We start from the raw sequence: 57318 nt of genomic DNA, 5'->3' as shown, positions 1-57318 counted from the left end.
GTGTTGGAGGAGATGCGGATACGGTCGCTCGGAGTCATCGACGACGCGGTGGTGGAGCTGTCACCCGGTTTCACCGCGGTGACGGGTGAGACCGGCGCGGGCAAGACCATGGTCGTCACGAGCCTCGGGCTGCTGCTCGGCGGGCGCGCGGACCCCGCTCTCGTACGGGTCGGGGCCAAGGCCGCGGTCGTCGAGGGCAGGATCACGGTGTCCGACGGGGACGCGGCGGCGCTGCGGGCCGAGGAGGCCGGGGCGGAACTCGACGACGGTGCGCTGCTCATCAGCCGTACCGTTTCGGCGGAAGGACGCTCACGGGCCCACCTCGGCGGCAGATCCGTGCCGGTGGGGGTTCTGACCGAGCTGGCGGACGAGCTGGTCGCCGTGCACGGCCAGACCGACCAGCAGGGGCTGCTCAAGCCCGCGCGGCAGCGGGGTGCGCTGGACCGGTACGCCGGGGACGGCGTGGAGGTCCCGCACGCGAAGTACGCGGCGGCCTACCGGCGGCTGCGCGCCGTCGCCGCGGAGCTCGATGAGCTGACCACCCGGGCCCGGGAGCGGGCCCAGGAGGCGGATCTGCTGCGCTTCGGGCTGAACGAGGTCGCCGCCGTGGAGCCGTTGCCGGGGGAGGACACCGAGCTGGCCGCCGAGGCGGAGCGGCTCGGGCACGCGGAGGCCCTCGCCTCCGCCGCCGCCCTCGCGCACACCGCGCTGGCGGGCAACCCGGAGGACCCGGAGAGCGTCGACGCCACGACCGTGGTCGCCGCGGCCGGGCAGGCGCTGGACGGGGTCCGGGCCCATGACCCGGCGCTGGCCGCGCTGGCGGACCGGGTGGGGGAGATCTCCATCCTGCTGGCCGACGTCTCCGGTGAGCTGGCCGGGTACGCCGACCAGCTCGACGCCGACCCGCTGCGGCTGGCCGCCGTGGAGGAGCGCCGGGCGGCCCTCACCACCCTGACCCGCAAGTACGGCGAGGACATCGCGGCCGTGCTCGCCTGGGCGCAGGAAGGCGCGGGGCGGCTCACCGAGCTGGAGGGCGACGACGAGCGGATCGGCGAGTTGACGGCGGAGCGCGACGCGTTGCGCTCCGAACTCTCCGCCCTCGGTCAGGCGTTGACCGACGCCCGTACGGAGGCCGCCGCCCGGTTCGCCGAGGCGGTGACCGAGGAGCTGGCCTCGCTCGCCATGCCGCACGCCCGGGTCTCCTTCGCCATCCGGCAGACCGAGGCGGCCGACGAGGCGTCGGGCATCGACATCGGCGGACGGAGCGTCGTCTACGGCCCTTCGGGCGCGGACGAGGTCGAACTGCTGCTCGCCCCGCACCCCGGCGCCCAGCCCCGGCCGATCGCCAAGGGCGCGTCGGGCGGTGAGCTGTCCCGGGTGATGCTCGCGGTGGAGGTCGTCTTCGCGGGCTCCGACCCGGTGCCGACGTACCTCTTCGACGAGGTCGACGCGGGCGTCGGCGGCAAGGCGGCGGTCGAGGTCGGGCGGCGCCTGGCCAAGCTCGCCCGGTCCGCGCAGGTGGTGGTCGTGACGCACCTGCCGCAGGTGGCGGCCTTCGCCGACCGGCAGTTGCTGGTCGAGAAGACCGTGGACGGTTCGGTGACCCGGAGCGGGGTCACGGTCCTGGAGGGCGAGGACCGGGTCAAGGAGCTGTCCCGGATGCTGGCGGGCCAGGAGGACTCCGAGACGGCCCGCGCCCATGCGGAGGAGCTGCTGGCGACGGCGCGCAAGGACGGATGACGAGGTGTACGGGGCCGGGCGGGGGTCTCCCCGCCCGGCCCCGTACGCATGTCTAGGCTTCCTCCATGGGTACGAACGTGGGCAGGGCCGTCGTCGTCGCAGGTCTCGTCGGTGCGGGCGTGTACGCCGTGCTCAGTCGTCGTACGGACGCCGCGTGGCTGCGGACCAACCACGCCGGCCGGACCGTCACCTTGTACGCCGGGCCGGCGGCCGTCCTCGGTGGAGCCGCCGGGATCGCCGTCGCCCCGGGGCCGGTCCGGGAGTGGGCGGCCGGAGTGCTGGCGGTGCTGGTTGCCGGGGGCTGCGGGGCGTACGACGACCTGGTGGGGGCCGATGACCCGCGGCGGGGGTTCCGGGCGCATCTCGGGGCCCTGCGCGGCGGCGAGGTGACCAGCGGGGCCGTGAAGCTCTTCGGGATCGGGGCGGCGGGGGTGCTGGCCGGGCTGCTGACCGAGGAGCGGGCGGTGGACGGGGTGCTGAGCGGGGTGGTGATCGCGGGGACGGCCCATCTGGTGAACCTGGTGGATGTGGGGCCGGGGGTGGCGGTCGCTTCCGTGGTGTTGCTGGGAACGGCGGCCGGGATGCCGGGAGCTGCGGCGGCGGCCGTGCTCGCCCCGGCCGACCTGGGCGAACGCGCCATGCTCGGGGACACCGGGGCCCATGGGCTCGGGGCGGCGCTGGGGGTGGCTCTGGCCGGGTGCGGTGGACGGTGCGGCGGTCGTACGGGGCGTGTCGTCCTGGCCGCCGGGCTGGTGGCGGCCGCGGCGAACGGGGAGCGGGTCAGCGGACTCGCCCGACGCGCCTCGGGGGTGCTGAGGCGCGCGGTGCGGGGGCGGGTAGGGCGTGCGGCGATGGCTTGAGGGCGCCGGCGGCGGCAACTTCGCGCCTCTTGGTTCACTCGTGAGGGTGGTGAGGTGTGGCCGGTTGTCGCCGCGCGGTCAGCAGCAACGTTCCGGCGGTCCCGGAACGCGCGTACGGGCTGGCATCCTTGGCGCTGTACTCACCACTGACCACCGACCACTGATCACTGACCTCTCACCACCGACCGCCGACTCGGGGACCCCGGGAGCCAATCAACGTGTCACAGCTGCGTACGGTCCAAGTCCTGGGCGGCGGCAGTGCGGGCAGCAGCGCGCACGTCAGTTCGCTCGCCGCGGGGCTGGTGGCGCGCGGGGTGCAGGTCACCGTCTGCGCCCCGTCCGCCGTGGACCGCGCCTACGACTTCACGGCGACCGGCGCACGCTTCCTGCCGGTGCCCCGCCGCAGCGACCCGGCCGCCGTCGCCGCTCTCCGCGCCGCCTGCGCGGGGGCCGACGTGGTCCACGCCCATGGCCTGCACGCCGCCTCCCGTACCGCCTTCGCGCTGAGCGGCCGGACCGTGCCGCTGGTGCTGACCTGGCACACCCGCCGGTATGCCGAGGGCGCCCGCCGCCAGATCCTGCACCTGCTGGAGCGAAGAGCCGTACGGGCGGCGGCCGTCGTCCTCGCTCCCTCCTCCGACCTGGTGGACCGGGCGCGGGTCCGAGGCGCCAGGGACGCGCGGCTCGCCCCGGTGGCCGCCCCCGTACCGCGCTCGGCCGGTGTCCTGCACGACGGCAAGGCGCGGGCCGAACTCGGTGCGGTCGAGCGGCCGTTGCTGATGGCCGTCGGCAGCCTCGTCCCGCACCACGGCTTCGACACCTTGCTGGACGCGGCCCGCGTCTGGCGCGGACTCGACCTCGTACCTCTGCTGGTCATCGCGGGGGAGGGGTGCGAGCGGGAGGCGCTGCAACAGCGCATTCGGGACGAGGGGTTGCCCGTGCGGCTGATCGGATGCCGGGAGGACGTCGGTGAGTTGATCGCCGCCGCCGACCTGGCCGTGCTGCCCAGCCGGTGGGAGGGCCGCTCGCTGCTGGCGCAGGAGGCGTTGCGGCTGGGGGTGCCGCTGGTGGCGACCGAGGTCGGCGGTGTGCCCGAACTGGTGGGTGCGGCTGCCGAGTTGGTGCCGTTCGGGAACGCGGAGGCGCTGGCGGGAGCGGTCGTACGGCTGTTGGGTGATCCGGAGCGGTGCGCGCGGCTGGCCGAGGCCGGGCGGGAGCAGGCGGCCGGCTGGCCCACCGAGGACGACACGATCGCCCATGTGCTCAGCGTGTACGACGAGTTGGCGCAGCCGCTGCCTTCACGTTCCTAGTTCGTGTGGCGGCGGGCCCGCAGCGCCAGGCTGAGGGCCAGCACCGTCTGCGGGTCGTCCAGGTCCGTGCCGAGCAGCTCGCCGATCCTGGCCAGCCGGTTGTAGAGCGTCTGGCGGTTCAGATGCAGCTCGCGCGCGGTCTCCGCCTTGCGGCCCGCGTGCGCCAGATACGCCTGGAGCGTCGGCAGCAGCGGCGGGCGCGAGGTCCGGTCGTGCTCGCGCAGCGGACCGATCGCCCGGTTCACGAACGCCGCCAGGTCCGGGTGGTCCCGCAGCCGCCACAGCAGCAGGTCGATGTCGAGGCGCCGGGCGTCGTACCAGGGCCGGTCGTCCAGACCCTGCGCCGCCGTGGCCGTCTCCGACGCGTGCCGCAGCCCGGCACCGGCCCCGGCCCAGCTTCCGGCGACGCCGACCACGACCACCGGCGGCTGCGAACCGGCCCGGTCGAGGCCGGCCCGGGCCACACCCGCCCGCAGCGCCGCCGCCACCCGGTCCGCGACCGCCGTCCGCTCGCCCTCCGACCGCAGCCCGAGCAGCAGCGGAACCCGCCCCTCCACCGGCCGTACGCCGAGCAGCACCGGTACGCCGACCGAGGCCAGCTCCTCCAGCACCGCGCGGGCCAGCAGCGCCCAGTTGCCCGACGGGGACAGCTCGGGCGCCAGGCGCATCACGACCGGGAGGAGCGGGGTGTCCCCGGGCCGGAAGCCGAGCACCCGGGCCTGGGCCGGGGCGTCCTCCGGGGTGATCCGGCCCTCCGCCAGGTCGGTGAGGAAGTCGCCCCGGCCCCGGGCCGCCAGCTCCTCCTCCTGCCGGGCCTGCATCAGGACCACCGCGAGGAGCCCCGCCGCCCGCTCGGCCGCCATCCGGTGCACGGTGGCCAGCGGGCCCGAGACGGCGAGCAGCACCAGGCGGGCCCGTACGGCACCGGTGTCCGGACCGCCGCCCGGCACGTCCACCAGCAGCGCACCGGTCGGCGGCGACTCCCGGGCCGCCCGGTCCCCGCGCATGCCCTCCCAGACCTGGAGCGGGTCCGCGCCCACCGGACCCGTGCCCGTGGACGCCGCGTACAGGAGCTGGCCGTCCGGCGTCTCCAGGAAGACCGGGTTGGCGGTGAAGTCGGCGAGGATGCCGAGCACCTGCGGCACCCCGCCACCGTCGAGCAGCGCCCGGGTGGCGCGCCGGTGCACCTCCTCCGCCTGCTGGAGCAGGGCGTAGTGCCCGTTGACGATCTCGGTGTGCACCTCCTCGGTCACCGCGACGAACGGCACCTCGCGGTGGAGCTGCACCAGCGGCAGACCGGCCGCGCGGGCCGCGTCCACGATGGAGGCGGGCAGCCTGCTGAAGCGCGGGCCGAGCTCCACCACCAGGGCGGCGATGCCCCGGTCGGCGAGGCGGCGGACGAAGGCTCGCTGCTCGGCGGGGCGGGTGCCGAGGCCGAGGCCGGTGGTGAGGAGCAGTTCGCCGCCCTTGAGGAGCGAGGCGATGTTCGGCACCTCGCCCGCGTGCACCCAGCGCACGGTGCGGCTCAGCCGGTCCGCGCCGGCCACCACCTCCGGGAGCCCCGCACGCAGACCCGGCAGCTCCAGTGCCCGCTGCACGGTGATTCCGCTGTGGCTCTCCACGTACCCGGCTCGCTTTCCCCTTGTTCCCGCCGCCCGTACCCCGGGCGGTCGTCCTGTTCAGGACGCTACCGCCCGGGGTACGGGGTGCGCATGGCAGGGGAGGCGTGCAGACCGTGAGGTCAGGCGGCGGTGGAGGCTCCGGACGCGATGCCGAAGGACGGGTCCGGGACCTCCTCCGGCGAGATGAGCGTGGAGGAGCGGCCGTCGACGCCCACCGGCACGTCGCCGTCGATGGTGACGCGGCGGAGCTTGCGCTCGTGGGCGTCGGAGTCGTCGACCCCGTAGTGCTGGGTGGCGCGGTTGTCCCAGATCGCCACGTCGCCGACCTGCCACTGCCAGCGCACGGTGTTCTCCGGGCGCTCGATGTGCGACTGGAAGAGATCCAGGAGCGTACGGGAGTCCTTGCCGGTCAGCCCGGCGATCCGCTGCACGAAGTTGCCGAGCAGCAGGGTGCGCTCACCGGTCTCGGGGTGGACGCGCACCACCGGGTGCTCGGTGAGGAACTTCGTCGAGGTGAACACCTCCTTGTACTGCTTCAGCGCCTCGGGCAGGGCCTGCGGGCGCAGCGCCGCGTAGTCGTAGTCGTTGGAGTGGACCGCGCGCAGCGAGTCGGCCAGGACGCGGAGCGGCTCCGGCAGCCCTTCGTACGCGGTGGCGGTGTTGGCCCACAGCGTGTTGCCGCCGTACGGCGGGATGGTCACGGCGCGCAGGATGGAGAAGGCCGGGTAGGCGGGGACGAAGGTGACGTCGGTGTGCCACTGGTTGGCGCGGCCACCGTGGTCGGAGTCGATGCCGAGCGAGTAACGGCCGTCGGCGGACGGCACGGTGGGGTGCGCGACCGGCGTGCCGAGCAGTTTGCCGAACGCCTCGTGACTCTCCTCGTCCAGGTGGTCCTGGCCGCGGAAGAGGACGACCTTGTTGGCGAGGAGCGCGGCGCGGATCTGCGCGACGGTCTCGGGGGAGAGGTCGCCGCCGAGGCGGACGCCGGAGATGACGGCGCCGAGGCGGCCGCCGACCTTCTGGACGGTGAGGGCGGAGGTGGTGGTTGCCGAGGACATGGCGGGTTCCTTTCGGGGTCCAAGACCATCCATTGATTAATCTTGGAGCGAAATTAATTCGGGCGAGGAAAGGCCCCCGCTGGAGAACCAGGGGTGAAGCGGAGGCCTGGGGGAGGAGGAAGCGCGGTGCGGCCGGAGAAGCGGCCGGTCAGGCGGCGGTACAGCGGCCGGGACACCCGGGCGCTGCTGCGGTGCGGCCGGCGTGGGCGGGCCGCGCGTCGGAAACGGCCGTCGCGAACATGGACCGGAGAATTCCAGCGCTCCTCCGCGTACGTCAAGCACCCGTCCGGGCCCCGGCAGGTGCCCGGCGGTGGTTGAATCGGCGCTCGCGCACGGCCCGGCCGCTGTCCGGCGACGTACCGTCAAACCGCCCCTGAGCAGCGGTTTCACCGGTGATCCCGGACAGCTCGGCCATCCCGTCCGGCCACCGGGCGCGGGACCCGGCGCGATTTCACGCCGCCGTAATGTTGCGAGTGCCCCCGTGCCCCCCCGTGGCGCAGGACCGAAGGAAGGCCCCATGACCGCCGCCCCCCAGCTCCCTCGGACGACCACCGCCCTCTCCGTCCGCCCCGCCGACCGGATGCCCCGCGCGACCGGTGACGGCCGGCGCGAGGCCAACGCCGCGACGGTGCTGCGCGCGGTGCTGGACCACGGGCCCGTCGCCCGCAGGTCGATCGCCCAGCTCTCCGGCCTCAGCCCCGCCGCCGTATCGCGCCAGTGCGTCGACCTCGTCCGCCTCGGCCTCGTCCGTGAGCTGCCCGAACGGGTGGAGAGCAGCGGCGTGGGCAGACCCCAGATCCCGGTCGACCTGCACACCGGCGAGAGCGACGGGCCGGTGGCGGGCGGCGTGCACATCGGGGTGCCCGGGTCGACGTTCGGCCTGCTGGATCTACGGGGCCGGCTGCTGGCCCGCCGCACCTTCCCGCACGACGGCATCGCCGCCGGGGACCTCTCGCGCCAAGTCGTCGCCGGGCTGCGGGACTTCCTCGCCGACACCACCGGCGACCACCACCTCCTCGGGGTCGGCGCCGCGCTCGGCGGCTGGGTGGATCCCGCACTCGGGACGGCGGTGCGGCACGACACCCTCGGCTGGCACCAGCGTCCGCTCGCCGCCGAACTCTCCCGGGGCCTCGGCGGGATCGACGTACGCATCGACAACCACGCCCGAGCCATCGCCCAGTCCGAGATCCTCTTCGGCCGGCCCGCCGCCCGCCGCAGCCTGGTCCACCTCTTCATCGGCAACGTGGTCGACGCGGCCCTCGGCATCGCCGGAGTCGTCCACCAGGGGCCGGGCTCCGGCGCCGGGGACGTGGCCCACCTGCCCGTACCGGACTCCACGGTCACCTGCCCGTGCGGGCGGACCGGCTGCCTGGAGGCGACGGCCTCCAACATGGCGGTCGCCCGGACTGCCGTGCGGCGCGGGATCGTGCCCGACGCCGATGTGTTCCTGCTGGTGGACGCGGCGGCGGCCGGGGACCGCCGGGCGGACCGGCTGCTGCGCGAGCGGGCCCGCGCGGTCGGCCGGGCGACCGCCCTGCTGCTGGACGTCCTCAACCCCGACCTGGTCGTGGTCACCGAGCACTCCAGCCTCCTCAACCCGGAGTACCTGGAGGAGATCAGAGGCGCCGCCGTCGATCTCTCGCATGTCTGCGGAGACCCCGAACGCATCGTCGGTCCGCATGCCGGAATGACCGTCCTGCCGGTCGCCGGGGGCACGATCGCGCTGAATCCCCTGTTCAGGAGCCCTTTGGCGGCCTCTCAGCGGTAGCCGCGCGTATGGGGCAGGAGGTGAATTCGTACCAAGATCCGGACAGACCAGGTTGACCGTCCGGCGAAGCCACTGTCATATTGCTCCCGTGAACCCGGACATGCGCCTCATCTCCCGCAGGCACGTCGACCTCTGTCGACAGGCCAGCGCGGTCTGTGCCGTCCACGGCTGACCCGGACCCCTCCCCGTCCGACGGGCTCCCCTCCGCGGAGCCGTTCCCAGGACCCGGTCCTGCGCTGATCCGGCGCGCTGAGCGCCCCTTCCTCCCGTACGCCGGTGGGCGGCCCTTCACGGCCGGTCCGCCCCGAACCCGTACGCGCTGACTCCCTACCGCCACCGCGTTCCGCGCGCCGGTGACACCTGTAGACGCGTCTCCGTTCAATTGCTCCCGCAGCGGAATCAATTGGTGCCACCCGCACCCGCTTCGTTCCGCCCACCGTCCCTCACCCACCGTCCCTCACTGTCACAGGCAGGCTTCGATGACCGAGCTGTTCCCCTCCCCGTCCCCGTCCCCTTCCACGGGGCTCTCCCGGCGCTCCACCCTGCTCGCCGGCGGCGGCAGCGCCCTGCTGCTCGGACTGGGGCTGACGGGCTGCCGCTCGGCGGTCTCCGAGAGCTCGTCCGCTCCGCAGGAGACCGGTGGCAAGCCCCGGCGCGGTGGCACCCTCCACCTCGCCATCAACGCCGACTTCGTCCCGGGCCTGCTCTTCGCGCAGAGCGGCCAGTCCCTCCAGCAGCGGCTGATCTACAACACCCTGACCCGGTACGACGAGAGCCTCACGCCCAAGCCGGAGCTCGCCACCTCCTGGACGTACGCGAAGGACGGACGCAGCATCACGCTGAGGCTGCGCGACGACGTCACCTTCCACGACGGCCGGCCCTTCACCGCCGACGACGTCATCTTCGCGGTGAAGAACCTCCAGAACCCGGTCCGCGCAGCCCAGTTGCGCAGTACGGCCGCCACCGTCAACGGGTTCGAGAAGCGCGGCGACCACGAGCTGGTGCTCAAGCTCGCGCATCCGGTCAACAACCTGTTCGACCTCTTCGAGTTCATGATCATCACCGATGAGAAGAGCGTCGAGGACGCCGTCACCGGCAAGAAGCTCATCGGCACCGGCCCGTTCCGGCTGAAGAAGTGGAGCCCCGGCTCCGGGCTGAGCCTGACCCGCAACGACAGCTACTGGCTGCCGGACCGGCCCTACCTCGACGGCGTCGAACTGCGGGTGATACCGCAGGCCGACGCGCTGATCTCATCCCTGCGCTCCGGCCAGTCCCAGCTCTCCTTCGGCGTACCGGGCAAGAGTCTGAGCGTCATCAAGAGCGACCCCGAGCTGAAGATCACCAACTACGACACCGGGGCGGGCGCCATCTACCTCGGCGTCAACACCACCGTCGCCCCGCTGAACGACAAGACCGTCCGCCAGGCCCTCGCCTGGGCCATCGACCGCGACCGGCTCCTCGCACAGACGTTGGGCGGTTACGGTCTCGCCTCCGCCGCTCCGTGGCCCAAGTCCTCGCCCGCCTTCAGCGAGGCCCACCGCACCCACTACACCCACAACCCCGGCAAGGCCCGCGAGCTGCTGAAGTCCGCCGGCCACAGCAAGCTCCGATTCCCGCTGCTGCACATCGCGTTGCCCGGCGAGACGGCGATCGCCGAGTCCATCCAGTACGACCTCAAGCAGATCGGCGTCACCACCACCCTGGAGCCCACCGACGGCGCCACCGCTCAGAAGAAGCTGATCTCGCAGCAGATGCCGGCGCTCTGGTCCATGGGCCACGGTTTCGCCCAGGTCCAGCCCTCCACCCTCGCGGTGAGCGCGTACCCCTTCAACGAGGCCAAGAACACCTCCAAGTACCGCTCCACCGCCTACACGAAGGTCGTCCAGGAGGCCTGGACGAAGCCGGAGACGAGCGCCGCCGAGGCCAACGCCCTGCACGAGAAGATCTCCGGCATCCTGCTCGACGAGGCGTTCATCATCGACCTCGTCGTCCGCGGCCAGGTCCAGGTCAACTCCGAGCGCCTGTACGGCGTCGCGCTCAACAAGTTCTCCTATCTCAACCTCGACGACGCCTACCTGGTGTGACATGGGCCGCTACCTGCTGAGGCGGCTGCCCTCCGCCTTCCTCGTCCTGCTCGGGGCCTCGTTCCTCATCTTCGCCATCCTCCGGCTCGTCCCCGGCGACCCGGCGACCTCGCTGGCCGGGCCCGACGCGGACGCGGCGACCGTCGCCGCGATCCGTGAACGGCTGGGCCTGGACGCGCCGTTGCTCTCCCAGTACGGGCAGTGGATCGGCTCCCTGGTCACCGGCGACCTCGGACCCTCGTACGCGATCGGCGGCCAGGTCTCCGACCTGATCGCCGACGGGCTCGGCGCCACCGCCGAACTCACCGTGGCCGCCCTGCTGTTCGTCATCGTGCTCGGTACGGCCTTCGGCATTCTCGGCGCCACGTCACGCAGCGGCTGGGTCCGCAGCGCGATCCGGGTGACGACGACCGCCGCACTGGCCGTGCCGCCGTTCGTCAGCGGTGTCCTGCTGGTGCTGCTGTTCGCGGTCGTCCTCGGCGTGCTGCCGCCGGGCGGACGCGTGGCGTTCTTCGGCGCACCCGACCTGGCCGCGCAGTATCTGCTGCTGCCCGCGCTCTGCCTGGCCCTCCCGAGCGCCGCCGTCCTCGGCCGCTACCTCAAGGACGGCATCGAACGCGCGCTGGCCGAGGACTACATCCGCACCGCCACCGCCGCCGGGGTCGCACCGCGCCGGCTGCTCTGGCGGCATGCCCTGCCCAACGCCCTCCCGCCCGTCGTCACGCTGCTCGGCATGCAGACCGGACACCTGCTCGGCGGGGCCGTGCTCGTCGAGGCGATCTTCGCCTGGCCGGGCCTCGGCCAGCTCGCCGAACAGGGCCTCAGCCGGCGCGACTACCCGGTCGTCCAGGACCTGCTGCTCCTCCTGGTCGCCGTCTTCGTCGTCGTCCAGCTGCTCACCGACCTCGTCTACGCCTGGCTCGACCCCCGGATCAGGTGGGAGTGACCGCCATGACCTCGACCCCCGACCTCGCCCCGGCCGACCCGGCAACTCTGCGGAAGCCCGTACGAGCCCTGCGCGTCACCAACCCCCGAAAGGCTCCGCGCAAGACCTCCCGCCACCCCTACCGCGCCGCGCTCTCCACCACCCGCGCCCGCATCGGACTCGTCCTCGTCGGCGCGGTCGTCCTCGCGGGCCTGCTGGCCCCGGTCCTCGCCGGACACGGCCCCACCGACCAGAGCGGTCTCAGCCTCGCGCCCGTCGGCACCCCCGGGCACCCGCTCGGCACCGACGACCTCGGCCGCGACCTGCTCAGCCGCGTCCTGTACGGCATCCGCGCCGACCTCGGCATCATCGCGATCGCCGTTCCCGTCGGCGCGGCCCTCGGCTGCCTCTTCGCTCTGGCGGCGGCCGCCCACCCGGTGCTCGACACCCTCGTCCAGCGGATCTTCGACCTGATCCTGGCCTTCCCGGGCCTGATCCTGGCGCTCGCCGTGACCGCCATCCTCGGCCCCGGCCGGCTCCCGGTCGTCCTGGTCATCGCGCTCGCGGAGATCCCGGCGTTCGGGCGGCTGCTGCGCGGCGGGATCCTCGTGCAGCGCGAGCGGGAGTACGTCACCGCCGCCCGGGTCGGCGGCAGTTCGGGCCCTCGCGTGCTGGTCCGGCACATCCTGCCCAACGCCGCCGACCCGCTCATCGTCCAGGTCGCCGTCTCGCTGACCGTCGCCGTCTTCATCGAGGGCGCGATGAGCTTCCTCGGCGTCGGCGTACGGCCGCCGGAGCCCACGCTCGGCTCGGTCCTGAGCCAGTCCATGCCCTACCTCGCCCAGGCCCCGAACTTCGCGGCCGGGCCGCTGATCACCGTGACCGCGCTCGTCCTCGGCCTCTCACTCATCGCCGAGGCGCTCAACCGGGAGGTACGCCGATGACCGCCCTGCCCCAGGACGCCACACCGGGTGAAGCCGCTCACGATCTGCTCGAAGTCCGCGATCTGGGCGTCGAGTTCACCGCACCCGACGGCTCGGCCCTGCGCGCCGTGCGCGGCGTCTCCTTCACCCTGCGCCGGGGCGAGACGCTGGCCGTCGTCGGTGAGTCCGGCTCCGGCAAGTCCACCACCGCCCTCGCGCTGACCCGGATGCTGCCCGGCACCGGGCGCGTGACCACCGGATCGGTCCTGCTGGGCGGCCAGGACCTCGCCGCCGCGAGCGACCAGGAGCTGCGCGCGGTGCGCGGCGCCCGGATCGGCATGATCTTCCAGGACCCGATGACGGCCCTGAACCCGGTGCTGACCGTCGGCCGCCACCTGGACGAGGTGCTCCGCGCCCACGGGTCCTGGAAGAAGCACGGTCGCAGGCGGGACCGGGCCGCACGCCGGGCCCGCGCCGTCGAACTCCTCGACCGGGTCGGCATCCCCGAGCCCCACCGCCGTATCGACGACCACCCGCACCAGTTCTCCGGCGGCCAGCGCCAGCGCATCCTGATCGCCATGGCCCTGGCCGGCGAGCCGGACATCCTGCTCGCCGACGAACCGACCACCGCGCTCGACGCCACCGTCCAGGAACAGATCCTCACCCTCCTGGCCGACCTCAACCGCGCGACCGGCACCGCCCTCGTCCTCATCACGCACAACATGGGCGTCGTCGCCCGCTCCTGCGCACGCGTCCTCGTCATGTACGGCGGCACGGTGGTCGAGGACGGCCCGACCGCCGAGGTTCTCACCCGCCCCCGCCACCCGTACACCGCCGGCCTCCTGGCCGCCGTCCCCCGCCTCTCCGCCCCCTCCGGCACCCGCCTCACCGGCATCCCCGGCTCCCCGCCCGACCTCACCCTCCTCGGGGGCGGCTGCGCCTTCGCCGAGCGCTGCACGCTGGTGGAGGACCGCTGCCGTACGGCGGTGCCGCCGCTGGTCGCGCTGACCGACGGCGTACGGGCCGCCTGCCTGCCCGCCGCCGAGCGCACCGAACCGCTGCCCGCACCCGCCCCGCCCGTCCGCATCGACCGCCCGGCCACCGGGGCCGTGGTCCTGGAGGCGGACGGGCTGCGCAAGACGTACAAGCGGCGCGGCGTGCGCGGGCGCGGGTTCACCGCACTCGACGGGGTGTCGCTGACGCTGGCCGAGGGCGAGACCCTGGGCATCGTGGGGGAGTCCGGCTCGGGCAAGTCCACGCTGGCCCGGGTCCTGGCCCACGCCCACCCCTCCGACGGCGGCACCGTGAGGCTGCGCGGCCAGGACATCACCCGGCCCGCGCGGCGCGAGCTGCACGCGGTGCGCCGGCAGATCCAGATGGTGTTCCAGGACCCCTACGCCTCGCTCAACCCCCGGATGACCGTCGGCCAGATCGTCGCCGAACCGCTGATCGCCTTCGGCCTCGGCGACCGGGACGAGCGGGAGACCCGGGTCGCCGAGCTGCTCACGCTCGCCGGGCTCGACCCGGCCGTCGCCGACCGGCACCCGCGCTCCTTCTCCGGCGGCCAGCGCCAGCGCATCGGCATCGCCCGCGCGCTCGCACCCGAGCCGTCCGTCCTGATCTGCGACGAACCCGTCTCGGCGCTCGACGTCTCCGTCCAGGCACAGATCGTCGGCCTGCTCACCGACCTCCAGCGCGACCTGGGCCTCGCCCTGGTCTTCATCGCCCATGACCTCGCGGTGGTCCGGCAGGTCAGCCACCGCATCGCGGTCATGCACCAGGGCCGATCGTGGAGAGCGGCAGCGCCGACGACATCTGCGAGAACCCTCAGGACCCCTACACCCGGGCCCTGTTGGCGGCGGCGCCGGAGCCCGTACCCGTACAGCACACACTCCGGAAGATCGAGGTGCCGGCATGAGCGCGTGCTGCACGCCGGGACGCGCCTGTACGGGAGCGTCCACGGCGGTTCTGCCGCTTCCGGCCGTACGCCGACCGGCCCCCGTCGAAGCCGGACGGATGACCGAACTCCCCGACGGAACCTTCCGGATGGGCGACGCCTTCGGCGAGGGCTACCTCGCCGACCGGGAGGGGCCGGTCCGCGAGGTCACCGTGGCGCCCTTCGCCATCGACACCACCGCCGTCACCAACGCCGAGTGGGCCGTCTTCGCGGAGGCCACCGGCTACCGCACCGACGCCGAACGCTACGGCAGCAGTTACGTCTTCCACCTCCTGCTCCACCCCAAGGCCGCCGAGCGCCACGTCCTCGGCCGGGTGCCCGGCGCCCCCTGGTGGCTCGGCGTCACCGGCGCGTCCTGGGCCGCACCGGAAGGCCCGGGCTCCGACCTGGCGGACCGCGCGGACCATCCGGTCGTCCACATCTCGTACGACGACGCCCTCGCCTACTGCGACTGGACCGGCACCCGGCTGCCCACCGAGGCCGAGTGGGAGTACGCGGCACGCGGCGGCCTGGACGGCGCCCGCTACCCGTGGGGCGACGAACTCGCGCCCGGCGGACGGGAGGTGTGCAACATCTGGCTCGGCCGCTTCCCGCACCGCCCGGACCGGTCCGGCGGCCGTACGGGCACCGTGCCCGTGACGGCGTACGAGTCCAACGGCTACGGGCTCCACAACACCTCCGGCAACGTCTGGGAGTGGTGCGCCGACGCCTTCGGGCCCGGTGAGCGGGTTATCCGGGGCGGCTCCTACCTCTGCCACGCCTCGTACTGCAACCGCTGCCGGGTCGCCGCCCGCTCCCACAACACCCCCGACTCCTCGACCGGCCACGGCGGCTTCCGCCGCGCCCGCGACCTGGCACCGCACAGCCCGACAGAAGAGAGGTCCACCGCGTGAAGGCCGTCATGGTGATGTTCGACAGCCTCAACCGGCACCTGCTGCCGCCGTACGGCGCCGACTGGACCCACGCCCCCAACTTCCGCCGCCTCGCGGACCGTACGGTCACCTACGACACCTGCTACGCCGGCTCCATGCCGTGCATGCCGGCCCGCCGCGAACTCCACACCGGCCGCCACAACTTCCTCCACCGGGGCTGGGGCCCGCTGGAACCCTTCGACGACTCCATGCCCGAGAACCTCAAGCGGCACGGCGTCTACACCCACCTGGTCAGTGACCACCAGCACTACTGGGAGGACGGCGGGGCGACCTACCACGGGCGGTACAACTCCTGGGAGTTCTTCCGGGGCCAGGAGGGTGACGCCTGGAAAGGGCAGGTGGCCGACCCGGAGACCCTGACTCGCCGCGCGCCACGCGCAACGACCTCTGGCGCCAGGACTGGGTCAACCGGCAGTACCTGGACAGCGAGGCGAAGCAGCCGCAGACGCTCACCTTCGACGCCGGTCTGGAGTTCCTGCGGACGAACCACACCGAGGACGACTGGTTCGTCCAGATCGAGACGTTCGACCCGCACGAACCCTTCTTCACCCAGGACCACTACAAGGAGCTCTATCCGCACGACTACGACGGACCGCACTTCGACTGGCCCGACTACAACCGGGTCACCGAGACCAAGGAGCAGGAGCAGCACGCCCGTTACGAGTACGCGGCGCTGCTCTCCATGTGCGACCACTCGCTCGGCCGGGTCCTGGACGCGATGGACGAACACGGGCTGTGGGACGACACGCTGCTGATCGTCTGCACCGACCACGGCTATCTGCTCGGCGAGAAAGGGTGGTGGGCCAAGGTCGTCACGCCCTGGTACAACGAGCTGGTCCACACCCCGCTCTTCGTCCACGACCCGCGCCGCCCCGACCGCGCCGGAACCCGGGACGCGGCCCTCGTCCAGACCATCGACCTGGCCCCGACCCTGCTGGACTTCTTCGGCGCCGCACTCCCGCCGGACATGCAGGGCCGCCCGCTGAGCGAGACCGCCGAAGCGCAACAACCCCGCGAGTCAGCCCTGTTCGGCATGTTCGGCGGGCACGTCAACATCACCGACGGCCGGTACGTCTACATGCGGGCCTGCCACGACGACACCAACCAGCCGCTGTACGAGCACACGCTGATGCCCACCCGCATCCGTGGCCGCTTCACTCCGGAGGAGCTGACCGGCCTCACACTGGCGGACCCGTTCCCCTTCACCAAGGGCGTGCCCACCCTCCGCATCCCCGCCCACCCCTCACCGCTCCTGGGCCCGCAGCGGTTCGGCACGCTCCTCTTCGACCTGGAGACCGACCCGCTCCAGGAGAAGCCGATCAGCGACCCGGCCGTCGAACTGCGCCTGGCCCGGCTGCTGGTGGAAAGGCTCCGCGCCAACGACGCGCCCGCCGACCAGTACACCGCGAGCGAGCCGAGGCGGGCCGCCAACCAGCGGCCCGTTCCGACGAGTTCACCGAAGGCGCGCTCAACCTCCGTACACCACTGGCCGAACTGCTCGCCGAGCCGTCGGCCGCCGACACGATCCGCCGCATCGTCCCCGGCCTGCTCGACACCGAGCTGCTCACCGTCCGAGGCGGCGCCACCCTGCTCCAGATCGCCGCCTTCACCGGCCATCCGGGACGGGACCGGCTCACCGCCGTGGCCGACGAACTGGCCCGCCTCTTCCCCGTATCAGACCACCCCTCCAGCCACCACGGAGAGCCCAGCCGATGACCACCGACCCGACCGCCGACCCGACCACCGGCCCCACCCGCCGCGACCCCTACGCCGGCTTCCCCGGCCGAATCGGCCGCACCTTCGCCGAGTCCGAGCCGTCCTGGCCGCCGCGCACCGCACCCGGCGAGAAGGCCCCCAACATCGTGGTCGTCCTCGTCGACGACATGGGCTACAGCGACATCGGCCCGTTCGGCTCCGAGATCGCCACGCCGACCCTGGACACCCTGGCCGACGAGGGCGTCCGGCTCTCCAACTACCACACCATGCCGCTCTGCTCCCGGCCCGCGCCGCCCTGCTCACCGGCCTCAACCCGCACCGCGTCGGCTACTCCATGGTCGCCAACTCCGACCCGGGCTTCCCCGGTTACGGCATGGAGATCGCCGACGACATCCCCGCCCTCGCCGAGCTGCTCCACGACACCGGTTACGCCACCTACGCCGTCGGCAAATGGCACCTGGTCCGCGACTCCGCCTCCAACGCGGCCGACGACCGGGACAACTGGCCGCTGAAGAAGGGCTTCGACCAGTACTACGGCGTCCTCGAAGGGCTCACCAGCCTCTTCCACCCCCACCAACTGGTGCGCGACAACAGCCCGCTGGACATCGACGAGTTCCCGGACGACTACTACTACACCGACGACATCACCGACCAGGCGATCTCCATGGTGAAGTCGCTCCGCGCCCACGACCCCGACAAGCCGTTCTTCCTCTATCTCGCCCACAACGCCGTCCACGGCCCGCTCCAGGCCAAGCCCGAGGACATCGCCCGCCACCAGGGCCGCTACGACGAGGGCTGGGACGTCCTGCGGACACGCCGCTTCGCCGCCCAGCTCGCCGCAGGCCTTCTCCCGCCCGGCACCGAACTGCCCGACCGCAACAGCGAGGCCGGACCCGACGTCCCCGCCTGGGACAGCCTCGACCAGGAGCAACAGCGGCTCTACGCCCGGTACATGGAGGTGTACGCGGCGCTCGTCGACAACATCGACCAGAACCTCGCCCGGCTCACCGAAACGCTCGAAGCGCTCGGCGAGCTCGACAACACCATCATCGTCTTCACCTCCGACAACGGCGGCACCGGCGAAGGCGGCCCGGAAGGCACCCGCTCCTACTTCAGCCGCTTCGTCCACCACCCCGCCCTCCCCGGCGACTGGACCCCCGACGTCGACCGCGACCCCGATCTCATCGGCGGCCCACGCAGCCTGGTCCACTACCCGCGCGGCTGGGGTATGGCCTCCAACACCCCGTTCCGGCTCTACAAGGGCCACACCTACGCCGGCGGGGTCCGTGTCCCGTTCGTCCTGTCCTGGCCGAGGGGCGCGCGCGAGGGCCTGCTCGCGCCGGGCGTCCGGACCCAGTACCAGTACGTCACCGACATCGCCCCCACCCTCCTGAGCCTGGCCGGCCTCGACCGCCCGGCCGAGCGGCGCGGGACCACGCTCCAGGAGCCGGACGGCATCAGCTTCACGCCCGTGCTCGCCGACCCGGACCACGCCTCCACCCACCCCGAGCAGTACTGCGAGATGACCGGCAACCGCAGCTACTACCACGACGGCCACAAACTCGTCACCCTCCACCGCCCCGGCACCCCCTACGACGACTCCGAGTGGGCGCTCTACGACATCCGCACCGACCCCACCGAGATCCACGACCTGGCCGCCGAACGCCCGCACCTGGCCGCGGAGTTGTCCGAGGCCTGGGAGGCGGCCGCCTGGCGCAACGGCGTCTTCCCGCTCCCCGACGGCAGCGGCGCCCTCGCCCGCCGCAACCCCGCCGAACAGCGCCTCACCCGCCCCCTGACCCTGCTGCCCGCCACACCCGAGCTGGAGCGCTACCGCTCCTCCCGCCTGGTCTCCCTGCGCTCCTTCGAGATCACCGTGGCCGTCGACGCGACCGGCGAAGGGGTCCTCGTCTCCCACGGCGACCAGGGCGGCGGCTACAGCCTGTACGTCGAGGACGGGCGGCTCCACCTCGCGTACAACGAGTACGGCGTCCTCCACGAGACCGACGCGGGCCCGCTCGTGCCCGGGGAACATGTCATCGTCCTCGCCGCCACGGCGGAGAAGGGCCTGCGCTGGTCGTTCACGGTCAGCGTCGACGGCGAGGTGAGGGCCACGCCTCCCAGCGTCCACCAGCTCATCGGCATGGCCCCGTTCCAGGGCATCAGCGTCGGCATCGACCGCAAGTCCCCTGTCTCCTGGCCCCTGTTCGAACGCCACCGCTCCTTCCGCTACGGCGGCACCCTGCGCTCGGTCACCTACACCCCCGGCGCCCCGGGCCCGGACTCGCCGGAAGCGGTCGCCACCGCACTCAAGCAGGCGGCAGCGGCCTTCGAGTGAGACAGCGCGCAACGCACGGTGGCCGCCCCTGGAGAACCAGGAGCGGCCACCGTCACGGACAGCGGGGCCTCACCCCACGTACGCCCCGCTCGCCGTCAGCCGCAGGGCCGTGTCGATCAGCGGAACGTGGCTGAACGCCTGCGGGAAGTTCCCCACCTGCCGCTGCAGGTTGGAGTCCCACTCCTCGGCCAGCAGGCCCAGGTCGTTGCGGAGTGCCAGCAGCTTCTCGAAGAGCTGGCGGGCCTCGTCGACCCGGCCGATCATCGCCAGGTCGTCGGCCATCCAGAACGAGCAGGCCAGGAACGCGCCCTCGTCGCCGGCCAGACCGTCGACGCCCGCGTCCTCGCCCTCGGTCGGGTAGCGCAGGATGAAACCGTCCTCCGTGGACAGCTCCCGCTGGATCGCCTCGATCGTGCCGATGACCCGCTTGTCGTCCGGCGGCAGGAAGCCCATCTGCGGGATCAGCAGCAGGGAGGCGTCCAGCTCCTTCGAGCCGTAGGACTGGGTGAAGGTGTTGCGCTCCTTGTCGTAGCCGCGCTCGAGGACGTCCCGGTGGATGTCGTCGCGGAGCTCGTACCACCGCTCCAGCGGGCCCTCGACGTCGCCGGACTCGACCAGCTTGATCGTCCGGTCGACGGCGACCCACGCCATCACCTTCGAGTGCACGAAGTGGCGGCGCGGACCGCGCACCTCCCAGATGCCCTCGTCCGGCTCCTCCCAGTGCTTCTCCAGGTACTCGATCAGCTTGAGCTGGAGGCCCATCGCGTAGTCGTTGCGGGTCAGGCCGGTCATGTGCGCCAGGTGGAGCGCCTCGGTGACCTCGCCGTACACGTCCAGCTGGAGCTGGTTGGCGGCGCCGTTGCCGACGCGGACCGGGGTGGAGTTCTCGTAGCCGGGCAGCCAGTCCAGCTCCGCCTCGCCGAGCTCGCGCTCGCCGGCGATGCCGTACATGATCTGGAGGTTCTCCGGGTCGCCCGCCACCGCCCGCAGCAGCCACTCGCGCCAGGCGCGGGCCTCTTCGCGGTAGCCGGTGCGCAGCAGCGAGGAGAGGGTGATCGCGGCGTCGCGCAGCCAGGTGTAGCGGTAGTCCCAGTTCCGTACGCCTCCGATCTCCTCGGGGAGCGAGGTGGTCGGCGCGGCGACGATGCCGCCGGTCGGGGCGTACGTGAGGGCCTTCAGGGTGATCAGGGAGCGGACGACCGCCTCCCGATAGGGCCCGTGGTACGTACACTGATCGACCCATTCGCGCCAGAACACCTCCGTCGCCTCCAGCGACCCCTCCGGGTCGGGAAGCGCGGGCGGCTCACGGTGCGAGGGCTGCCAGCTGATCGTGAACGCCACCCGGTCACCGGGGCCGACGGTGAAGTCGGAGTAGGTGGTCAGGTTCTCGCCGTAGGTGTCGGCCTGGGTGTCCAGCCAGACGGAGTCCGGCCCGGCGACGGCGACCGTACGGCCATCCACCTTGTGCACCCACGGCGTCACCCGGCCGTAGCTGAACCGCATCCGCAGCTCCGAGCGCATCGGCACCCGGCCGCTGACGCCCTCCACGATCCGGATGAGCTGCGGAGCCCCGTCACGCGGGGGCATGAAATCGGTCACCCGTACGGTGCCGCGCGGAGTGTCCCACTCCGATTCCAGGACGAGGGAGTCACCGCGGTAGCGGCGCCGGTCCGCCGACGGCGGCTCGGTCCCTTCCGGCCTCGCCGGACTCAGACGCCAGAAGCCGTGCTCCTCGGTGCCCAGCAGTCCCGCGAAGACGGCGTGCGAGTCGAAGCGGGGCAGGCACAGCCAGTCGGCCGTGCCGTCCCGGCAGACCAGGGCAGCGGTCTGCATGTCTCCGATGAGTGCGTAATCCTCGATGCGCCCGGCCACGTGCGTCTCCAGTCGAACGGCCATGTCGCCCCGTCCGGGGCGCTTACTGGGGGAGGGAGGGTTTCAGGGGGTCGTAGTGGAACCGACGAGTCCCGTACCGGTTGAGCGGGCCTGAGGTGCCGCCGTCCGGCCGTCTCGGCAGCGAGTGTCCGAGCAGGATACGACGCGGTACGAAGATCCGCGCGACGGTCCCCGCAACATCTCTGAGCTGATCGGGTGGGACGTGAAACGACTGCGGTGATGGTGTGACGCCCCTGTGCAGGGTGTGGCCGGAAGCAGCCTCCCCTCGTCGCTGTTACCCTGGTAGCCCGTGGACCGGTGGTCGTATCCGACAGCGGACGAGGCCCCCGAACCGCAGCGACGGCACCCCGGAATCCCCGGTTCGGCGGCCGGTACGCACCTCACAACCGCGACCACGGGAGCCCCCTTTGGCTATGCAGCCCACATCCACGACGACCAAGCACATCTTCGTCACCGGGGGTGTCGCCTCCTCCCTCGGCAAGGGTCTGACTGCCTCCAGCCTGGGTGCGCTGCTCAAGGCGCGCGGCCTGCGGGTCACGATGCAGAAGCTCGACCCGTATCTGAACGTCGACCCGGGGACGATGAACCCGTTCCAGCACGGCGAGGTGTTCGTCACCAACGACGGCGCCGAGACCGACCTGGACATCGGTCACTACGAGCGCTTCCTCGACGTGGACCTCGACGGCTCCGCCAACGTCACGACCGGCCAGGTCTACTCGCAGGTCATCGCCAAGGAGCGGCGCGGCGAGTATCTGGGTGACACCGTCCAGGTCATCCCGCACATCACCAACGAGATCAAGCACCGCATCCGCCGCATGGCCACCGACGACGTGGACGTCGTCATCACCGAGGTCGGCGGCACGGTCGGCGACATCGAGTCGCTGCCGTTCCTGGAGACCGTCCGCCAGGTCCGCCACGAGGTCGGCCGGGACAACGTCTTCGTCGTGCACATCTCGCTGCTGCCCTACATCGGCCCCTCCGGCGAGCTGAAGACCAAGCCGACCCAGCACTCGGTCGCCGCCCTGCGCAACATCGGTATCCAGCCGGACGCGATCGTGCTCCGCGCCGACCGTGAGGTCCCGACGTCCATCAAGCGGAAGATCTCGCTGATGTGCGACGTCGACGAGGCCGCCGTCGTCGCCGCGATCGACGCCAAGTCCATCTACGACATCCCCAAGGTGCTGCACACCGAGGGCCTGGACGCCTACGTCGTGCGCAAGCTCGACCTGCCCTTCCGGGACGTCGACTGGACCACCTGGGACGACCTGCTGGACCGCGTCCACAACCCCGACCACGAGGTCACCGTCGCGCTGGTCGGCAAGTACATCGACCTGCCCGACGCCTACCTCTCGGTCACCGAGGCCATGCGCGCCGGCGGCTTCGCCAACAAGGCCCGCGTCAAGGTCAAGTGGGTCACCTCCGACGACTGCCGCACCGCCGAGGGTGCCGCCGAGCACCTCGGTGACGTCGACGGCATCCTCATCCCCGGCGGCTTCGGCGAGCGCGGCGTCGACGGCAAGGTCGGCGCCATCCGCTACGCCCGCGAGAACAAGGTCCCGCTGCTCGGCCTCTGCCTGGGCCTCCAGTGCATCGTGATCGAGGCGGCCCGCTCGCTGGCCGAGATCCCCGACGCCAACTCCACCGAGTTCGACGCCGCCACCTCCCACCCGGTCATCTCGACCATGGAGGAGCAGCTCGCCTACGTCGAGGGCGCCGGCGACCTCGGCGGCACGATGCGGCTCGGCCTCTACCCGGCCAAGCTCGCCGAGGGCTCCGTCGTACGCGAGGCGTACGCGGGCGAGCCGTACGTCGAGGAGCGCCACCGCCACCGCTACGAGGTCAACAACGCCTACCGCGGTGAGCTGGAGAAGAAGGCCGGACTGGTCTTCTCCGGCACCTCCCCGGACAACAAGCTCGTCGAGTACGTCGAGTACCCGCGCGAGGTCCACCCCTACCTGGTCGCCACCCAGGCCCACCCGGAGCTCCGCTCCCGCCCGACCCGCCCCCACCCGCTCTTCGCGGGCCTGGTGAAGGCGGCCGTCGCGCGCAAGGTCGGCGCGGGCGAGTAGTCCCGAGGCATTACGGTTGACCGGGGTACGGGTCCTTGACGGACGCGTGCCCCGGTTTCTCGTTTTGTACGTGGTACGTGGGAGGACGCAGTGGGTATCCAGGACACGCCCGAGGAGTGGCAGGTCACCGCGACCACCACCCCCTTCACCGGCAACAAGACCAGCGTCCGCACCGACCAGGTCGTCATGCCCGACGGCTCCGTCCACGGCCGTGACTACCAGGTCCACCCCGGCTCCGTCGCGATCCTCGCGGTCGACGAGGACGACCAGGTGCTCGTCGTACGCCAGTACCGCCACCCGGTCCGCCAGCGGCTCTGGGAGATCCCGGCCGGACTGCTCGACGTGCCCGGCGAGAACCCGCTGCACGCCGCCCAGCGCGAGCTGTACGAGGAAGCGCACGTCAAGGCCGAGGACTGGCGGGTGCTGACCGACGTCTACACCACGCCCGGCGGCTGCGACGAGGCCGTACGGATCTTCCTCGCGCGCGGCCTCTCCGACGTGGAGGGCGAGCGGTTCGCGGTCTCCGAGGAGGAGGCCGACATGGAGCAGGCCCGTATCCCGCTGCCCGAGCTGGTGCGTTCGGTGCTCGCCGGGGACCTGCACAACAACTGCCTGGTCGTCGGGGCGCTCGCGCTCACCGCCGTCCTCGCGGGCGACGGCGTCGACTCGCTCCGCCCGGCCGAGGCGCCGTGGCCGGCCCGCCCGTTCGACGCCTGACGGCCCGTCCGCTCTTCTCGGCTCCTCCGGTCGGACGATCGTAAGAAATGCTGATCCGATCGGGGGATGTTCTCCCGGGCTCCGCCCCGCTCCGCAGTGATCCACACCACCGCTGAACTAGGCTCGAAAGGCCCCGACCGGAGTTCCGGCGGGCACCGCGTGCAGCGAAGTGGAGCGTGGCTCGTGACCGATCAGGCGGTGGACACCAGCGGCCCGGCCGAGACCGCGGGGACCGAGGAGCCGTCCGGCGCCGCCCCGCCCCGATTCTTCGGCCGGGAACGCGAGTTGAAGGCCCTGCGGGCCGACATCGAACGGGCCGGACTCGACACCCTGGCCGGCCGCAAGACCCCTCGCGCGAGGGTCCTGCTCATCGCGGGCCGCCCCGGCTCCGGCCGCAGCGCACTGGCCGCCGAACTCGCGGGCGCCCTCACCGGTACGGGCTCCGCTCCGGCCGACGCCTCCGGACCGGAGACCGGAACGGGCGCGCTGCCGTGGGCCGTTGCCGGTACGGGCTCCGGCGACTACCCGGACGGCGTGCTCCGGGTCGGCCTCACCGAACCCGGCGGCGCACCCGTCCCCACCGAACGCACGGCCGGTGAGATCCTCGGCCTGCTCGGGCTCCCCGTCCCGCCCGGCGCGGATCAGGACGAGCTCTCCGAGATGGTCCGCGAGGCCCTCGCCGTACGCCGTCTCGTCCTGATCCTGGACGACGCGGCCGACGCCGAACAGGTCGACCCGCTGCTCCCGGAGAACCCGGACTGCCTGGTCGTCGCCGTCGCCACCGGCCCGCTGACCGGCATCCCGGACGTCCGGCCCTGCACCCTCGGCGGCCTGGAGGCGGGCGCGGCCGTCCAGCTGCTGGCCCGCGCCATCGGCCAGGTCCGCATCACCGTCGACCCGCGCACCGCCGAGAGCCTGGCCGAGGAGTGCGGAGGCCAGCCCGCCGCGCTCACCCTGATCGGCGGTTTGCTGGCCACCCACCCGATGGCCTCCGTCGCCGACGTCACCAAGCAGCTCCACGACCTGCCCGACACCGGCGACCAGCAGCCCACCGGCGCCCGTCCGCTGGCCCGCGCCTTCCGCCTCGTCCACGACTCGCTGCCGACGGCCGCCGCCCGGATACTGCGCCTCCTCGCCCTCGCTCCCGCCGGACTGGCCGACGCCCATACGGCCTCCGCGCTGGCCGGCTGCTCGGTCTCGGCCGCCGAGCAGACCCTGGACGACTTCGTGAAGCTCGGCCTGGTACGGACGGACGGCGCCGCCCACCCCCAGTACGGCATCCCCGGCTGCCTCGCCCCGATGCTGCGGGCCCTCCTGGAGGAGCGCGACCGACCGGCCGAGATCCAGCTGGCCCGCGCCCGGATGCTGGAGCGGACCGTGCGCCGGCTCCAGGCCTGCCGCGCGGTCACCGAACCGGAGGGCTCCACCGCCCACCGCAAGCTCGCCGGACTGCCGCGCTCCCTCCGCTTCCCGAACGCCGAGGAGGCGGGCGTCTGGCTCCGGCTGCGCCAGCCCGCGCTGCTCGCCTCCGCCCGGCTCGCGGTGGCCGACGGCGAGCTGGACACCCTGGCCCGCCGCTTCGTCGCCGCCCTGGTGCGGGCGCTCGCCGCGCACCGGGGCACCGAGGCCGCCGCCCCCGAGCTGTACGGCCTGCACGGCCTGGTCCTGGACGTGGCCGAGCGCCGCGACCTGCCCCGCGAGCAGGCGGCGGCCCTGCTGAACCTCGCCGACCTGGACGCCCGCACCGGCCGCACCCGGGACGCCCTGACCCGCTACCGGGCCGCGCTGGACGCCGGAAGGGCCGCCGGCGACCTGTACGCGACGGGCCGCGCGATGGAATCCGTAGGCGGGACGTACGCCGAGCTCGGCGACTACCACCGGGCCTCCGACTGGTACGGCCGCGCGCTCGCCCAGCGCCTCACCCAGGGGGAGCGGGCGGACGAGGCACGGCTCTACGGGCGGCTCGGCGCCGTCCACAGCTACGCCGGACGGTACGGCGAGGCCCTGCGCAACTGGCGGGCCGCCGCGGCCGGCCACCGCAGGCTCGGCGACCTGGCGGCCCAGGCGCGCGCGCTCAGCGAGGCGGCCCGGGTGCAGGAGTACGCCGGGCGGCCGCAGGAGGCGCTGCACACCTGCCGGGAGGCGGCCGAGCTGGCCCGTCGCGCCGATGACGTGCGGCTTCAGGCGGCGCTCCAGCTCCGGCTGGCCGACACCCTGGACCGGCTCGGCGACCCGGCGGCGGCCCGGCTGCACCGGGCCGCCGCCGACAGACTGCTGGGCGAGGAGGGTTCTGCCTACGAAATCCGCAGTGCTTCGACGGAAAGTTAATGCTTTGTAAGGCTAGACAGCGCGAAGTCCTTCATTAGACTGGCTCTGCCGCGCTCGTTCGTGGCGTCTCCATTTATGCTGTGTATGTCCGGGTCTGTTCTGTCGTGCCCGGATTACCCTCCGAGCCAAGGACCGTGATCGACGTGAAGGTCGGCATCCCCCGCGAAGTCAAGAACAACGAGTTCCGGGTGGCGATCACCCCCGCCGGAGTGCATGAGCTCGTCCGCCACGGCCACCAGGTCGTCATCGAGAAGGACGCCGGTGTCGGCTCGTCCATCCCGGACCAGGAGTACGTCGCCGCCGGCGCGCAGATCCTGGACACCGCCGACGAGGTCTGGGCCACCGCCGACCTGCTGCTGAAGGTCAAGGAGCCGGTCGCCGAGGAGTACCACCGCCTCCGCAAGGACCAGACCCTCTTCACGTACCTGCACCTCGCCGCCTCCCGCGCGTGCACCGACGCGCTGCTGGCCTCCGGCACCACCGCCATCGCCTACGAGACGGTCGAGACCGCGAACCGCGCGCTCCCGCTGCTCGCCCCGATGTCCGAGGTCGCGGGCCGCCTCGCCCCGCAGGTCGGCGCGTACCACCTGATGCGCTCGGTCGGCGGCCGCGGCGTCCTCCCCGGCGGCGTCCCCGGCACCCACGCCGGCAAGGCCGTCGTCATCGGCGGTGGCGTCTCCGGCTGGAACGCCACGCAGATCGCCGTGGGCCTCGGCTTCCACGTCACGCTGCTCGACCGCGACATCAACAAGCTGCGCGAGGCCGACAAGATCTTCGGGACCAAGGTGCAGACCGTCGTCTCCAACGCCTTCGAGCTGGAGAAGGCCGTCGTCGAGGCCGACCTCGTCATCGGCGCCGTCCTGATCCCCGGAGCCAAGGCCCCGAAGCTGGTCACCAACGAGCTCGTCGCCAAGATGAAGCCAGGAAGTGTACTTGTCGACATTGCAATCGATCAGGGCGGCTGCTTCGAGGACTCGCACCCGACCACCCACGCCGAGCCGACCTTCCAGGTCCACGGCTCGGTCTTCTACTGCGTCGCCAACATGCCCGGCGCGGTACCGAACACCTCCACCTACGCGCTCACCAACGCCACGCTCCCGTACATCGTGGAGCTGGCCAACCGTGGCTGGGCCGACGCCCTGCGCCGCGACGCCGCCCTGGCCAAGGGCCTCAACACCCATGAGGGCCAGGTGGTTTACCGCGAGGTGGCCGAGGCGCACGGCCTCCCGCACGTCGAGCTGAGCACCCTCCTCGGCTGACGGGTCAACACTTCCCGTCAACATCGCGACTCCGGCCGGACCTTGCCGAGCAAGGTCCGGCCGGACGCGTATCGGGGCCTCTGAGGCCCTTGCGCAACTCGCCTCGAACGTAACCCTTTACCCGTTTCGTGCAGCGGCGAAATGTGCGGCTTGGTCGCTGTGCACCCTTGACAGCGAGGCGTTCGATTGCCGACACATCGGGCCGGGTCCGGCGGATTGTGTTGCTGCGGACCGGTGACACGCCATAGAGTCGCCAATCGTCGGCATGGTGCCACGCTGACCTATCGATAAGTTTCCTGGTCACGTCCAAGGAGGTAAGACGACTTGTGAATGAGTCGACAATTACTCCCGGGGGTGGTCAACCAGGGATGCCTGCACGGGGTCTGAGCCCGATCGGGCTCGAAGCTGTCGGCTCCGTCGCTGTCCGCACCTTCGCCACCCAACAGCACATGACGACAGCCCCCCAGATGATGGACGGCCTACACGTGAACGCCACGGCCGGCAACGAGAGTGGCCGGAACACCGACCGCTTCGCCGACTTCGCCGAGGTGCCCGAGGGGCACTTCTACGACCCCGACGCCGAGTACGAGCCCGATCCGGAGTACGCGGCCACGCTCGCGCCCGACGCCGCGCGCCAGCGCCGCGAGCGCATCGGCCCCACCGGACGGCCCCTGCCGTACTTCCCGATCCCGGGCCCCCTGACCGACCACGGCCCCGCGAAGATCATCGCGATGTGCAACCAGAAGGGCGGCGTCGGCAAGACCACGTCGACCATCAACCTGGGTGCCGCGCTCGCCGAGTACGGACGCCGCGTCCTGCTCGTCGACTTCGACCCGCAGGGCGCCCTCTCCGTCGGCCTCGGGGTCAACCCGATGGAGCTGGACCTCACCGTCTACAACCTGCTCATGGAGCGGGGCATGGCGGCCGACGAGGTCCTGCTCAAGACCGCCGTCCCGAACATGGACCTGCTGCCGAGCAACATCGACCTCTCGGCCGCCGAGGTGCAGCTCGTCAGCGAGGTGGCCCGCGAGTCCACGCTCCAGCGCGCCCTGAAGCCGCTGATGGCCGACTACGACTACATCGTGATCGACTGCCAGCCCTCGCTCGGCCTGCTCACCGTGAACGCCCTGACGGCCGCTCACAAGGTCATAGTGCCGCTGGAGTGCGAGTTCTTCGCGCTGCGCGGGGTGGCGCTGCTCACCGAGACCATCGAGAAGGTCCAGGAGCGGCTCAACCCCGAGCTGGAGCTCGACGGCATCCTCGCCACCATGTACGACTCCCGTACGGTGCACAGCCGCGAGGTCCTGGCGCGCGTCGTCGAGGCCTTCGACGAGCACGTCTACCACACCGTCATCGGGCGCACGGTCCGCTTCCCGGAGACCACGGTCGCCGGTGAGCCCATCACCACGTACGCCTCCAACTCGGTCGGTGCCGCCGCCTATCGCCAGCTCGCCAGGGAGGTGCTCGCCCGGTGTCACGCCGAGTGAGTCTGCCGGGGGCCGACGAACTGTTCCGTACGACCGGGGGAGGGATGGGCCTCCAGGCCTCGTCCCCGGCGGACCGGCGACGCAAGGCGAACGGCGAGCCCCGGGTGCCGGCACCGGCCGGGGAGAGCGACCCCTCGGGCCGGTCCGCCGAGGCCGGTGAGGAGCACGCCTCCGCCGACGACGCGGGCGACGCGCGCGGCCGGGGCGCAGAGAGCGACCGCCAGGCCGCCGCTGCCCCTGCCCCCGCCCCCGCCCCGGCCCCGCCGTCCGGCGACCGGGCCGCAGCCTCCGCCCCGGCGGAGCAGTCCCCGGCCGTCCAGCAGCAGCGCAGGCGCGGCGGCGGCCGTGGAGCCAACCGGCGCCCCAGCGGCCGCGAGCGCCACGACGAGAAGATCACGGTCTACGTCTCCGCCGAGGAGCTGATGGACCTGGAACACGCCCGGCTCGTCCTGCGCGGCGAACACGGCCTCGCCGTCGACCGGGGCCGGATCGTCCGTGAGGCGGTGGCGGTGGTCCTCGCCGACCTGGAGTCCCGGGGCGACGCGAGCATCCTCGTACGGCGGCTGCGCGGCCGCTGACCGGCGCCGCGCCGGTAGCCTGCCGGATGGGACCCGCCGCCCGGCGGGCCCCCTCCGCGCCCCACCTCTGGACCACCATGCCCCCGCCCCACGACCCCGCCGCCCCGCGCCGCCGCGCCCTGGGCCGGGGGCCCGGGGCGGTGGCGCCTGAGCGGGAGCCCGGTCCGGAGCCGGTCGCGGAGGCCGTTCCGGTGGCCGTGGAGGCGCCTGCGGAGGCCGTACGGGAGCCGGAAGCCGTTTCCGTACCGGATGTGCCGGAAACCGCTCCGGAGGCCGTACAGGCCGGGCCTGAGCCCGTAGAAGCGCGTGAAGGGCCTGAAGCGCCTCACGGGCCTGAAGCGTCCGACGACAAGCGGTTCACCGTCCGGCTGGTGAACTTCGAGGGCCCCTTCGACCTCCTCCTCCAGCTGATCTCCCGGCACAAGCTCGACGTGACCGAGGTCGCGCTCTCGAAGGTCACCGACGAGTTCATGGCGTACATCCGCGCCATGGGCCCCGACTGGGACCTCGACCAGACCACCGAGTTCCTCGTCGTCGCCGCCACGCTCCTCGACCTCAAGGCCGCCCGGCTGCTGCCCGCCGCCGAGGTGGAGGACGAGGCGGACCTGGCGCTGCTGGAGGCGCGGGACCTGCTCTTCGCGCGGCTGCTCCAGTACCGCGCGTACAAGCAGATCGCGGACATCTTCAGCGGCCGCCTGGAGTCCGAGGCCCGCCGCCACCCCCGTACCGTCGGCCTGGAGGACCACCACGCCGAGCTGCTGCCCGAGGTCGTCATCAGCATCGGGCCCGAAGGGCTCGCCAAGCTGGCCGTCAAGGCGATGCAGCCGAAGCCGAAGCCGCAGGTGTACGTCGACCACATCCACGCCCCGCTGGTCAGCGTGCGGGAGCAGGCGGGCATCGTGGTGGAGCGGCTGCGCGCGGCCGGAGCGGCGGTGAGTTTCCGCACGCTCACCGAGGACGCCCCGGACACCCTCACCGTCGTCGCCCGCTTCCTGGCCCTGCTGGAGCTGTACCGGGAGAAGGCCGTCACCCTGGACCAGGACGAGGCGCTCGGCGACCTGCTGGTGACCTGGTCCGGCGGGACGGACGCGGAGCCGGTGGTGACGGACGAGTTCGACCAGGAGCTCAACGGGGGCAGTGACGAGGAGGACGTACGGGAATGAGTGAGCAGCCGGTCCAGGCGGACGACACGGGCGCGGTCGCCTCGCTCGACCTCAAGCCCGCCCTCGAAGCGGTCCTCATGGTCGTCGACGAGCCCGCCACCGTCGACCAGCTGGCCAAGGTGCTCCAGCGGCCCCGCAGAGCGGTGGCGGACGCGCTGCGGGAGCTGGCCGACGAGTACACCGTGCAGCGCCGGGGCTTCGACCTGCGGCTGGTGGCGGGTGGCTGGCGGTTCTACACCCGCCCCGAGTACGCGGCGGCCGTCGAGGGCTTCGTCCTGGACGGCCAGCACGCCCGGCTCACCCAGGCCGCGCTGGAGACCCTGGCGGTGGTCGCCTACCGGCAGCCGGTGAGCCGGTCGCGGGTCTCGGCGGTGCGCGGAGTCAACTGCGACGGCGTCATGCGGACCCTCCTCCAGAGGGGCCTGGTGGCCGAGGCGGGCGCGGAACCCGAAACAGGTGCGATCCTGTACAGGACGACGAACTACTTTCTGGAGCGAATGGGCCTGCGCGGCCTGGACGAGCTCCCGGAACTCGCGCCCTTCCTCCCCGAGGCGGACGCGATCGAGGCTGAGACGCTAGAGGGTGTGCCGTCGTTCGATCCGGACGCACCGGACACCCCGGATACTCACGCAGACGACAAGACGGAATTTTGATGCGAAGCAGTGGCAGGAACAGCGGAAGCGGCAGCGGCGGTCAGGGCGGCCGGAGCGGCGGCCAGGGCGGGCGCTCCGGCGGCCAGGGCGGCGGCGGACGCGGCGGCAGCGGCCAGGGCGGGCGGCCCGGAGCCTCGGGCGGCCGTCCCGGCGGTCAGGGCGGTCGTCCCTCCGGCGGTCAGGGCGGACGCGGCGGCAGCCAGGGCGGGCGTCCCGGCGGCCAGGGTGGCCGCCCCTTCGGCCAGGGCGGGCGTTCCGGCTCGCAGGGCGGGCGTTCCCAGGACGGGCGTGGCAGCTACCAGGGTGGGCGTGACGAGCAGGAGCAGCGCCCCCGCCGTCCCCGCCCCGAGGAGCGCCGCTACGACGTCGGCAACGACGCCCCCGGCGCCCGCTCCGAGCAGGACGGCCCGCGCAAGGGCCGCGGCTCGGCGGCCCGCGGCGGCGCCAAGGGCGGCCCGAAGCCCGCACAGGGCGGCTCCGGCCGCACCGGCGGTTTCCGTCGCGGCGCCCCCTCGCGCCCGCGTGAGCTGGACGCCAAGATCGAGCAGCGCAACCGCGACCGGTACGCGAACAAGCCCGAGATCAACCTGCCCAAGACCCACCCGGGCGCCGAGCAGGAGGGCGAGCGGCTGCAGAAGGTCCTCGCCCGGGCCGGCATGGGCTCGCGCCGTGCGTGCGAGGAGCTGATCGAGCAGTCCCGCGTCGAGGTCAACGGCGAGATCGTCGTCGAGCAGGGCATGCGCGTCGACGTCCACAAGGACGAGATCAAGGTCGACGGCCTGACCGTCGCCGCGCAGTCGTACCTCTTCTTCGCGCTGAACAAGCCCGCCGGTGTCGTCTCCTCGATGGAGGACCCGGACGGCCGCCAGTGCCTCGGCGACTACGTGACCAACCGCGAGACGCGGCTGTTCCACGTCGGCCGGCTCGACACCGAGACGGAGGGCATCATCATGCTCACCAACCACGGTGAGCTGGCCCACCGCCTCACGCACCCGAAGTACGGCGTGAAGAAGACCTACCTGGCCGCCATCCAGGGCCCGCTGCCGCGCGACCTCGGCAAGCGGCTCAAGGACGGCATCCAGCTGGAGGACGGCTACGCCCGCGCCGACCACTTCCGCGTCGTCGAGAACACCGGCAAGAACTACCTGGTCGAGGTCACCCTCCACGAGGGCCGCAAGCACATCGTGCGCCGCATGCTGGCCGAGGCCGGCTTCCCGGTCGAGCGCCTGGTGCGGACGTCCTTCGGGCCGATCCCGCTGGGCGACCAGAAGTCCGGCTGGCTGCGCCGCCTCACCAACACCGAGGTCGGCATGCTGATGCGCGAGGTCGGTCTCTAGAAGCTCCTCACCGAGGCCCGCGGCCGGTATCCGTTCGGAAGGTTCGAACAGAACCGGCCGCGGGCCTTTTGCTGCCCCCGTCCACCCTTTATAGTCAGAGTGACCATTAAAGAAGGAGGCGGGCCCGTGAGCCTCGCGGACATACTCGATCCCCTGCAGCAGCCCCTGGTGACCGTCCTGGACACCCCGGTCAGCTGGACCGAGGTGCTGGGATTCGGCAGCGGGGCGCTCTGCGTCTGGCTCGTGGCCCGCCAGCACATCGCCAACTGGCCGATCGGCATCGCCAACAACGTCTTCTTCATCCTGCTGTTCGCGCAGGCCGGCCTGTACGCCGACGCCGGCCTCCAGATCGTCTTCATCACCCTCGCCGCGTACGGCTGGTGGACCTGGACCCACGGGGGTGGACCAGGCTCCTCCGTCCTTCCGGTGCGCAGGACGACCCGCACCGAATGGGTCTGGCTGCTCGCGGCGGGGGTGGTGGGGACCGCCGGGATCACGCTGCTGCTGGCCAGGGCCACCGACTCCACCGTCCCGTTCTGGGACGCCCTGACGACCTCGCTGTCCCTGATGGCGACGTACGGGCAGTGCCGGAAGCGGCTGGAGTCCTGGTGGCTCTGGATCGCGGCGGACCTGGTCTACATCCCGCTCTACGCGCACAAGGGGCTGTATCTGACCTCGCTGCTGTACGCCGGGTTCCTCGTGCTCTGCATCGTCGGCCTGCGCAACTGGCACCGCGACCTGACGGCCCGTAACTCCCGCACCCTGGAAGTGGCCACGGCATGAAGACGTACGAACACGGCCTGGTCCTCGGCAAGTTCTACCCGCCGCACGCCGGCCACCACCACCTCGTCCGGACCGCCCAGGACCACTGCGAACGGCTGACCGTGCTGGTCTGCGCCGCCTCCGTGGAGTCGGTTCCGCTCGCGGACCGGGTGGCCTGGATGCGCGAAGTCCACCCGGACGTCACGGTGGTGGGCACGGTGGACGACACGCACATGGACGTGCACGACCCGGCGGTCTGGGACGCGCACATGGCCGTCTTCACCGCCGCCGTGCCGGAGCGGGTGGACGCGGTCTTCACCTCGGAGGCATACGGGGAGGAGCTCGGCCGCCGCTTCGGCGCCGCGTCCGTGCTCGTCGACCCCGACCGCACGCTCTTCCCGGTCTCCGGCACCGCCGTGCGCAAGGACCCGATCGGCTGCTGGGACTTCCTCCGCGCGCCGGTCCGGGCCGCCCTCGCCCGCCGGGTCGTCGTCCTCGGCGCCGAGTCCACCGGCACCACCACGCTCGCGCGGGCCCTCACCGCCCACTATCGGGCCCGTGGCGGGGTCTGGGCGCGGACGGTGTGCGTCGCGGAGTACGGGCGCGAGTACAGCGAGCACAAGCTCGCCGCCCTGCGCGAGCGGTGGCCCGGAGCCGCCTGGGAGGACGTCACCTTCACCACCGGCGACTTCCCCGTCATCGCGCGGGTCCAGAACGAGCGCGAGGAGGCCGCCGCCCGCACCGGCTCACCGATCCTCTTCTGCGACACGGACTCCTTCGCCACCACCGTCTGGCACGAGCGGTACGTCGGCGGCCGCAACCCGCTCGTCGAGGAGATCGCGGACCGGGCAGGCCACCACCTCTGGCTGCTCACCGACCACGAGGGCGTCGCCTTCGAGGACGACGGGCTGCGCGACGGCGAGGAGCTGCGACCCTGGATGACCGACCGCTTCCGCGCCGAACTCACGCGCACCGGACGCCGGTTCATCGAGATCACCGGCCCACCCGAGGCCCGTCTCGCGCAGGCCGTCGCCGCCGTGGACGAACTCCTCGCCACCGGCTGGGACTTCGCCGCCCCGCTCCCGGAGAAGCGATGAGCACCGGCGTACCGGAGGGGTACGACCCGCACGCCTTCCCGCCGTTCGCGGTCACCGTCGACCTCGCGGTCTTCACCGTCCGGGACGCGGCGCTCCACGTGCTGCTGGTGGAGCGCGGGCAGGACCCGTTCCGGGGGCGCTGGGCGCTGCCCGGCGGCTTCGTCCTGCCCCGCGAGTCCGCCGACGAGGCCGCCCGCCGCGAGCTGGCCGAGGAGACCGGCCTCGGCCCGGACGCCGTCGGCACCCTCCACCTGGAGCAGCTGCGCACCTACACCGACCCGGACCGCGACCCGAGGATGCGGGTCGTCTCCGTCGCGTACGCCGCACTCCTGCCGGACCTGCCCGAACCGCGCGGCGGCGGCGACGCGGCGAGCGCCCGGTGGTGGGACGCGGGGGTCACCGGACCGCTCGCCTTCGACCACGACCGGATCCTCACCGACGCCCGCGACCGGATCGGCGCCAAGCTCGAATACACCTGCCTGGCCACCGAGTTCTGCCCCGCCGAGTTCACCCTCGGCGAGCTGCAGCAGGTCTACGAGACGGTGTGGGGCGTCGCGCTGGACCGCCCCAACTTCCGCCGCAAGGTCCTGAGCGCGCCCGGCTTCGTCGTACCGGTCGACGGCCCGCCGCGCCGCACCGGCGGCCGGGGCAAACCGGCCGCGCTGTACCGGGCGGGCGGAACCACGACCCTGCACCCGCCGCTGCTGCGCCCGCCGCCCACCGAACCACCCAACTCACGCCCGGAAGGACGAACGCCATGACCATCGCCACCCGAAGACTGACCAAGCAGGCGGCCACCGGCTCGCTGACCGGGCTCGCGCTCGGTGACGCGCTGGGCTTCCCGACCGAGTTCAACGACGTGCCCGCGATCCTCGCCAAGTGCGGCCCCTGGCGGGGGATGGAGCTGCCGACCCCCGCGTTCGTCACCGACGACACCCAGATGACGATCGCGCTGGGCCGTGGCATCCGCACCGCGATGGACAGCGGGCTGCTCACGCCGGAGCGCCTGGTGGACCCGGTACGGCGGGAGTTCATCGCCTGGTACCACTCGCCGGAGAACGACCGGGCGCCCGGCAACACCTGCCTCACCGCCTGCCGCCTGCTCGAATCCACCAGGGTCTGGCAGGAGGCGAGCCAGACGCACTCCAAGGGGTGCGGCGCCAACATGCGGGTCGCGCCCATCGGCCTCGTCCCCGGCCTCAGCGACGAACAGCGCGCCGGCGCCGCCCAGCTCCAGGCCGCCCTCACCCACGGCCACCCCACCGCCCTGGCCGCCTCCGACCTGACCGCCCGCGCGGTCCACCTCCTGGCCCGAGGCGCCGAACCGCTCGGCCTGGTCGGCCAGTTGCGCAGCTACGCGTACGAGAACACCGGCCGCTACCACACCCGCTGGCTCGGCGACCTGTGGCGGTACGCCGGTGACACCTCGCCCGAGGCCTTCATCAGCCGCGGCTGGGACGAGTGCCAGAGCGCCCTGGCCGCCCTGCAGGAGGCCCTGCGCGACCCGTCACCGGAGACCGACCCGTGCGAGCGCACCGGCGACGGCTGGATCGCCGAGGAGGCCCTCGCCACCGCCCTGCACTGCTTCCTGCTCTTCCCCGAGGACCCGCTCACCGCCCTGCGCCGGGCCGCCTGCACCCGGGGCGACTCCGACTCGATCGCCTGCCTGGCGGGCGCCTTCGCCGGAGCCCACCTGGGCGCGGGGGCCTGGCCCCAGGAGTGGTCGGAGCGCATCGAGTACCGGAGCGACCTGCTCTCCCTGGCGGCGCTCTGGGACGCTTGAGCCATGAGCACCCCACCCCTCACCCTGGCGCGGGCCGGTCTGCCGGTCGCCGACCTGCGCCCGGACCTCGCCCACGCCCCGGGCCCGCTGGTCTTCGCCACGGTCTCCGGCGCCCACCTCTACGGCTTCCCCTCCCGCGACTCGGACGTGGACCTGCGGGGGGTCCACGTCCTGCCCGCCGAGGACCTGGTGGGGCTGCGTGAGCCGGAGGAGACCCGGACCCGGATGTGGGAGCGGGACGGGATCGAGATGGACCTCGTCACCCACGACCTGCGGAAGTTCGTCCGCCTGATGCTCCGGCCGAACGGCTACGTCCTGGAGCAGCTGCTCTCCCCGCTGGTGGTGCACACGAGCGGCCTCCACACCGAACTGGCCGCCCTCGTCCCCGGCGTACTGACCCGCAACCACGCCCACCACTACCGGGGTTTCGCCGGCACGCAGTGGAGGCTGTACGCGAGGACCGGCGAGCTGAAACCGCTGCTCTACACCTTCCGGGCGCTGCTCACCGGCATCCACCTCATGCGCAGCGGGGAGCTCCAGGCCCATCTGCCGACGCTGCTCGACGAGGTCGACGCTCCCGCCTACCTGCCCGGCCTGATCGCGGCCAAGGCGGAGGCCGAACACGCGGCGGCGACGGGCGCGGACGCGGAGGCGGTGGTCCGGGACATCGAGGAGCTGCACCGCGCCCTGGACGAGGCGCAGGAGCGCTCCCGGCTGCCGGAGACCACGACGGCCTTCGACGACCTGCACGACCTGGTCGTACGGACGAGGCTCGCGCCCTGACACACGTCTAGGGCCTGTCGTCAAACTGCCGCCCGCCGGACCCGTACCAGGAAGTCCTCCACCGCCGCCCGGTCCGGCTCGGGGGGCAGTGGTGAGGCCGTGGCCGCCTCGTCGTTCTCCTCGGCCAGGCGGTTCATCCGGCGCTCCACCTCCGGCCAGGCCACCTCGCCGCGCTTCACCGCCAGCAGCTCATCGCGCGCCGCGCCGACGTCGATGTGCAGCTCGCCGGTGCGCAGCAGCTCGCGGCTGCTCGCCAGCAGCCGCAGCAGGTGCATCGCGTGCTTCCAGCGCGGCTCGCCGTACTGCCGTACGTCGGCCTCCAGCTTCTTCCGCTGGCCCAGCGCGTAACGGACGAACGTGGCGTGGGCCAGGCGGGAGAGGAAGGCGCCGCGCAGCTCCAGCAGTTCGCGGCCGGTGGCGTCGACGTACTCCACCAGCGGTGAGTGCAGGCACTCCAGCACGTTCGGGTTGGCCCGCAGCGCCAGCTCGCAGAAGCGCTCCAGCTCCCAGGAGAACTGCTCGGGAGCCGGGCCCTCGATGTGCGTCGGCGGCTTGGTGAGGCGCCAGAACAACGGCGTGGGGGCCACGAACACGCCTCGCCGGTCGGTGTCGCTCCCCTCCGTCGCCAGACCGAACGCGCGGGAACCCATCACACACGCGTAGACCGTGTGGTCGCGTACGAGAGCCTTGTCGGCGGGAGTGATCATGGCCGAGAGGGTACGGGGGCGGCGGACCGGACCGCCCCCGGAATTCCGGCCGCCGCTCCTGGGAAGCCCCGTGCTCAGCCCAGCCGGATCTCTCCGCCCTCGACGGTGATCTGCTCGGCCGGCAGCGGGCGGGTCGCCGGCCCGGCCTCGACCGCCGCGTCCGTGATGGAGAACTTGGAGCCGTGGCACGGGCAGTTGATGGTGCCGTCGCTGACCGTCGAGACGAGGCACTGGGCGTGTGTGCAGACGGCGGAGAAGGCCTTGAACTCGCCCTCCTCCGGCTGCGTCACCACCACCTTCTGCTCCTTGAAGATCGTGCCGCCGCCGACCGGGATGTCACTCGTCGCGGCGAGCTGCTGACCGCCGCCGCCGGGGGAGGCCCCGGGCGACGCGGCGTCCGACGCCGTACCCGTCGGCGTACCGCTCGCGTCCCCTCCGCCGCTCTCGTCGCCGGACGATCCGCAGCCGGTCACCAGGGCTGCGGCACCCGCCGCGCCCGCGGTCAGGACCGTCCTTCGCCGTGCGTTCGCGTTCATGGGCATGGGCTCTCCAGTTGTCGGGCGTGGGGGGCGATCTCTGGTGGCCATGGTGGTGCGGGGGAGCGCGCAGGTGAAGCAACAGGGCGGATCCGATCTACTTCCTGTACAGTCGTCCAGGAAATCGCCACCGGGAGGCCGACCGTCATGCACATCACTGCTCAGATCCTGGTCGCGCTCGTCGCGCTGATCCACGCCTACTTCCTCGTCCTGGAGATGTTCCTCTGGGACACCGACCGCGGCCGCAAGGCCTTCGGCACGACTCCCGCCTCCTCCCGCGCGAGCGCCACCCTCGCCGCCAACCAGGGCCTCTACAACGGATTCATGGCCGCCGGCCTGGTCTGGGGCCTCATCGCCGCCGACCCGGTCGCCTTCCAGGCGCAGGTCTTCTTCCTGAGCTGCCTGATCGTCGCCGGGGTCTACGGGGCCGCCACCGTGAGCCGGAAGATCCTGTACGTCCAGGCCGTCCCGTCCGCGCTGGCCCTCGGCGCCGTCCTGCTCGCGGGCTGAGATCCTGGGCCGATGAGCCCCGCAGTCACCGACGGCAGCGCCGACCCCCGTACCGCACGCACCCGGGCCAAGCTCCGTACCGCGCTGCTCGCCGCCTGCGAGCACCGGCCACTCGAACAGGTCAGCGTCGCGCAGGTGGTCCGCGGGGCCGGGGTCGGGCGCGCCACCTTCTACCTCCACTACGACGACCTGCACGCCCTCGCGGTGGACGCCTGCGCCGAAGTCGTCACCGAGGCGGTCGACGCCCTGCACGCCTGGGACGGGGCGCCGCCGGGACCGGACGCGCCGCCGGCCCCGCTCGCCGCCCTCCTCGCGTCCGTCCACACCCGGGCCCCCGTCTACCGCAGCCTCCTGCGCGAAGGCGGCGGCGGGCCGCTCGGCGAGCTGCTCCACCGGGAGCTGCGGCAGCGCAGCCTCGACGAGCTGACCGCCCGCCGCCCGGCGGAGACCGGACACGACCTCACCGCGAGCGCCGTCGCCGGGTTCTTCACCGGCGTGCTCGCCGACTGGGTCCACGGACGCACCACCGCGACGCCCGAACACCTCGCCGGCCGGATCTGGCACATGCTCCTCGCGGTCCACGCCACCGCCCGTCTCAACCGGAGAGCGCGGTGAACCGGTCCGGCGCCGCCCCTCTAGGGTGATCAGGAGCAGCGCGGAAGTGAACGAGCGAGGAGTACGACGTGGCGGTACGAGCGGTCCGAGGCGCCGTCCAGCTGGATCGGGACGAGGCCGGGCACATGGACGAGCGGGTCGGTGAGCTGCTCACGGCCGTCCTGGAACGCAACGAGCTGGTCGCCGACGACCTGATCAGCATCTGGTTCACTGCCACCCCGGACCTGCACAGCGACTTCCCGGCCGCCGCCGCACGCGGCCTCGGGATCGTCGACGTCCCCCTGATCTGCGCCCAGGAGCTGGACATCGAAGGCGCCATGCCCCGCGTCGTCCGCCTCCTCGCCCACGTCGAGACCTACCTCTCGCGCGCCGAGATCAGCCACGTCTACCTCGGCGCCACCGCCGCCCTGCGCAAGGACATCGCCCAGTGAGAACCGCCCTCGTCATCGGAACCGGGCTCGTCGGCACCTCCGCCGCCCTCGCGCTCTCCGCCCGCTCCGTCCACGTCCACCTCGTCGACCACGACCCCGAGTCGGCCCGCACCGCCGCCGCGCTCGGCGCCGGTACGGACGGGCCGCCGGCCGGCCCGGTCGACCTCGCGGTCATCGCCGTACCGCCCGCCCACACCGCCACCGTCCTGGCCACCGCCATGCGGGACGGCGTGGCCCGGGGCTACCTGGACGTGGCCAGCGTCAAGGGCGGCCCGCGCCGCGAGCTGGAGGCGCTGGGCCTCGACCTCACCCCGTACATCGGTACGCACCCGATGGCGGGCAAGGAGCGCTCGGGTCCGCTCGCCGCCACCGCCGACCTCTTCGAGGGCCGCCCCTGGGTCCTCACGCCGACCCGCGACACCGACACCGAGGTCCTCAACCTCGCGCTGGAGCTGGTCGCGCTCTGCCGGGCCGTCCCGGTGGTGATGGACGCCGACGCCCACGACCGGGCCGTCGCGCTCGTCTCGCACACCCCGCAGCTGATCTCCTCCATGGTCGCCGCGCGCCTGGAGGAGGCTGACGAGAGCGCCGTACGCCTCTGCGGCCAGGGCATCCGCGACGTGACCCGGATCGCCGCCTCCGACCCGCGGATGTGGGTGGAGATCCTCTCCGCCAACCCCGGGCCGGTCGCCGACGTGCTGGCCGGGGTCGCGTCGGACCTGGAGGAGACGGTACGGGCGCTGCGCGGGCTGCACTCCGCCGACGAGGAGAAGCGGCGGGCGGGCACCGACGCCATCGAGGACGTCCTGCGCCGCGGCAACGCCGGCCGCGTCCGGGTCCCCGGCAAGCACGGCGCCGCCCCCGCCGCGTACGAGACCGTGGCCGTCCTCATCGGGGACAAGCCGGGCGAGCTGGCCGCGATCTTCGCCGACGCGGGCCGGGCCGGGGTCAACATCGAGGACGTCCGCATCGAGCACGCCACCGGGCAGCAGGCGGGCCTGGTCCAGATCATGGTCGAACCGAGCGCGGCCCCGGTGCTGAGCGCCGCCCTCACCGAGCGCGGCTGGTCGATCCGGAGCTGAGGCCGGTATCCGGGGCTCAAGCCGGTGGCGGAGGCGCCGGCGGTGTGCGGCGCCTCCGCCGTACGGGGTACAAGGGCGGGTCCGGCACTCGGTAACCTGGTACGAGGCCGTCCCCTGGCCCGTCCGTCCCCACCCCGTGTACCAGGAAGGTGTCCACCACCGTGGAAACCGCAAGCTCCGCCGTGATCGTCGCCATCGACGGGCCCTCCGGCACCGGCAAGTCGAGCACCTCCAAGGCCGTCGCGGCCGAGCTCGGCCTGAGCTACCTGGACACCGGCGCGCAGTACCGGGCCATCACCTGGTGGATGCTGAACAACGGCATCGACGTGACCAACGCCGCCGAGATCGCCACCGCCGCCGCCAAGCCCGTCATCGTCTCCGGCACCGACCCGGCCGCCCCGACGATCACCGTCGACGGCGAGGACGCCTCGGGCCCGATCCGCACCCAAGAGGTCACCTCCAAGGTCTCCGCCGTCAGCGCGGTCCCCGAGGTGCGCACGATCATCACCGAGCTCCAGCGCACCATCGCCGCGGGCGCCGTCGGCGGCATCGTCGTCGAGGGCCGCGACATCGGCACCACCGTGCTGCCCGACGCCGACCTGAAGATCTTCCTCACCGCCTCCCCGGAGGCCCGCGCCGCCCGCCGCAGCGGTGAGGTCAAGGGCTCCGACCTGGCCGCCACCCGCGAGGCCCTGATCAAGCGGGACGCCGCCGACTCCGGCCGGAAGACCTCGCCGCTGGCCAAGGCGGACGACGCCGTCGAGGTGGACACCACCGAACTGACCCTCCAGCAGGTCATCGAGTGCGTCGTCACCCTCGTCGAGGAGAAGCGGGCCGCCGCGTGAGCGACGCCACGGGGGCGCCGACGCTGCGCGGAGCGGCGGTCGGGCGGAGGATCGGGATCGGCCTGATGTACGGGCTGTGGAAGCCGCGCGTGCTCGGCGCGTGGCGCGTGCCCGCCGCCGGACCCGTCATACTCGCGGTGAACCACTCCCACAACATCGACGGACCGATGCTGATGGGCACCGCACCCCGGCCGGTGCACTTCCTGATCAAGAAGGAGGCGTTCGTCGGCCCCCTCGACCCGTTCCTGCACGGGATCGGCCAGATCGAGGTGGACCGTACGACCGTCGACCGCACCGCCATCGGCCACGCGCTGGGCGTCCTCGCGGACGGCGGAGCGCTCGGGATCTTCCCGGAGGGCACCCGGGGCGAGGGAGACTTCGCCTCGCTGCGGGCCGGACTCGCGTACTTCGCGGTACGCGGCGGGGCGCCGATCGTCCCCGTCGCCGTCCTGGGAAGTACGGAGCGCCGCGGACGGTTGATACGAGGGCTGCCCCCGCTGCGCAGCCGCGTCGACGTCGTCTTCGGTGACGCGTTCGACGCGAGCGCCGGCGACGGGCGGCGTACGCGCAAGGCGCTGGACGAGGCGACCCTGCGGATCCAGGCGAAGCTCACCGCCCACCTGGAGAGCGCCAAGCGCCTCACCGGGCGATAGGCGAGACTTGACCTGACTTGAGTAGTGGACCGCGCTGACCGTGGTCCATCGATGATGATGCAAAGAGGAACGGACTTCATGAACGACCAGATTCACTCCGGCGGCTCGGACCACGAGCACGGAGAACTTGGCGATGCCGAGTACGCGGAGTTCATGGAGCTCGCCGCGCAGGAGGGCTTCGACCCCGAAGAGGTCGAGGGCGCTCTCGGCGAGGCCGGTCACGGCCCGCTCCCCGTGCTCGCCGTCGTCGGCCGCCCCAATGTCGGCAAGTCGACCCTGGTGAACCGCATCATCGGCCGCCGTGAGGCCGTCGTGCAGGACAAGCCCGGCGTCACCCGCGACCGCGTCAGCTACGAGGCGGAGTGGGCGGGCCGCCGGTTCAAGGTCGTCGACACCGGCGGCTGGGAGCAGGACGTGCTGGGCCTGGATGCCTCCGTCGCCGCCCAGGCGGAGTACGCCATCGAGACGGCCGACGCGGTCGTCTTCGTGGTCGACTCCACCGTCGGCGCCACCGACACCGACGAGGCCGTCGTCAAGCTGCTGCGCCGGGCGAAGAAGCCCGTCGTGCTCTGCGCCAACAAGGTCGACGGCCAGAGCGGCGAGGCCGACGCCACCGCCCTTTGGTCGCTCGGCCTCGGCGAGCCCTACCCGGTCTCCTCGCTGCACGGCCGCGGCACCGGCGACATGCTGGACGCGGTCCTGGAGGCCCTCCCGGACGCCCCGGCCCAGAAGTTCGGCACGGCGCTCGGCGGACCCCGCCGCATCGCGCTGATCGGCCGCCCGAACGTCGGCAAGTCCTCCCTGCTGAACAAGGTCGCGGGCGAGGACCGGGTCGTCGTCAACGAGCTGGCCGGCACCACCCGCGACCCGGTCGACGAGCTGATCAACCTCGGCGGCATCACCTGGAAGTTCATCGACACGGCCGGTATCCGCCGCCGCGTCCACCTCCAGGAGGGCGCGGACTACTACGCCTCGCTCCGTACGGCGGCCGCCGTGGAGAAGGCTGAGGTCGCCGTCGTCCTGATCGACTCCAGCGAGTCCATCAGCGTCCAGGACCAGCGGATCATCACCATGGCCGTGGAGGCCGGGCGCGCCATCGTCGTCGCCTTCAACAAGTGGGACACGCTCGACGAGGAGCGCCGCTACTACCTGGAGCGCGAGATCGAGACGGAGCTCGCGCAGATCTCCTGGGCCCCGCGCGTCAACGTCTCGGCCGTCACCGGCCGGCACATGGAGAAGCTGGTCCCGGCGATCGAGACCGCGATCGAGGGCTGGGAGACCCGCGTCCCCACCGGCCGGCTCAACGCCTTCCTCGGTGAGATCGTCGCCTCGCACCCGCACCCGATCCGCGGTGGCAAGCAGCCGCGCATCCTCTTCGGCACCCAGGCGGGCACCAAGCCGCCGCGGTTCGTGCTCTTCGCCTCCGGCTTCCTGGAGCACGGCTACCGCCGCTTCGTCGAGCGCCGCCTGCGCGAGGAGTTCGGCTTCGAGGGCACCCCGATCCACATCTCGGTCCGGGTCCGCGAGAAGCGCGGCCGCAACAAGTAGGACGCACAGCGGAGCCCCGGCACAGTCCGTGCCGGGGCTCTCGCATACCCGCTCTCAGGACTCCCGGGAGCCCGGAGGCAGCGCCGCGGGCCGGGGCCGTCCGGCGTGCCGGCCCACCCGCTGCCAGGAGCCGAGGGTGCCGGTGTGCTGGTTCTGGACGCTGCCGGTCCCGGTGTGGCGGCTCTGACCGGCCGGGGACGCGTGGCCGCCCAGCGGGGTCCGGGAGGCGAAGAGTCCGGCGCTGAAGGCCGGGAAGCGGAGGTTCTCCTCACCGCTCCGGTCACCCGGCAACGCCCGGAACGAGCGGCGGTACTCGGAGTACAGCGCGTCGTAGATCGGGGTGGCGGAGGTGCCCGCCGATGGATCCTGCGAGGGGCGCATGGCAGGAATCTGGCTCTGGTGCTGGCGGGATGGGTCGTATGAGTGCACGTAGGTGCCAACGACCTCACCGCCCGTCGGATGCGGCCCCGCCGGAGAAATCGCTGTTCGGCGGGGCTGCCCGGCCGGGGCGGACATGATCAGGTCCCGGCCAGCGGCATGGAGGCGGCGACCAGGACCCCGTTGACCGCGGCCTTCTCCAGGGCGTCCCGGAGCAGGTCCTCGCGCGGCTGCTGGCCGATGGTGCCGGCCGGCGCGGCGAAGACCAGGACCGTCTGCGACTTGTTGACCGCGGCCCGCCAGCCGTCGGTCACCTGGAGCGGCTGGTGGGCCTGCCACCAGGCGACCGGGTTTCCGCCGCCGGAGCCCGGCTGCAGCACCGCGTGCAGCTGGCCCACGGCGAGCAGCACCGACCAGCCGGGCAGCGGCGCCGGGAGCAGGTGCAGGTCGGGGGCCGGGTGGAAGCCCTGCTCCAGCAGCAGCTGGAGGAACTGGTCGCCTCCGCTGCCGTCGGTGCCGGGCCGGGCGACCGGTCCGGTCGGTTCGACGACCAGGGCCGGTCGGACATCGTCCTCGATGAGAACGAGACCGCTGGTGATGCCGAGGACGGCCTGTTCGGGCATGCGCCCCTCCGTGTTCTTCTGCTCGCTGCCGGTGATGCTGCGCACCGCGCCCTGGAGCTGGTCCTCGGCGACCTTGACGACCTGCGAGGGGATGCACGTCGCGTGGGCGAACGCGAGCACGGCGGTCTCGTCCCCGATGAACAGCACGGTGCTGGTGCGTTCCTGGTCGGAGTCGCCGGGGGTGCGGCAGGAGGTGCAGTCGTAGCTGCCGGGTGTGTCGTCGCCGACGAGCAGCCGGTCGGCTTCGTCGTCGCCGATCTCGGCGCGTACGTCCTGGCTGACGTCGAGCATGCGCGGCACGGGTGGCTCCTCGAACTCGGTGCGTGGGCCGGGGGGTTCCCGGCTCATGAAGAGACAACGCGGGATCCGTGGCCGGGGTCACGCACCGGTGGGGACCGAAGTGGAGACGGAGTCGACAGATCGCCCTGTCGATGAGTCGACCGCCGTGCCGCAGGAGCCGGTGGGGCGGGCGGCGGATACTCTCCGGAAGTTTTTTCCCGGACGCAGGCAACCTCCTCGCATTTCCTCACGTCAAGCACGGAGGAAAGCGTCGCCGGAACGGGTGGCGAGCAGGCGGCCGGGCGGCGGACCGGTCGCCCGAGAAGCATGCTCCGGCAGCCGGACGACGGCCGGGAACCGGACGCAAGCCTTCCGGGAACGCGCTGGTCAGACGGGGTTCCGGCGGTGTGGCGGAGCCACCCTGCTCGGGCGGCGCATTCCGCTCCGGAATCCAGCCGGATTCCGGAGGCATTCCGGGTGGCGAACCACCGGGACGTACAGTCGCAACAGACTGGCCAGACCAGGGGGAAACGGCGAGCGCCATGCATATTTCATTTCTTCTGCACAATGCGTACGGCATCGGAGGGACGATCCGTTCGACCTTCACGCTCGCCCGCACCCTCGCCGAGCAGCACGACGTGGAGATCGTCTCCGTCTTCCGGCACCGCGAGGCGCCCGCGTTCGGCGCGCTCGACGGTGTGACCCTGCGCCACCTCGTCGATACGCGGAAGAAGAGCCCGACGTACGACGGTGACGACGCCGAACACGCCCGGCCCGCCACGGTGTTCCCGCGCGGCGACAGCCGGCACAGGCAGTACAGCAGGCTCACCGACGCCCGGATCGCCGCCCATCTCCAGTCACTTGAGGCCGATGTCGTCGTCGGCACCCGTCCCGGGCTGAACGTGCACATCAGCCGGCAGACCCGCCGCGGCCCGGTGCGCGTCGGGCAGGAGCACCTCACGCTCGACAACCACGGCTACCGGCTGCGGCGCGAGATCGCCCACCGCTACACGCTGCTCGACGCCCTCACCACCGTCACCCGCGCCGACGCCGCGGACTACCGCCGCCGGATGAAGCTGCCGGGCCTGCGGATCGAGGCCATCCCCAACGCCGTTCCCGAGCCCGCCTGTCCGCCCGCCGGCGGCGACCTCAAGTGGGTCGTCGCGGCCGGCCGGCTGCACCGGATCAAACGGTACGACCTGCTGGTACGGGCCTTCGCCCAGGTCGCCGCGGTCCGCCCGGACTGGCGGCTGCGGATCTACGGCGGTGCGGACGCCTCCGGCGACGAACGGGCCACGCTCCGCGCGCTCATCGACCAACTGGACCTGCACAACCATGTGTTCCTGATGGGCTCGGTCAACCCCATGGAGGCCGAGTGGCCCAAGGGGTCGATCGCCGCCGTCGCCTCGGACCGCGAGTCCTTCGGCATGACCATCGTCGAGGCGATGCGCGGCGGACTGCCCGTCGTGGCCACCGACTGCCCGCACGGACCGGCCGAGATCATCGAGGACGGCGTCGACGGCCGTCTCGTGCCGGTCGGCGACACCGGCGCGATCACCGCCGCGCTGCTCCAGCTGATCGAGGACGACGACCTGCGCCACCGGATGGGCGGCGCCGCGCTCGCCGCCTCGGAGCGCTTCGCGCCGGAGCGGATCGCGGAGCGCCACGAGCGCCTCTACACCGAACTCCTCGCCCAAGGCGCCCGCGCCCGGGGCCACGGCCCGCTGCGCACCGCGCTCCACCGCACCCGGGGCACCGTGCTCGACGGCGCGTACGCCCTCCGCTACAAGGCCGCCGACGTGCTCCGCAAGGGGAAGGCAGCATGACCACCACCGCCACCGTCCGCGCCGACTGCGCCGCCGATCCGGCCGGAGCGCTCACCTTCGACCTGGCCCCCACCGCCGCGCCCGGCCCCGAGGCCGTACTGCTCCTGCGGTACCGCGGAGCGGCGGGCACCACGGTCCGGCTCCCGCTGAGCAGCACCGCGCCCGGCCGGCTGCGCGCGGTGCTGCCGACGACCACCGCACTGCCCGAGGGACGCTGGGACGCGTACGTCGAGGAGCCCGGCTCCGACCGCACGCTGACCGTCGTCCCGGGGCTGCGGGACCTGCGCACCCTCGTCGACCGCACCCCCGACTCCGGCACCGCCGCCATCAGCTCCCGGGTCCCGTACCCCACCGTCGACGGCCGCCTCGCACTGCGCAGCTGGCACCGCGCCCCGCACGCCGAGGCCGGCACGCTCCGCGTCGGCCCGTCCGGCATGAGCGCCGAGGGCGTGCTGTACGGGGTCGGGGCGGGCGAGGGGGCCGTGGTGGAGGCCCGGCTGCCGGGGGAGCCGACGCGGGTCCACCGGGTGCCGCTCACCGCAGCCGGAGAGGCGGGCGGCTTCGCCTTCACCCTGCCGTACGCGCCGCTCGCCACCGAGCCCGTCACCGAGGTGCGGCTCTGGCGGCTGTGGCTGATCCCGTCGGCCGGTGCGAAAGCGGTCAGGATCTCGCGGATCCTCGACGACATCTGGTCCCGCGACAAGACCCACGTCTACCCGGGCCGTCCGGTGGCCGACGGCGTCCTCGCCACACCGTGCTACACCGCGGCGAACGATCTCTGCGTCCGTCTGGACCCCGCGCCCGCCTGAGCGGCCCGCGGACAGTCTCCGCCCCTGCCCCCTGAGCGGCTTGCGGACGGCCTCCGCCCCAGCCCTCCCCATAGCGGCTTGCGGACAAGTCCTGTCCGCAAGCCCTGGCAGACTCGTCCCCATGTTGGAGACCTCGGCACGACTCCTGCGTCTGCTCTCCCTGCTCCAGGCCCACCGGGACTGGTCCGGCGCCGACCTCGCCGAACGGCTCGGCGTCACCCCGCGCACCGTGCGCCGGGACGTCGACAAGCTGCGCGAGCTCGGTTATCCGGTGAACGCCAGCCCCGGCACCGGCGGCGGCTACCAGCTCGGGGCCGGTGCCGAGCTGCCGCCGCTCCTGCTGGACGACGAGGAGGCCGTCGCGGTCGCCGTGGGGCTGCGCACGGCGGCCGGTCACGGCATCGAGGGCATCGGCGAGACCTCCGTACGCGCTCTCGCCAAGCTGGAGCAGGTGCTGCCGAGCCGGCTGCGGCGCCGGGTGAGCGCGCTCGGCGCCTTCACCGTGCCGATGCTGCGCGGGGCGGAGAGCGACACCGTGGATCCGGCGCTCCTCACCGAGCTGGCCGCCGCCTGCCGGGACAGCGAGCGGCTCCGCTTCTCCTACCGCTCCCACGGCGGCTCGGACTCCCGCCGGACCGTGGAGCCGCACCGGCTCGTCTGCACCGAGCACCGCTGGTACCTGGTCGCCTGGGACCTTGACCGGGCGGACTGGCGTACCTTCCGGGTGGACCGGATCACCCCGACCCCGCCGCACGGCCCCCGTTTCACCCCCCGGCCGCCGCCCGCCGACGACCTGGCCGCCTATGTCTCCCAGGGCGTCTCGGTCTCCGCCTACGCGGCGCGGGCGGTGGTCCTGCTCAAGGCTCCGGTGGCGGAGGCCGCCCGGCGCATCTCGCCCTCCGCCGGGGTGCTGGAGCCCGTCGACGCGGAGACCTGCCGGCTGACGGCGGGCGCGCCCGACCTGGACGTCCTGGTGATCCACGTCCTGCTCATGGGGATCGACTTCGAGGTGGTCGAGCCGCCCGAGCTCACCGAGGTGATGGTCCGGGCCCGGGACCGGCTCGACCGGGCGCTCTCCGGACCGCGACCGGACTGCCGCCCGGTGGCGGAATCGTGAGGAAATGTAGGACAGGTATAAGGGAGCATGAAATTCAGGTGTCGCGGCCATTCGGGTGACGAGCTCCGAGAAGGGTAAAAGCGGCAAGTCACCCCAGGTGTTTACGGAGCCTGGGGACAGGCCTCGCCGCGCGGCCGTCGGAGGTGTGCGGCCATTTCGCCCCACCGCTTCCGGACGGGCCGTTCGGGTGAATAGGGCGGGATATACGGGTGTGGGGATTCTGTGACACAAGCGTGACCGCGACGGCATGTGGGGATGCGTGGGGCGGTCCGCGGCCCCGCCTTCCGTCCGCGCCCCCGGCCGCCTACGGTGAGGGTATGGCCTCTGAACCGACCCCCCCCGCACAGCCGGACGACGCCCCCGACTCGTACGTCGGCCTCGGTGCCGACGCCGCCGAACAGCAGGCGAGAAGCCGTGGCTGGGACACCGTCCGGGCGGTCCCGCCGGGCACGTTCCTGACGATGGAGTTCCGCTCCGGACGCATCAACTTCCAGGTCGAGGACGCCACGGTGACCCGCTGCTGGGTGGGCTGACACCCTGCCCCTGGATACGGCGAGGGCCCCGACCGGGTGGTCGGGGCCCTCGCCGTATCCGCGGATGTCGTCGTCCTAGCCGCCCGTCAACGGGCCGGCCGGAGCCGGGCTCGTGGCGGCCCGGGGGCTGTGCTCCGGGTGGGCCGGCGGGCGGCGGGTGCCCGCAGGAGCCGACTGAGGCCGCTCCGGGCAGACCGAGGGCGCATGGCGCGCCCGGGCGCCGGTGGCCAGGTGCGCGGTGGCGGCGCTCCCGCCGGCCGTGAGGGCCGCGCCCTCGGCGGCGATCGACTGGGGGAGCAGCACCGGCTGCGGGACGATCTCGGGGGCCCGCACCTGGCGGACCGCCCGGCGCCCTGCGCGCCACTGCTCGCGCACAGTGAAGACCCAGCTCTCCGCCCGGGCGATCAGCGGCTCGAACCAGGGCAGCGCCAGCAGGATCAGCAGACCCGCCGCCCAGCCCAGCACCACATCGCTGAGCCAGTGCGTGCCGATGTAGACGGTGGTGAGGCCGACGCCCAGCGAGACCGTGGCGGAGACCGCCGACAGATAGCGCCTGGCGCGGGGCGTAGTGGCCAGATAGGCGAGGATTCCCCAGGTCACGACGGCGTTGGCGGTGTGGCCCGAAGGAAATATATCGCCGCCGGCGAACATCTCGGCCGAGCCGATCTGCGTCGCGTAGTGCGGGCCGAGCCGTCCGAGGCCCAGCTTGACCGCGCCCACCGTCACGTTGAGCAGCAGCAGCGAGGTGCCGAGGACCAGCAGCGGCCGCAGCGTGTGCTGCCGCCAGGAACGCCAGCCCAGCCAGCAGGCCACCATCACCGCCGTCGGGCCGCGCTGGCCGAGCACGACGTAGTAGTCGAGGAAGGCGTGCAGTTCGGGCCACTGCTGGTAGGGCCGGAACAGCATGACCTTCCAGTCCAGGGCCACCAGCCAGGACGTCACGAGCACGGCGAAGACGATGGCGAGATAGAACGCCAACGTCCCGCCGAAGAGGGCGGCACGGTGACGGCTCATCCGCGGTGCCACTATCTTCGGCGGTTCCGGCTCCCGGTCCAGGCGGGCAAAGATGTCGGTACGCACCCAATCGACGTTACAGCGAGTGAGTGTGTGTGCAGGCCAATCCGGCCGCTTTGTGATGACGATGTGATGTGGACTTCGTCTCAGATCGATGACTTTTTCCGGGCCGGGAGAAGAATCCCGGTGATCTTGTGTCCCTTTTCCCCGGGGTTCTGTTCGGAAGCGTGTTTGATCTTCCGGGTAATTTCGTGCACGGGAATCCGGAGGAATTGATCCGGCCGTTCGGGGGAGGCGCACACCGCTCCGGCCGGCCGCCGTGAGGGCCCACGGGCGGGGCCTCCGTGGCGTACGACACACTGTGCGGCGGACCGGTGTATGAGGTGGGCCACGTCTCACCAGGCCGAACTCGCGTACGCTGACGGCGCACTCGCCCGTCGATGCCGGGCCCCGGGAGACGCGACACAAGAGGTCCCCGCCGGCCCACCGAGCGCGAGGGACTCATCGGGAGGTACGGAGATGTCCGGGACGACCACGGCCGGAGCCAGGCTGCGCCGAGCCGCCGACGGCTCCAACCGCTGGGTCGTCCTCGTCGTCCTCTGTCTCAGCCTGCTGGTGGTCGCGCTCGACGCGACCGTGCTCCATGTCGCGGTCCCCTCGGTCACCGAGGACCTGCGCCCGAGCGCCACCGGACTCCTCTGGATCGTCGACGCCTACCCCCTCGTCTGCGCCTCGCTGCTCATCCTCTTCGGCACGCTGGGTGACCGGATCGGCCGACGGCGGGTACTGCTCCTCGGCTACGCGCTCTTCGGCGCCGCCTCGCTGCTCGCCGCGACCGCCGACACCCCGGCCGTCCTCATCGCGGCCCGCGCCCTGCTCGGCGTCGGCGGCGCGATGATCATGCCTGCCACCCTGTCGATCCTGCGCCAGGTCTTCCCGGACCGGCGGGAGCGGGCGCTCGCCATCGGGGTGTGGACCGCGGTCGCCGCGGTCGGCGCCGCCACCGGACCGGTCGTCGGCGGCTTCCTGGTCGAGCACTTCTGGTGGGGCTCGGTCTTCCTGATCAACATCCCGCTGATGGCGGTCATCCTGCCGCTCGGCCGCTGGCTGCTGCCGGAGTCGCGCGGCGCCGACGACGGCCCGTGGGACGTGCTGGGCGCGCTGACCGCCGCGGCCGGAGTGCTCGGGGTCGTCCTCGGCGTCAAGCGGCTCGGCGGCGGCGCGGGCCTGCTGGACCCGGTCGCGCTGGGGCCGCTGGCGCTCGGACTGGCGCTCCTGATCCTCTTCGTACGCCGTCAGCGGCGCCGTACGCACCCGCTCATCGACATCGCCATGTTCGCCCGCCCGGCCTTCTCCACCGCCGTCGGCTGCATCGTGCTCGCCATGCTGGCCCTGGTCGGCCTCCAGCTGATCGCCGTCCAGTACCTCCAGCTGGTGCTGGGCCTCAGCCCGCTGGAGACCGGGCTGCGGCTGCTCCCGCTGACCTTCGCCGCGATGGCCGCCGGCGCCACCGGTTCGTACACCCTGCGCCGCGTCGGCCCGCGCAGGATGGTCGGCTGGGGCTTCGTGCTGACGGCCTCCTCCGTGCTGCTGCTCACCTCGATGGGCCACCACGACCGGCCCGCCCTGCTGACCTGCGCCTTCGTGCTGCTCGGCTTCGGACTCCAGACGACGCTCTTCGGGGCGTACGAGTCGATGCTCAGCGACGCGCCGGCCGAGCGGGCGGGCGGGGCGGCGGCGATAGGGGAGACCTCCTACCAGCTCGGCGCGGGCCTCGGCATCGCGCTCCTCGGCAGCGTCATGAACGCCGCCTACGCCCCGGGTCTCGCCACCCTGCCCGACCAGGGCGTACCCGCCCGCGCGGGCGCGGAGGCCTCGCACTCGCTGGGTGAGGCGTACCAGGTGGCCGCACAGCTCGGCGGCCCGACCGGAGAGCTGCTGCGCTCGACGGCCCGGCACGCCTTCGTCGGCGGGCTGCACGTCACGCTCTTCGTCAGCGCGGGCCTGCTGCTGCTCGGCGCGCTCGCCGCGCTGCGGCTGCCGAGGGCCATGGACTGCCCGCCGAAGGACACCTGCCTCCTGGCCGGCCGCCCGGCCGCCGAGCCCGGAACCCCCGAAGGCACGGCCTCCGCGCCGGAGCCCCACGCCGCCGTCCCGGCCCCCGCTCGGGAGCGCAAGGCCGCCCGCCTGCCGCTTCCCGCGCGGCGCGAACCGGCCGAGGCCACCGGCTCTGGACGAGCGGCACGCTGAGCCGTAACGTCTCCACGACGTTTCGACTACCACTGCTAGTTTTCGGAGGCGGCGGCCGACCCCCGCCCCTCCGGACCCCGTGCGAGCCGCCGGAGGCACCCTCATGACCAGCACCGAGTCCGCCGCGAAGCCGTCGAAGCTCCCGCCGTTCGACGCCACCGACCCCCTCGGCATCGACGATCTGCTCGGCCCCGACGACCTGGCGATCCGCGACACCGTCCGCACCTGGGCCACCGACCGGGTCCTGCCGCACATCGCCGAGTGGTACGAGAAGGGGGAGCTGCCCGGCATCCGGGAGCTGGCCCGGGAGCTCGGCGCGCTCGGCGCGCTCGGCATGTCGCTGGACGGGTACGGCTGCGCCGGAGCGAGCGCCGTCCAGTACGGGCTGGCCTGCCTGGAGCTGGAGGCCGCCGACTCCGGGATCCGCTCGCTCGTCTCCGTACAGGGTTCGCTCGCCATGTACGCGATCCACCGCTTCGGCTCCGAGGAGCAGAAGCAGCGGTGGCTGCCCGGCATGGCGGCCGGCGAGATCATCGGCTGCTTCGGGCTGACCGAGCCGGACCACGGCTCCGACCCGGCCGGGATGCGGACGTACGCCAAGCGCGACGGCGGGGACTGGGTGCTCACCGGGCGCAAGATGTGGATCACCAACGGCTCGGTCGCCGGGGTCGCGATCGTGTGGGCGCAGACCGACGAGGGCGACGAGGGCCGGGGCATCCGCGGCTTCGTCGTACCGACCGACACGCCTGGCTTCTCGGCGCCGGAGATCCACCACAAGTGGTCGCTGCGCGCCTCGGTCACCAGCGAACTGGTCATGGACGGGGTCCGGCTCCCCGCCGACGCGGTGCTGCCGGACGCGACGGGGCTGCGCGGCCCGCTCAGCTGTCTGAGCCACGCGCGGTACGGGATCGTCTGGGGCGCCATGGGCGCGGCGCGGGCCAGCTTCGAGTCGGCCCTCGACTACGCGAGGAGCCGGGAACAGTTCGGCCGTCCCATCGGCGGCTTCCAGCTCACCCAGGCCAAGCTGGCGGACATGGCCGTGGAGCTGCACAAGGGCATCCTGCTCGCCCACCATCTGGGCCGCCGCATGGACGCGGGACGGCTCCGCCCCGAGCAGGTCAGCTTCGGCAAGCTCAACAACGTGCGGGAGGCGATCGAGATCTGCCGTACCTCGCGCACGATCCTCGGTGCCAACGGGATCTCGCTGGAGTACCCGGTGATGCGGCACGCGACGAACCTGGAGTCGGTGCTCACGTACGAGGGCACCGTGGAGATGCACCAGCTGGTGCTGGGCAAGGCGCTCACCGGTCTCGACGCCTTCCGGTGACCACGGCCCGTCCGGAGGGACGCGCCGACCGGAGGCGCTGACCGGAACTTTCCGGCGAGCGCCCTGCTCAGCTCTGGTTGAAGAAGCCGTCGGCCTTGCGGCCGGCGGCTTCACCGGCGACCACCTGCGTGTCGGCCGGGGAGAGCAGGAAGACCCGGGTGGCCACCCGGTCGATCGAACCGCGCAGACCGAAGATCAGCCCGGCGGCGAAGTCCACCACACGCTTGGCGTCGGCGGGGTCCATGGCCGTGAGGTTGACGATCACCGGGACACCGTCCCGGAACAGCTCACCGATGGCCCGTGCGTCCCGGAAGCTGTCCGGGGTCACCGTGGCGATCCGGCGGTCCTGCTCCTCGGCCGCCTCGGCGGCCACCTGCACCCGCGGGTCGGTGACCCAGGCCTGGTTGCCCGTGCCCGTCTCCGTACCCTCGGCGTACTCGTCGTCGTAGTACCGCTCGTCGTTGTCCTCTACGAGGCCCAGCCACGCACTCGCCTTGCGCACCGATCCCATGGACGCCTCCTCTCAACCGCGGTTCCTTGGTGTTCCGCATCTCTTTCGTATCCCTATGGTCGTCCATGATGCGGATCCGGCGCCAAGTGGATAGTCGCCGCGCAGGTGATTCGTGACGGTACTGGTGCAGAACATGTGGCGGTTCGTCAAGGTTCCTCCTGGATAAGGGCGGTCCTGGTGGGAAAATATGATGCACCGGTCCGTACGGGTGACATGGGGGACGTACGGGTGAACGGATCACTCGATACGATGCACGGCGCTCAGGTGCGCGAACGGCGCGTACCGGCTGGAACGGCTCGCGGGGGATCGGCATGTTCGGAATCGTGAGGCCCTGTACGCACCGGCTCTCCGAAGGTCTGCGGACCGAGTGGATGGCCCATCTCTGCGGTCTCTGCCTGGCCCTGAGGGCGGATCACGGGCAGTTTGCCCGGATCGTCACGAACTATGATGGTCTGATCGTCTCGGTCCTGACGGAGGCTCAGACCGGCACCACGCCCGCCGGACGGCGCACCGCCGGGCCGTGCCCGCTGCGCGCCATGCGGACCGCTCCGGTCGCCAAGGGCGAAGGGGCCAGGCTCGCCGCCGCCGTCTCGCTCGTCCTCGCCTCGGCCAAGGTCCGCGACCACGTGGCGGACCGGGACGGGCTGTTGGCCCGCAGGCCGGTCGCGGCGGCCGCGCGGCGGGTGGCGGCGGGCTGGGGCCGGGCCGGAGCGCGTACGGGAGCGGCGCTCGGCTTCGACACCGCGCTCCTGGTCGACGCGGTCGACCGGCAGACCGGCATCGAGACGCTCGCCGGGCCTGGCACACCCCTGCTCACGGTCACCGAACCCACCGAGACGGCCACCGCGGCCGCCTTCGCCCACACCGCGGTCCTCGCCGGGAAGCCGCGGAACGCCGCCCCGCTCGCGGAGGCCGGACGGCTCTTCGGGCGGCTCGCGCATCTGCTGGACGCCGTGGAGGACCGGGAAGCTGACGCCGCGTCGGGCGCCTGGAACCCGCTCACGGTGACCAGCACCTCGCTGACCGAGGCGCGCCGGCTCTGCGACGACGCGTTGCACGGCGTACGGCTCGCGCTGCGCGAGGTGGAGTTCACCGACGGCAAGCTCGTCCACGTCCTGCTCGCCCATGAGCTGCGGCGCTCGGTCGACCGGGCGTTCGGCACGTCGTCCTGCTCGCACCAGGGGCTTGAGGTGCCGCAGGGTCTCGATGTCCCCCGGGGACCGCTGTCGCCCGACGCCTCCTTCGGGCCGCCGCCCGGCAATCCGTACGGCCCGACCCCTGGAAGTCCGTACGGTCCCACCCCCGGCAACCCCTACGGCCCGACCCCCGGCGGCCCCGCCGCACCGCCTCCGCCGCGCCCGCCGCGCGACCGGCGCGGGCTGATCGCCGGGTGCCTGGTGTGGGCCGGGCTCGCCTGCACCTGCCAGATGTGCTGCGGGAGCTTCGAGGACCCGTGGAGCCGGGAGCGGCGGGAGGCGCCGTGCCAGAGCTGCGGCGACTGCTGCGAGGCGTGCAACTGCTGCGGCCAGTGCGGCGAGGGGTGCTGCTGCTGCGGCGATTCCTGCGGGTGCGACTGCTGAGCCCACAGGAGTCGCCGGCCCCGGGCTACTTCGGCTCGGGGCCCTTCAGCTCCGGCGGCGAGATCTGCGACTCCTCGATCGCGGACTCGGTGGTGCCCCACTTCCCCAGGATCCGGTCGTAGGTCCCGTCCTTCTTGAGCTGGTTGACCGCCGCCTGGAAGGCCGGCGTCAGCGGGCTGCCCTTCTTGAAGGCGAAGCCGACGTCGAGCCGCTTGTACTCGTTGAGGAAGCGCAGCCCCTCCTGCTGGGTCACGGCGTAGCGCAGTCCGTTGATGGTGGACATGTTCACGTCGGTGCGCTTCTGCTTGAGGGAGAGCCAGACCGCGGCCGGGTCGGCGTAGGTCTTCACCTCGTAGGGCTTCTTGCCCTTCTCCGCGCACCGCGGCAGGTTCTCCTGGAGCGCGACCTCGAAGGTGGTGCCCGCGCCGGTGGAGACGTTCAGGCCGCACAGGTCGGTGAGGTCGGTGATCTCCTTCAGCTTGCTGTCCTCGCGGACGGCGAAGCCCTGGCCGTCGTTGATGTACGTCACGAAGTCGATCGTCTTACGGCGTTCGTCGGTGACGCCGAAGTTCCCCGTGCCCAGGTCGTACTTCCCGCTGCCGAGCGCCGGCAGGATCGCCTCGAAGGAGGCCACCTCGCGCTTCAGCTCCACGCCGAGCACCTTCGCCACCGCGTCCGCGAAGTCGATGTCGGCGCCGGAGAGCGTGGTGCCGTCCTCCTCGTAGAAGGCCCCGGGCGGGGAGCCGGTGGCGGCCGCGATCCGCAGGGTGCCGGCCTTGCGGACCTCCTCCGGCAGCAGCTCCGCCACGGCGTCGACCTTCTTCACCGAGGACACCACGTCCTCGGTCGGCGTCTTCCCCTCGGCCTCGCCCTTGGTGGTGCTCGCCCCGGGCTCCGCCGGGTCCGCGCAGCCGGTGAGGGTGAGCGCGGCGGCGGTGATCAAGGCGAAAAGGGCGCTATGGCGTGATCTGGGCATGGCTCTGTCCTTCTCCGGGTTCGTCA

Annotated in this window: 48 protein-coding genes and 4 pseudogenes (1 of these 52 cut by a window edge); 41 read left to right on the top strand and 11 right to left on the bottom strand. The window is 72.5% G+C overall.

Annotated elements, in window-relative coordinates; translation table 11 throughout:
* The 3 genes from recN to ACQP09_RS05405 form a co-directional block, all read left to right on the top strand.
* Window positions 1-1740: the 3' portion of a DNA repair protein RecN gene (gene recN / locus ACQP09_RS05415; protein WP_433396394.1), read on the top strand. It extends 6 nt beyond the left edge of the window; the window shows 1740 of its 1746 coding nt (coding positions 7-1746); its start codon lies off the left edge, out of view; its stop codon occupies window positions 1738-1740.
* A 65-nt stretch (window positions 1741-1805) separates the two neighbouring features.
* Window positions 1806-2600 (top strand): hypothetical protein, encoded by a 795-nt coding sequence (locus ACQP09_RS05410; protein WP_433396393.1) that lies wholly within the window; start codon window positions 1806-1808, stop codon window positions 2598-2600.
* Window positions 2601-2818: 218 nt separating this feature from the next.
* Window positions 2819-3910, top strand: a complete 1092-nt coding sequence (locus tag ACQP09_RS05405; protein WP_433396392.1) for a glycosyltransferase family 4 protein — start codon at window positions 2819-2821, stop codon at window positions 3908-3910.
* Here the strand turns inward: ACQP09_RS05405 and ACQP09_RS05400 are convergent.
* Together ACQP09_RS05400 and ACQP09_RS05395 are read right to left on the bottom strand one after the other, a co-directional pair.
* On the bottom strand, window positions 3907-5532 hold the full coding sequence (locus ACQP09_RS05400; RefSeq protein WP_433396390.1) for a PucR family transcriptional regulator: 1626 nt from the start codon (window positions 5530-5532) through the stop codon (window positions 3907-3909). The two genes, ACQP09_RS05405 and ACQP09_RS05400, sit on opposite strands and share 4 nt — an antisense overlap.
* 119 nt (window positions 5533-5651) lie before the next feature.
* Entirely contained in the window at window positions 5652-6590 is a 939-nt protein-coding gene (locus ACQP09_RS05395; RefSeq protein ID WP_433396389.1) for a TauD/TfdA dioxygenase family protein, read from the bottom strand.
* 517 nt (window positions 6591-7107) lie between these two features.
* Here ACQP09_RS05395 and ACQP09_RS05390 point away from each other — a divergent pair.
* The 9 genes and pseudogenes from ACQP09_RS05390 to ACQP09_RS05350 all read left to right on the top strand — a co-directional run.
* Window positions 7108-8358 carry an ROK family protein gene (locus ACQP09_RS05390; protein ID WP_433396388.1) on the top strand — a complete coding sequence of 417 codons (1251 nt, stop codon included), beginning with the start codon at window positions 7108-7110 and terminating at the stop codon, window positions 8356-8358.
* Between the two features lie 100 nt (window positions 8359-8458).
* Complete coding sequence (locus ACQP09_RS05385; RefSeq protein ID WP_319349079.1) at window positions 8459-8530, top strand: putative leader peptide; 72 nt, start codon at window positions 8459-8461, stop codon at window positions 8528-8530.
* A 307-nt stretch (window positions 8531-8837) separates the two neighbouring features.
* The gene (locus ACQP09_RS05380; protein ID WP_433396386.1) at window positions 8838-10442 is read left to right on the top strand and encodes an ABC transporter substrate-binding protein; all 1605 of its coding nucleotides are present in this window, start codon (window positions 8838-8840) and stop codon (window positions 10440-10442) included.
* Window position 10443: 1 nt separating this feature from the next.
* Window positions 10444-11388 carry an ABC transporter permease gene (locus ACQP09_RS05375; protein ID WP_433396384.1) on the top strand — a complete coding sequence of 315 codons (945 nt, stop codon included), beginning with the start codon at window positions 10444-10446 and terminating at the stop codon, window positions 11386-11388.
* A 5-nt stretch (window positions 11389-11393) separates the two neighbouring features.
* Complete coding sequence (locus tag ACQP09_RS05370) at window positions 11394-12311, top strand: ABC transporter permease (RefSeq protein WP_433396382.1); 918 nt, start codon at window positions 11394-11396, stop codon at window positions 12309-12311.
* Window positions 12308-14208, top strand: a pseudogene (locus ACQP09_RS05365) (ABC transporter ATP-binding protein). The gene ACQP09_RS05370 and the pseudogene ACQP09_RS05365 overlap by 4 nt, the downstream one beginning before the upstream one ends.
* Entirely contained in the window at window positions 14205-15140 is a 936-nt protein-coding gene (locus ACQP09_RS05360; protein WP_433396380.1) for a formylglycine-generating enzyme family protein, read from the top strand. Before ACQP09_RS05365 ends, ACQP09_RS05360 begins: the two are co-directional and overlap by 4 nt.
* 8 nt (window positions 15141-15148) lie before the next feature.
* Window positions 15149-15436 (top strand): annotated as a pseudogene (locus tag ACQP09_RS05355) (sulfatase-like hydrolase/transferase); the annotation flags it as partial.
* Between the two features lie 68 nt (window positions 15437-15504).
* Window positions 15505-16134: pseudogene (locus ACQP09_RS05350) on the top strand (sulfatase-like hydrolase/transferase); the annotation flags it as partial.
* Between the two features lie 119 nt (window positions 16135-16253).
* Here ACQP09_RS05350 and ACQP09_RS05345 read toward each other — a convergent pair.
* Window positions 16254-16796 (bottom strand): hypothetical protein, encoded by a 543-nt coding sequence (locus ACQP09_RS05345; protein ID WP_433396378.1) that lies wholly within the window; start codon window positions 16794-16796, stop codon window positions 16254-16256.
* A 95-nt stretch (window positions 16797-16891) separates the two neighbouring features.
* On the opposite strand from ACQP09_RS05345, the pseudogene ACQP09_RS05340 reads away from it, so the two are divergent.
* A pseudogene (locus ACQP09_RS05340) lies at window positions 16892-19233 on the top strand (arylsulfatase).
* 69 nt (window positions 19234-19302) lie between these two features.
* Here ACQP09_RS05340 and ACQP09_RS05335 read toward each other — a convergent pair.
* A complete protein-coding gene (locus ACQP09_RS05335) occupies window positions 19303-21129 on the bottom strand; it encodes a glycoside hydrolase family 15 protein (protein ID WP_433396377.1) in 1827 nt (608 codons plus the stop codon).
* Window positions 21130-21539: 410 nt separating this feature from the next.
* Between ACQP09_RS05335 and ACQP09_RS05330 the strand changes: the two genes are divergently transcribed.
* The 14 genes from ACQP09_RS05330 to ACQP09_RS05265 all read left to right on the top strand — a co-directional run bounded on the left by ACQP09_RS05330 (window position 21540) and on the right by ACQP09_RS05265 (window position 37142).
* Complete coding sequence (locus tag ACQP09_RS05330; protein WP_433396375.1) at window positions 21540-23195, top strand: CTP synthase; 1656 nt, start codon at window positions 21540-21542, stop codon at window positions 23193-23195.
* Between the two features lie 90 nt (window positions 23196-23285).
* A complete protein-coding gene (locus ACQP09_RS05325; protein ID WP_433396374.1) occupies window positions 23286-23912 on the top strand; it encodes an NUDIX domain-containing protein in 627 nt (208 codons plus the stop codon).
* 183 nt (window positions 23913-24095) lie between these two features.
* Window positions 24096-26240 carry a tetratricopeptide repeat protein gene (locus ACQP09_RS05320; RefSeq protein WP_433396372.1) on the top strand — a complete coding sequence of 715 codons (2145 nt, stop codon included), beginning with the start codon at window positions 24096-24098 and terminating at the stop codon, window positions 26238-26240.
* 143 nt (window positions 26241-26383) lie between these two features.
* Window positions 26384-27499 carry an alanine dehydrogenase gene (ald, locus tag ACQP09_RS05315; RefSeq protein ID WP_433406500.1) on the top strand — a complete coding sequence of 372 codons (1116 nt, stop codon included), beginning with the start codon at window positions 26384-26386 and terminating at the stop codon, window positions 27497-27499.
* A gap of 368 nt (window positions 27500-27867) precedes the next feature.
* On the top strand, window positions 27868-28986 hold the full coding sequence (locus ACQP09_RS05310) for a ParA family protein (RefSeq protein ID WP_018488026.1): 1119 nt from the start codon (window positions 27868-27870) through the stop codon (window positions 28984-28986).
* Window positions 28983-29564 carry a hypothetical protein gene (locus ACQP09_RS05305; protein ID WP_433406499.1) on the top strand — a complete coding sequence of 194 codons (582 nt, stop codon included), beginning with the start codon at window positions 28983-28985 and terminating at the stop codon, window positions 29562-29564. The genes ACQP09_RS05310 and ACQP09_RS05305 overlap by 4 nt, the downstream gene beginning before the upstream one ends.
* Before the next feature lie 77 nt (window positions 29565-29641).
* Window positions 29642-30727 carry a segregation/condensation protein A gene (locus ACQP09_RS05300; protein ID WP_433406497.1) on the top strand — a complete coding sequence of 362 codons (1086 nt, stop codon included), beginning with the start codon at window positions 29642-29644 and terminating at the stop codon, window positions 30725-30727.
* Window positions 30724-31380, top strand: coding sequence for an SMC-Scp complex subunit ScpB (gene scpB, locus ACQP09_RS05295; RefSeq protein WP_018515500.1), 657 nt, complete (start codon window positions 30724-30726; stop codon window positions 31378-31380). Before ACQP09_RS05300 ends, scpB begins: the two co-directional genes overlap by 4 nt.
* Window positions 31380-32717 carry a pseudouridine synthase gene (locus tag ACQP09_RS05290; RefSeq protein ID WP_433396369.1) on the top strand — a complete coding sequence of 446 codons (1338 nt, stop codon included), beginning with the start codon at window positions 31380-31382 and terminating at the stop codon, window positions 32715-32717. The genes scpB and ACQP09_RS05290 overlap by 1 nt, the downstream gene beginning before the upstream one ends.
* Before the next feature lie 126 nt (window positions 32718-32843).
* Window positions 32844-33500, top strand: coding sequence for a nicotinamide riboside transporter PnuC (gene pnuC, locus ACQP09_RS05285; RefSeq protein ID WP_433396368.1), 657 nt, complete (start codon window positions 32844-32846; stop codon window positions 33498-33500).
* A complete protein-coding gene (locus tag ACQP09_RS05280; protein WP_433396366.1) occupies window positions 33497-34576 on the top strand; it encodes an AAA family ATPase in 1080 nt (359 codons plus the stop codon). Before pnuC ends, ACQP09_RS05280 begins: the two co-directional genes overlap by 4 nt.
* Window positions 34573-35337, top strand: coding sequence for an NUDIX hydrolase (locus ACQP09_RS05275; protein WP_433396364.1), 765 nt, complete (start codon window positions 34573-34575; stop codon window positions 35335-35337). The genes ACQP09_RS05280 and ACQP09_RS05275 overlap by 4 nt, the downstream gene beginning before the upstream one ends.
* Window positions 35334-36359 (top strand): ADP-ribosylglycohydrolase family protein, encoded by a 1026-nt coding sequence (locus ACQP09_RS05270; protein WP_433396362.1) that lies wholly within the window; start codon window positions 35334-35336, stop codon window positions 36357-36359. Before ACQP09_RS05275 ends, ACQP09_RS05270 begins: the two co-directional genes overlap by 4 nt.
* Before the next feature lie 3 nt (window positions 36360-36362).
* Window positions 36363-37142 (top strand): nucleotidyltransferase domain-containing protein, encoded by a 780-nt coding sequence (locus tag ACQP09_RS05265; RefSeq protein ID WP_433396361.1) that lies wholly within the window; start codon window positions 36363-36365, stop codon window positions 37140-37142.
* 20 nt (window positions 37143-37162) lie between these two features.
* Here the strand turns inward: ACQP09_RS05265 and ACQP09_RS05260 are convergent, their stop codons facing one another.
* Both ACQP09_RS05260 and ACQP09_RS05255 read right to left on the bottom strand, forming a co-directional pair.
* Window positions 37163-37849 carry a nucleotidyltransferase domain-containing protein gene (locus tag ACQP09_RS05260; RefSeq protein ID WP_433396359.1) on the bottom strand — a complete coding sequence of 229 codons (687 nt, stop codon included), beginning with the start codon at window positions 37847-37849 and terminating at the stop codon, window positions 37163-37165.
* 74 nt (window positions 37850-37923) lie between these two features.
* Entirely contained in the window at window positions 37924-38385 is a 462-nt protein-coding gene (locus ACQP09_RS05255) for a Rieske (2Fe-2S) protein (RefSeq protein ID WP_433396357.1), read from the bottom strand.
* Window positions 38386-38532: 147 nt separating this feature from the next.
* Between ACQP09_RS05255 and ACQP09_RS05250 the strand changes: the two genes are divergently transcribed.
* From ACQP09_RS05250 to der, 7 genes are all read left to right on the top strand, one after another.
* The gene (locus ACQP09_RS05250; RefSeq protein WP_433396355.1) at window positions 38533-38895 is read left to right on the top strand and encodes a DUF1304 domain-containing protein; all 363 of its coding nucleotides are present in this window, start codon (window positions 38533-38535) and stop codon (window positions 38893-38895) included.
* A 12-nt stretch (window positions 38896-38907) separates the two neighbouring features.
* Window positions 38908-39510, top strand: coding sequence for a TetR/AcrR family transcriptional regulator (locus ACQP09_RS05245; RefSeq protein WP_433396353.1), 603 nt, complete (start codon window positions 38908-38910; stop codon window positions 39508-39510).
* Between the two features lie 68 nt (window positions 39511-39578).
* On the top strand, window positions 39579-39941 hold the full coding sequence (gene aroH, locus ACQP09_RS05240; protein ID WP_380955724.1) for a chorismate mutase: 363 nt from the start codon (window positions 39579-39581) through the stop codon (window positions 39939-39941).
* Window positions 39938-41023 (top strand): prephenate dehydrogenase, encoded by a 1086-nt coding sequence (locus tag ACQP09_RS05235; RefSeq protein WP_432152686.1) that lies wholly within the window; start codon window positions 39938-39940, stop codon window positions 41021-41023. The genes aroH and ACQP09_RS05235 overlap by 4 nt, the downstream gene beginning before the upstream one ends.
* 149 nt (window positions 41024-41172) lie before the next feature.
* Window positions 41173-41868, top strand: a complete 696-nt coding sequence (gene cmk, locus ACQP09_RS05230) for a (d)CMP kinase (protein WP_433396351.1) — start codon at window positions 41173-41175, stop codon at window positions 41866-41868.
* Window positions 41865-42521 (top strand): lysophospholipid acyltransferase family protein, encoded by a 657-nt coding sequence (locus tag ACQP09_RS05225; protein ID WP_015607656.1) that lies wholly within the window; start codon window positions 41865-41867, stop codon window positions 42519-42521. Before cmk ends, ACQP09_RS05225 begins: the two co-directional genes overlap by 4 nt.
* Window positions 42522-42599: 78 nt before the next feature.
* Window positions 42600-44069: a ribosome biogenesis GTPase Der gene (gene der / locus ACQP09_RS05220; protein WP_432152683.1), complete on the top strand. Its 1470-nt coding sequence runs from the start codon at window positions 42600-42602 to the stop codon at window positions 44067-44069.
* Window positions 44070-44123: 54 nt separating this feature from the next.
* On the opposite strand, the gene ACQP09_RS05215 is transcribed toward der, so the two are convergent.
* Window positions 44124-44450 carry a hypothetical protein gene (locus ACQP09_RS05215; RefSeq protein ID WP_433396348.1) on the bottom strand — a complete coding sequence of 109 codons (327 nt, stop codon included), beginning with the start codon at window positions 44448-44450 and terminating at the stop codon, window positions 44124-44126.
* A 137-nt stretch (window positions 44451-44587) separates the two neighbouring features.
* A complete protein-coding gene (locus ACQP09_RS05210) occupies window positions 44588-45370 on the bottom strand; it encodes a hypothetical protein (RefSeq protein ID WP_404068440.1) in 783 nt (260 codons plus the stop codon).
* 521 nt (window positions 45371-45891) lie between these two features.
* Between ACQP09_RS05210 and ACQP09_RS05205 the strand changes: the two genes are divergently transcribed.
* The 4 genes from ACQP09_RS05205 (at window position 45892) to ACQP09_RS05190 (ending at window position 49634) form a co-directional block, all read left to right on the top strand.
* Window positions 45892-47175 carry a glycosyltransferase family 4 protein gene (locus ACQP09_RS05205; protein WP_433396346.1) on the top strand — a complete coding sequence of 428 codons (1284 nt, stop codon included), beginning with the start codon at window positions 45892-45894 and terminating at the stop codon, window positions 47173-47175.
* Window positions 47172-47984, top strand: coding sequence for a transferase (locus ACQP09_RS05200; protein ID WP_433396345.1), 813 nt, complete (start codon window positions 47172-47174; stop codon window positions 47982-47984). Before ACQP09_RS05205 ends, ACQP09_RS05200 begins: the two co-directional genes overlap by 4 nt.
* A gap of 121 nt (window positions 47985-48105) precedes the next feature.
* A complete protein-coding gene (locus tag ACQP09_RS05195) occupies window positions 48106-49101 on the top strand; it encodes a helix-turn-helix transcriptional regulator (RefSeq protein WP_433396343.1) in 996 nt (331 codons plus the stop codon).
* Window positions 49102-49418: 317 nt separating this feature from the next.
* Window positions 49419-49634, top strand: coding sequence for an I78 family peptidase inhibitor (locus ACQP09_RS05190; RefSeq protein ID WP_356754620.1), 216 nt, complete (start codon window positions 49419-49421; stop codon window positions 49632-49634).
* A 75-nt stretch (window positions 49635-49709) separates the two neighbouring features.
* Here the strand turns inward: ACQP09_RS05190 and ACQP09_RS05185 are convergent, their stop codons facing one another.
* Window positions 49710-50714: a phosphatase PAP2 family protein gene (locus tag ACQP09_RS05185; protein WP_433396341.1), complete on the bottom strand. Its 1005-nt coding sequence runs from the start codon at window positions 50712-50714 to the stop codon at window positions 49710-49712.
* A gap of 453 nt (window positions 50715-51167) precedes the next feature.
* Between ACQP09_RS05185 and ACQP09_RS05180 the strand changes: the two genes are divergently transcribed.
* Together ACQP09_RS05180 and ACQP09_RS05175 are read left to right on the top strand one after the other, a co-directional pair.
* Window positions 51168-52898, top strand: coding sequence for an MFS transporter (locus ACQP09_RS05180; RefSeq protein ID WP_433396339.1), 1731 nt, complete (start codon window positions 51168-51170; stop codon window positions 52896-52898).
* Between the two features lie 103 nt (window positions 52899-53001).
* A complete protein-coding gene (locus ACQP09_RS05175; protein WP_433396337.1) occupies window positions 53002-54225 on the top strand; it encodes an acyl-CoA dehydrogenase family protein in 1224 nt (407 codons plus the stop codon).
* Window positions 54226-54292: 67 nt separating this feature from the next.
* On the opposite strand, the gene ACQP09_RS05170 is transcribed toward ACQP09_RS05175, so the two are convergent.
* A complete protein-coding gene (locus tag ACQP09_RS05170; protein ID WP_161264670.1) occupies window positions 54293-54736 on the bottom strand; it encodes a cell division protein SepF in 444 nt (147 codons plus the stop codon).
* A gap of 311 nt (window positions 54737-55047) precedes the next feature.
* Here ACQP09_RS05170 and ACQP09_RS05165 point away from each other — a divergent pair, with 311 nt between their 5' ends.
* Window positions 55048-56316 carry a DUF5685 family protein gene (locus tag ACQP09_RS05165; protein ID WP_433396335.1) on the top strand — a complete coding sequence of 423 codons (1269 nt, stop codon included), beginning with the start codon at window positions 55048-55050 and terminating at the stop codon, window positions 56314-56316.
* 25 nt (window positions 56317-56341) lie between these two features.
* Here ACQP09_RS05165 and ACQP09_RS05160 read toward each other — a convergent pair whose 3' ends face one another.
* Window positions 56342-57292 carry an ABC transporter substrate-binding protein gene (locus tag ACQP09_RS05160; RefSeq protein ID WP_433396333.1) on the bottom strand — a complete coding sequence of 317 codons (951 nt, stop codon included), beginning with the start codon at window positions 57290-57292 and terminating at the stop codon, window positions 56342-56344.
* Window positions 57293-57318 lie beyond the last annotated feature (26 nt).

The organism is Streptomyces sp. CA-146814, from assembly GCF_050942385.1.
GTDB lineage: Bacteria > Actinomycetota > Actinomycetes > Streptomycetales > Streptomycetaceae > Streptomyces.
The sequence above is the reverse complement of the archived record's forward strand: the minus strand, read 5'-3'. Positions and strand labels throughout refer to the sequence as shown.

What these genes read in the sequence shown, in the direction of transcription:
- ACQP09_RS05335 (WP_433396377.1), bottom strand. Translation starts at nt 21,129, where the DNA reads ATGGCCGTTCGACTGGAGACGCACGTGGCCGGGCGCATCGAGGATTAC.
- scpB (WP_018515500.1), top strand. Translation starts at nt 30,724, where the DNA reads ATGAGTGAGCAGCCGGTCCAGGCGGACGACACGGGCGCGGTCGCCTCG.
- ACQP09_RS05270 (WP_433396362.1), top strand. Translation starts at nt 35,334, where the DNA reads ATGACCATCGCCACCCGAAGACTGACCAAGCAGGCGGCCACCGGCTCG.
- ACQP09_RS05280 (WP_433396366.1), top strand. Translation starts at nt 33,497, where the DNA reads ATGAAGACGTACGAACACGGCCTGGTCCTCGGCAAGTTCTACCCGCCG.
- ACQP09_RS05200 (WP_433396345.1), top strand. Translation starts at nt 47,172, where the DNA reads ATGACCACCACCGCCACCGTCCGCGCCGACTGCGCCGCCGATCCGGCC.
- ACQP09_RS05395 (WP_433396389.1), bottom strand. Translation starts at nt 6,590, where the DNA reads ATGTCCTCGGCAACCACCACCTCCGCCCTCACCGTCCAGAAGGTCGGC.
- ACQP09_RS05265 (WP_433396361.1), top strand. Translation starts at nt 36,363, where the DNA reads ATGAGCACCCCACCCCTCACCCTGGCGCGGGCCGGTCTGCCGGTCGCC.
- ACQP09_RS05345 (WP_433396378.1), bottom strand. Translation starts at nt 16,796, where the DNA reads ATGGCCGGTGAAGGCGGCGATCTGGAGCAGGGTGGCGCCGCCTCGGAC.
- ACQP09_RS05290 (WP_433396369.1), top strand. Translation starts at nt 31,380, where the DNA reads ATGCGAAGCAGTGGCAGGAACAGCGGAAGCGGCAGCGGCGGTCAGGGC.
- ACQP09_RS05370 (WP_433396382.1), top strand. Translation starts at nt 11,394, where the DNA reads ATGACCTCGACCCCCGACCTCGCCCCGGCCGACCCGGCAACTCTGCGG.
- ACQP09_RS05205 (WP_433396346.1), top strand. Translation starts at nt 45,892, where the DNA reads ATGCATATTTCATTTCTTCTGCACAATGCGTACGGCATCGGAGGGACG.
- ACQP09_RS05375 (WP_433396384.1), top strand. Translation starts at nt 10,444, where the DNA reads ATGGGCCGCTACCTGCTGAGGCGGCTGCCCTCCGCCTTCCTCGTCCTG.
- ACQP09_RS05175 (WP_433396337.1), top strand. Translation starts at nt 53,002, where the DNA reads ATGACCAGCACCGAGTCCGCCGCGAAGCCGTCGAAGCTCCCGCCGTTC.
- ACQP09_RS05360 (WP_433396380.1), top strand. Translation starts at nt 14,205, where the DNA reads ATGAGCGCGTGCTGCACGCCGGGACGCGCCTGTACGGGAGCGTCCACG.
- ACQP09_RS05180 (WP_433396339.1), top strand. Translation starts at nt 51,168, where the DNA reads ATGTCCGGGACGACCACGGCCGGAGCCAGGCTGCGCCGAGCCGCCGAC.
- ACQP09_RS05195 (WP_433396343.1), top strand. Translation starts at nt 48,106, where the DNA reads ATGTTGGAGACCTCGGCACGACTCCTGCGTCTGCTCTCCCTGCTCCAG.
- ACQP09_RS05245 (WP_433396353.1), top strand. Translation starts at nt 38,908, where the DNA reads ATGAGCCCCGCAGTCACCGACGGCAGCGCCGACCCCCGTACCGCACGC.
- ACQP09_RS05300 (WP_433406497.1), top strand. Translation starts at nt 29,642, where the DNA reads ATGCCCCCGCCCCACGACCCCGCCGCCCCGCGCCGCCGCGCCCTGGGC.
- ACQP09_RS05275 (WP_433396364.1), top strand. Translation starts at nt 34,573, where the DNA reads ATGAGCACCGGCGTACCGGAGGGGTACGACCCGCACGCCTTCCCGCCG.
- ACQP09_RS05390 (WP_433396388.1), top strand. Translation starts at nt 7,108, where the DNA reads ATGACCGCCGCCCCCCAGCTCCCTCGGACGACCACCGCCCTCTCCGTC.
- ACQP09_RS05250 (WP_433396355.1), top strand. Translation starts at nt 38,533, where the DNA reads ATGCACATCACTGCTCAGATCCTGGTCGCGCTCGTCGCGCTGATCCAC.
- ACQP09_RS05190 (WP_356754620.1), top strand. Translation starts at nt 49,419, where the DNA reads ATGGCCTCTGAACCGACCCCCCCCGCACAGCCGGACGACGCCCCCGAC.
- ACQP09_RS05410 (WP_433396393.1), top strand. Translation starts at nt 1,806, where the DNA reads ATGGGTACGAACGTGGGCAGGGCCGTCGTCGTCGCAGGTCTCGTCGGT.
- der (WP_432152683.1), top strand. Translation starts at nt 42,600, where the DNA reads ATGAACGACCAGATTCACTCCGGCGGCTCGGACCACGAGCACGGAGAA.
- ACQP09_RS05255 (WP_433396357.1), bottom strand. Translation starts at nt 38,385, where the DNA reads ATGAACGCGAACGCACGGCGAAGGACGGTCCTGACCGCGGGCGCGGCG.
- ACQP09_RS05165 (WP_433396335.1), top strand. Translation starts at nt 55,048, where the DNA reads ATGTTCGGAATCGTGAGGCCCTGTACGCACCGGCTCTCCGAAGGTCTG.
- ACQP09_RS05330 (WP_433396375.1), top strand. Translation starts at nt 21,540, where the DNA reads ATGCAGCCCACATCCACGACGACCAAGCACATCTTCGTCACCGGGGGT.
- ACQP09_RS05260 (WP_433396359.1), bottom strand. Translation starts at nt 37,849, where the DNA reads ATGATCACTCCCGCCGACAAGGCTCTCGTACGCGACCACACGGTCTAC.
- ACQP09_RS05310 (WP_018488026.1), top strand. Translation starts at nt 27,868, where the DNA reads ATGCCTGCACGGGGTCTGAGCCCGATCGGGCTCGAAGCTGTCGGCTCC.
- ACQP09_RS05380 (WP_433396386.1), top strand. Translation starts at nt 8,838, where the DNA reads ATGACCGAGCTGTTCCCCTCCCCGTCCCCGTCCCCTTCCACGGGGCTC.
- ACQP09_RS05170 (WP_161264670.1), bottom strand. Translation starts at nt 54,736, where the DNA reads ATGGGATCGGTGCGCAAGGCGAGTGCGTGGCTGGGCCTCGTAGAGGAC.
- ACQP09_RS05160 (WP_433396333.1), bottom strand. Translation starts at nt 57,292, where the DNA reads ATGCCCAGATCACGCCATAGCGCCCTTTTCGCCTTGATCACCGCCGCC.
- ACQP09_RS05215 (WP_433396348.1), bottom strand. Translation starts at nt 44,450, where the DNA reads ATGCGCCCCTCGCAGGATCCATCGGCGGGCACCTCCGCCACCCCGATC.